The organism is Micromonospora humidisoli, assembly GCF_016900955.1.
Classification (GTDB): Bacteria; Actinomycetota; Actinomycetes; order Mycobacteriales; family Micromonosporaceae; genus Micromonospora; species Micromonospora wenchangensis.
This window is the reverse complement of the sequence record NZ_JAFEUO010000008.1, coordinates 170,525-225,816: the sequence shown is the minus strand read 5'-3', so window position 1 is coordinate 225,816 and position 55,292 is coordinate 170,525. Positions and strand designations below refer to the sequence as shown.

55 protein-coding genes and 1 pseudogene (2 of these 56 running past the window's edge) are annotated in these 55,292 nt (G+C 73.9%); 23 read left to right on the top strand and 33 right to left on the bottom strand.

What is annotated here, in order from left to right; all coding sequences use genetic code 11:
• Positions 1-1,026: the end of an elongation factor G-like protein EF-G2 gene (locus JQN84_RS26795; protein ID WP_204961331.1), read on the top strand. 1,125 nt of this gene lie to the left of the window's left edge; the window shows 1,026 of its 2,151 coding nt (coding positions 1,126-2,151); its start codon lies beyond the left edge, outside the window; its stop codon occupies positions 1,024-1,026.
• Positions 1,027-1,178: 152 nt separating this feature from the next.
• Here JQN84_RS26795 and JQN84_RS26790 read toward each other — a convergent pair whose 3' ends face one another.
• From JQN84_RS26790 to thrS, 4 genes are all read right to left on the bottom strand, one after another.
• On the bottom strand, positions 1,179-2,237 hold the full coding sequence (locus JQN84_RS26790) for an aldo/keto reductase (RefSeq protein WP_204961330.1): 1,059 nt from the start codon (positions 2,235-2,237) through the stop codon (positions 1,179-1,181).
• A gap of 106 nt (positions 2,238-2,343) precedes the next feature.
• Complete coding sequence (locus JQN84_RS26785) at positions 2,344-3,132, bottom strand: CG0192-related protein (RefSeq protein WP_204961329.1); 789 nt, start codon at positions 3,130-3,132, stop codon at positions 2,344-2,346.
• A gap of 27 nt (positions 3,133-3,159) precedes the next feature.
• The gene (locus tag JQN84_RS26780; protein ID WP_372446017.1) at positions 3,160-3,732 is read right to left on the bottom strand and encodes an HIT family protein; all 573 of its coding nucleotides are present in this window, start codon (positions 3,730-3,732) and stop codon (positions 3,160-3,162) included.
• A 69-nt stretch (positions 3,733-3,801) separates the two neighbouring features.
• Positions 3,802-5,805: a threonine--tRNA ligase gene (thrS, locus tag JQN84_RS26775; protein WP_204961328.1), complete on the bottom strand. Its 2,004-nt coding sequence runs from the start codon at positions 5,803-5,805 to the stop codon at positions 3,802-3,804.
• 211 nt (positions 5,806-6,016) lie between these two features.
• Here thrS and JQN84_RS26770 point away from each other — a divergent pair, with 211 nt between their 5' ends.
• A complete protein-coding gene (locus tag JQN84_RS26770) occupies positions 6,017-6,895 on the top strand; it encodes a DUF1775 domain-containing protein (protein WP_204961327.1) in 879 nt (292 codons plus the stop codon).
• Positions 6,896-7,004: 109 nt separating this feature from the next.
• Here the strand turns inward: JQN84_RS26770 and JQN84_RS26765 are convergent, their stop codons facing one another.
• Complete coding sequence (locus JQN84_RS26765; RefSeq protein ID WP_204961326.1) at positions 7,005-7,928, bottom strand: ADP-ribosylglycohydrolase family protein; 924 nt, start codon at positions 7,926-7,928, stop codon at positions 7,005-7,007.
• 73 nt (positions 7,929-8,001) lie between these two features.
• Between JQN84_RS26765 and JQN84_RS26760 the strand changes: the two genes are divergently transcribed.
• Together JQN84_RS26760 and JQN84_RS26755 are read left to right on the top strand one after the other, a co-directional pair.
• Positions 8,002-8,691 carry a response regulator transcription factor gene (locus JQN84_RS26760; RefSeq protein ID WP_204961325.1) on the top strand — a complete coding sequence of 230 codons (690 nt, stop codon included), beginning with the start codon at positions 8,002-8,004 and terminating at the stop codon, positions 8,689-8,691.
• A gap of 29 nt (positions 8,692-8,720) precedes the next feature.
• Entirely contained in the window at positions 8,721-10,124 is a 1,404-nt protein-coding gene (locus JQN84_RS26755) for a HAMP domain-containing sensor histidine kinase (RefSeq protein ID WP_204961324.1), read from the top strand.
• Positions 10,125-10,349: 225 nt separating this feature from the next.
• On the opposite strand, the gene JQN84_RS26750 is transcribed toward JQN84_RS26755, so the two are convergent.
• Both JQN84_RS26750 and JQN84_RS26745 read right to left on the bottom strand, forming a co-directional pair.
• A complete protein-coding gene (locus JQN84_RS26750) occupies positions 10,350-11,369 on the bottom strand; it encodes an adenosine deaminase (protein ID WP_204961323.1) in 1,020 nt (339 codons plus the stop codon).
• Entirely contained in the window at positions 11,366-12,160 is a 795-nt protein-coding gene (locus JQN84_RS26745) for a trans-aconitate 2-methyltransferase (protein ID WP_204961454.1), read from the bottom strand. The genes JQN84_RS26750 and JQN84_RS26745 overlap by 4 nt, the downstream gene beginning before the upstream one ends.
• Before the next feature lie 85 nt (positions 12,161-12,245).
• On the opposite strand from JQN84_RS26745, the gene JQN84_RS26740 reads away from it, so the two are divergent.
• Positions 12,246-13,229 carry an aldo/keto reductase gene (locus JQN84_RS26740; protein ID WP_204961453.1) on the top strand — a complete coding sequence of 328 codons (984 nt, stop codon included), beginning with the start codon at positions 12,246-12,248 and terminating at the stop codon, positions 13,227-13,229.
• Positions 13,230-13,317: 88 nt separating this feature from the next.
• Positions 13,318-13,512: a hypothetical protein gene (locus JQN84_RS26735; RefSeq protein ID WP_204961322.1), complete on the top strand. Its 195-nt coding sequence runs from the start codon at positions 13,318-13,320 to the stop codon at positions 13,510-13,512.
• Between the two features lie 135 nt (positions 13,513-13,647).
• Here the strand turns inward: JQN84_RS26735 and JQN84_RS26730 are convergent, their stop codons facing one another.
• The 7 genes from JQN84_RS26730 to JQN84_RS26700 all read right to left on the bottom strand — a co-directional run bounded on the left by JQN84_RS26730 (position 13,648) and on the right by JQN84_RS26700 (position 18,011).
• Complete coding sequence (locus tag JQN84_RS26730; protein WP_011905669.1) at positions 13,648-13,851, bottom strand: cold-shock protein; 204 nt, start codon at positions 13,849-13,851, stop codon at positions 13,648-13,650.
• A gap of 348 nt (positions 13,852-14,199) precedes the next feature.
• The gene (locus JQN84_RS26725; protein ID WP_204961321.1) at positions 14,200-14,472 is read right to left on the bottom strand and encodes a DUF4235 domain-containing protein; all 273 of its coding nucleotides are present in this window, start codon (positions 14,470-14,472) and stop codon (positions 14,200-14,202) included.
• A complete protein-coding gene (locus tag JQN84_RS26720; protein WP_204961320.1) occupies positions 14,469-14,828 on the bottom strand; it encodes a DUF3618 domain-containing protein in 360 nt (119 codons plus the stop codon). The genes JQN84_RS26725 and JQN84_RS26720 overlap by 4 nt, the downstream gene beginning before the upstream one ends.
• The gene (locus JQN84_RS26715; RefSeq protein ID WP_145918853.1) at positions 14,825-15,259 is read right to left on the bottom strand and encodes a phage holin family protein; all 435 of its coding nucleotides are present in this window, start codon (positions 15,257-15,259) and stop codon (positions 14,825-14,827) included. Before JQN84_RS26715 ends, JQN84_RS26720 begins: the two co-directional genes overlap by 4 nt.
• A gap of 188 nt (positions 15,260-15,447) precedes the next feature.
• Positions 15,448-16,686 (bottom strand): mechanosensitive ion channel family protein, encoded by a 1,239-nt coding sequence (locus JQN84_RS26710; RefSeq protein WP_204961319.1) that lies wholly within the window; start codon positions 16,684-16,686, stop codon positions 15,448-15,450.
• 80 nt (positions 16,687-16,766) lie between these two features.
• A complete protein-coding gene (locus JQN84_RS26705) occupies positions 16,767-17,588 on the bottom strand; it encodes a DUF1206 domain-containing protein (RefSeq protein ID WP_204961318.1) in 822 nt (273 codons plus the stop codon).
• A gap of 60 nt (positions 17,589-17,648) precedes the next feature.
• A complete protein-coding gene (locus JQN84_RS26700; protein ID WP_204961317.1) occupies positions 17,649-18,011 on the bottom strand; it encodes a hypothetical protein in 363 nt (120 codons plus the stop codon).
• 79 nt (positions 18,012-18,090) lie between these two features.
• Between JQN84_RS26700 and JQN84_RS26695 the strand changes: the two genes are divergently transcribed.
• Positions 18,091-19,317 (top strand): cysteine desulfurase-like protein, encoded by a 1,227-nt coding sequence (locus JQN84_RS26695; RefSeq protein WP_204961316.1) that lies wholly within the window; start codon positions 18,091-18,093, stop codon positions 19,315-19,317.
• Positions 19,318-19,335: 18 nt separating this feature from the next.
• On the opposite strand, the gene JQN84_RS26690 is transcribed toward JQN84_RS26695, so the two are convergent.
• Positions 19,336-20,823 carry a glycoside hydrolase family 3 protein gene (locus JQN84_RS26690; protein WP_204961315.1) on the bottom strand — a complete coding sequence of 496 codons (1,488 nt, stop codon included), beginning with the start codon at positions 20,821-20,823 and terminating at the stop codon, positions 19,336-19,338.
• 139 nt (positions 20,824-20,962) lie between these two features.
• Between JQN84_RS26690 and JQN84_RS31985 the strand changes: the two genes are divergently transcribed.
• From JQN84_RS31985 to JQN84_RS26675, 4 genes are all read left to right on the top strand, one after another.
• Positions 20,963-21,088: a hypothetical protein gene (locus tag JQN84_RS31985; RefSeq protein WP_255470159.1), complete on the top strand. Its 126-nt coding sequence runs from the start codon at positions 20,963-20,965 to the stop codon at positions 21,086-21,088.
• A 112-nt stretch (positions 21,089-21,200) separates the two neighbouring features.
• On the top strand, positions 21,201-22,151 hold the full coding sequence (locus tag JQN84_RS26685) for a TIGR03557 family F420-dependent LLM class oxidoreductase (protein ID WP_204961314.1): 951 nt from the start codon (positions 21,201-21,203) through the stop codon (positions 22,149-22,151).
• A 178-nt stretch (positions 22,152-22,329) separates the two neighbouring features.
• Positions 22,330-23,961: a RecQ family ATP-dependent DNA helicase gene (locus tag JQN84_RS26680; protein WP_204961313.1), complete on the top strand. Its 1,632-nt coding sequence runs from the start codon at positions 22,330-22,332 to the stop codon at positions 23,959-23,961.
• A 61-nt stretch (positions 23,962-24,022) separates the two neighbouring features.
• Entirely contained in the window at positions 24,023-24,526 is a 504-nt protein-coding gene (locus tag JQN84_RS26675; protein ID WP_204961312.1) for a hypothetical protein, read from the top strand.
• A gap of 82 nt (positions 24,527-24,608) precedes the next feature.
• Here JQN84_RS26675 and fxsT read toward each other — a convergent pair whose 3' ends face one another.
• The 5 genes and pseudogenes from fxsT to JQN84_RS26655 all read right to left on the bottom strand — a co-directional run bounded on the left by fxsT (position 24,609) and on the right by JQN84_RS26655 (position 30,287).
• Complete coding sequence (gene fxsT, locus JQN84_RS26670; protein ID WP_204961311.1) at positions 24,609-27,125, bottom strand: FxSxx-COOH system tetratricopeptide repeat protein; 2,517 nt, start codon at positions 27,123-27,125, stop codon at positions 24,609-24,611.
• 64 nt (positions 27,126-27,189) lie between these two features.
• Positions 27,190-27,633: a hypothetical protein gene (locus tag JQN84_RS26665; RefSeq protein WP_204961310.1), complete on the bottom strand. Its 444-nt coding sequence runs from the start codon at positions 27,631-27,633 to the stop codon at positions 27,190-27,192.
• A gap of 315 nt (positions 27,634-27,948) precedes the next feature.
• Positions 27,949-29,151: a helix-turn-helix domain-containing protein gene (locus tag JQN84_RS26660; RefSeq protein WP_307821445.1), complete on the bottom strand. Its 1,203-nt coding sequence runs from the start codon at positions 29,149-29,151 to the stop codon at positions 27,949-27,951.
• Complete coding sequence (locus JQN84_RS31700; RefSeq protein WP_232378610.1) at positions 29,138-29,308, bottom strand: hypothetical protein; 171 nt, start codon at positions 29,306-29,308, stop codon at positions 29,138-29,140. The genes JQN84_RS26660 and JQN84_RS31700 overlap by 14 nt, the downstream gene beginning before the upstream one ends.
• Before the next feature lie 153 nt (positions 29,309-29,461).
• Positions 29,462-30,287: pseudogene (locus tag JQN84_RS26655) on the bottom strand (helix-turn-helix domain-containing protein).
• Positions 30,288-30,633: 346 nt separating this feature from the next.
• Between JQN84_RS26655 and JQN84_RS26650 the strand changes: the two are divergent.
• A complete protein-coding gene (locus tag JQN84_RS26650) occupies positions 30,634-31,668 on the top strand; it encodes an AraC-like ligand-binding domain-containing protein (RefSeq protein ID WP_204961308.1) in 1,035 nt (344 codons plus the stop codon).
• A gap of 201 nt (positions 31,669-31,869) precedes the next feature.
• On the opposite strand, the gene JQN84_RS26645 is transcribed toward JQN84_RS26650, so the two are convergent.
• Genes JQN84_RS26645 through JQN84_RS26610 form a run of 8 tightly spaced genes read right to left on the bottom strand, consistent with a single transcriptional unit; the run spans position 31,870 to position 40,672 of the window.
• Positions 31,870-32,853 (bottom strand): DNA topoisomerase IB, encoded by a 984-nt coding sequence (locus JQN84_RS26645; protein ID WP_204961307.1) that lies wholly within the window; start codon positions 32,851-32,853, stop codon positions 31,870-31,872.
• 1 nt (position 32,854) lies between these two features.
• Positions 32,855-33,865 carry a glycosyltransferase family 9 protein gene (locus JQN84_RS26640; protein ID WP_204961306.1) on the bottom strand — a complete coding sequence of 337 codons (1,011 nt, stop codon included), beginning with the start codon at positions 33,863-33,865 and terminating at the stop codon, positions 32,855-32,857.
• The gene (locus tag JQN84_RS26635) at positions 33,862-34,563 is read right to left on the bottom strand and encodes an SDR family oxidoreductase (RefSeq protein WP_204961305.1); all 702 of its coding nucleotides are present in this window, start codon (positions 34,561-34,563) and stop codon (positions 33,862-33,864) included. The genes JQN84_RS26640 and JQN84_RS26635 overlap by 4 nt, the downstream gene beginning before the upstream one ends.
• Positions 34,560-36,044 carry a PfkB family carbohydrate kinase gene (locus JQN84_RS26630; protein ID WP_204961304.1) on the bottom strand — a complete coding sequence of 495 codons (1,485 nt, stop codon included), beginning with the start codon at positions 36,042-36,044 and terminating at the stop codon, positions 34,560-34,562. Before JQN84_RS26630 ends, JQN84_RS26635 begins: the two co-directional genes overlap by 4 nt.
• Complete coding sequence (locus JQN84_RS26625) at positions 36,041-36,814, bottom strand: D-sedoheptulose-7-phosphate isomerase (protein WP_204961303.1); 774 nt, start codon at positions 36,812-36,814, stop codon at positions 36,041-36,043. Before JQN84_RS26625 ends, JQN84_RS26630 begins: the two co-directional genes overlap by 4 nt.
• Positions 36,814-38,031, bottom strand: coding sequence for a glycosyltransferase (locus tag JQN84_RS26620; RefSeq protein WP_204961302.1), 1,218 nt, complete (start codon positions 38,029-38,031; stop codon positions 36,814-36,816). Before JQN84_RS26620 ends, JQN84_RS26625 begins: the two co-directional genes overlap by 1 nt.
• Positions 38,016-38,978 (bottom strand): glycosyltransferase, encoded by a 963-nt coding sequence (locus JQN84_RS26615; protein ID WP_204961301.1) that lies wholly within the window; start codon positions 38,976-38,978, stop codon positions 38,016-38,018. The genes JQN84_RS26620 and JQN84_RS26615 overlap by 16 nt, the downstream gene beginning before the upstream one ends.
• Positions 38,975-40,672 carry an HAD-IIIA family hydrolase gene (locus JQN84_RS26610; protein ID WP_204961300.1) on the bottom strand — a complete coding sequence of 566 codons (1,698 nt, stop codon included), beginning with the start codon at positions 40,670-40,672 and terminating at the stop codon, positions 38,975-38,977. The genes JQN84_RS26615 and JQN84_RS26610 overlap by 4 nt, the downstream gene beginning before the upstream one ends.
• A gap of 184 nt (positions 40,673-40,856) precedes the next feature.
• Here JQN84_RS26610 and JQN84_RS26605 point away from each other — a divergent pair, with 184 nt between their 5' ends.
• Complete coding sequence (locus JQN84_RS26605; RefSeq protein WP_307821444.1) at positions 40,857-41,306, top strand: SRPBCC family protein; 450 nt, start codon at positions 40,857-40,859, stop codon at positions 41,304-41,306.
• An 89-nt stretch (positions 41,307-41,395) separates the two neighbouring features.
• Entirely contained in the window at positions 41,396-42,163 is a 768-nt protein-coding gene (locus tag JQN84_RS26600; RefSeq protein ID WP_204961298.1) for a polyprenol monophosphomannose synthase, read from the top strand.
• Between the two features lie 28 nt (positions 42,164-42,191).
• Here JQN84_RS26600 and JQN84_RS26595 read toward each other — a convergent pair whose 3' ends face one another.
• The gene (locus JQN84_RS26595; RefSeq protein WP_204961297.1) at positions 42,192-43,796 is read right to left on the bottom strand and encodes a phytoene desaturase family protein; all 1,605 of its coding nucleotides are present in this window, start codon (positions 43,794-43,796) and stop codon (positions 42,192-42,194) included.
• A 70-nt stretch (positions 43,797-43,866) separates the two neighbouring features.
• Between JQN84_RS26595 and JQN84_RS26590 the strand changes: the two genes are divergently transcribed.
• Positions 43,867-45,300 carry an aldehyde dehydrogenase family protein gene (locus tag JQN84_RS26590; RefSeq protein ID WP_204961296.1) on the top strand — a complete coding sequence of 478 codons (1,434 nt, stop codon included), beginning with the start codon at positions 43,867-43,869 and terminating at the stop codon, positions 45,298-45,300.
• A gap of 43 nt (positions 45,301-45,343) precedes the next feature.
• Here JQN84_RS26590 and JQN84_RS26585 read toward each other — a convergent pair whose 3' ends face one another.
• Positions 45,344-45,745, bottom strand: coding sequence for a ChaB family protein (locus JQN84_RS26585; RefSeq protein WP_204961295.1), 402 nt, complete (start codon positions 45,743-45,745; stop codon positions 45,344-45,346).
• A gap of 167 nt (positions 45,746-45,912) precedes the next feature.
• On the opposite strand from JQN84_RS26585, the gene JQN84_RS26580 reads away from it, so the two are divergent.
• From JQN84_RS26580 to JQN84_RS26565, 4 genes are all read left to right on the top strand, one after another.
• A complete protein-coding gene (locus JQN84_RS26580; protein ID WP_204961294.1) occupies positions 45,913-46,896 on the top strand; it encodes a YihY/virulence factor BrkB family protein in 984 nt (327 codons plus the stop codon).
• Positions 46,897-46,958: 62 nt separating this feature from the next.
• Positions 46,959-47,375, top strand: a complete 417-nt coding sequence (locus JQN84_RS26575) for a DUF2795 domain-containing protein (protein ID WP_204961293.1) — start codon at positions 46,959-46,961, stop codon at positions 47,373-47,375.
• A 52-nt stretch (positions 47,376-47,427) separates the two neighbouring features.
• Positions 47,428-47,889 carry an SRPBCC family protein gene (locus tag JQN84_RS26570; RefSeq protein ID WP_204961292.1) on the top strand — a complete coding sequence of 154 codons (462 nt, stop codon included), beginning with the start codon at positions 47,428-47,430 and terminating at the stop codon, positions 47,887-47,889.
• A gap of 114 nt (positions 47,890-48,003) precedes the next feature.
• A complete protein-coding gene (locus tag JQN84_RS26565) occupies positions 48,004-48,267 on the top strand; it encodes a hypothetical protein (protein ID WP_088644067.1) in 264 nt (87 codons plus the stop codon).
• Positions 48,268-48,409: 142 nt separating this feature from the next.
• Here JQN84_RS26565 and JQN84_RS26560 read toward each other — a convergent pair whose 3' ends face one another.
• Positions 48,410-49,714 (bottom strand): MFS transporter, encoded by a 1,305-nt coding sequence (locus JQN84_RS26560; protein ID WP_204961291.1) that lies wholly within the window; start codon positions 49,712-49,714, stop codon positions 48,410-48,412.
• Positions 49,715-49,875: 161 nt separating this feature from the next.
• Here JQN84_RS26560 and JQN84_RS26555 point away from each other — a divergent pair, with 161 nt between their 5' ends.
• On the top strand, positions 49,876-50,088 hold the full coding sequence (locus tag JQN84_RS26555) for a hypothetical protein (RefSeq protein WP_088644069.1): 213 nt from the start codon (positions 49,876-49,878) through the stop codon (positions 50,086-50,088).
• A gap of 15 nt (positions 50,089-50,103) precedes the next feature.
• Here the strand turns inward: JQN84_RS26555 and JQN84_RS26550 are convergent, their stop codons facing one another.
• Positions 50,104-50,937: a hypothetical protein gene (locus JQN84_RS26550; protein ID WP_204961290.1), complete on the bottom strand. Its 834-nt coding sequence runs from the start codon at positions 50,935-50,937 to the stop codon at positions 50,104-50,106.
• Positions 50,938-51,143: 206 nt separating this feature from the next.
• Here JQN84_RS26550 and JQN84_RS26545 point away from each other — a divergent pair, with 206 nt between their 5' ends.
• Both JQN84_RS26545 and JQN84_RS26540 read left to right on the top strand, forming a co-directional pair.
• Positions 51,144-52,073, top strand: a complete 930-nt coding sequence (locus tag JQN84_RS26545; protein WP_204961289.1) for a hypothetical protein — start codon at positions 51,144-51,146, stop codon at positions 52,071-52,073.
• 188 nt (positions 52,074-52,261) lie between these two features.
• The gene (locus JQN84_RS26540; protein WP_204961288.1) at positions 52,262-52,627 is read left to right on the top strand and encodes a DUF6401 family natural product biosynthesis protein; all 366 of its coding nucleotides are present in this window, start codon (positions 52,262-52,264) and stop codon (positions 52,625-52,627) included.
• A gap of 62 nt (positions 52,628-52,689) precedes the next feature.
• Here JQN84_RS26540 and JQN84_RS26535 read toward each other — a convergent pair whose 3' ends face one another.
• The gene (locus JQN84_RS26535; protein ID WP_204961287.1) at positions 52,690-53,562 is read right to left on the bottom strand and encodes a mechanosensitive ion channel family protein; all 873 of its coding nucleotides are present in this window, start codon (positions 53,560-53,562) and stop codon (positions 52,690-52,692) included.
• A gap of 187 nt (positions 53,563-53,749) precedes the next feature.
• Between JQN84_RS26535 and JQN84_RS26530 the strand changes: the two genes are divergently transcribed.
• Positions 53,750-55,292: the 5' portion of an ATP-binding SpoIIE family protein phosphatase gene (locus tag JQN84_RS26530; RefSeq protein WP_204961286.1), read on the top strand. It continues 578 nt past the right edge of the window; the window shows 1,543 of its 2,121 coding nt (coding positions 1-1,543); its start codon is at positions 53,750-53,752; its stop codon lies beyond the right edge, outside the window.

Below are 55,292 nucleotides of genomic sequence, written 5' to 3'. Positions count from 1 at the left end.
GGGCACGTCTACCGCCCGCTCGGGGCGGCCCTACGGGAGGTGGACGCCTGCGTCGCGGGTGACATCTGCGCGATCACCAAGTCGGGCAGCGCGGAGACCGGCGACACCGTCTCGGCGCGCGACGAGCCGCTGCTGATCGCGCCCTGGGAGATGCCGGAGCCGCTGCTGCCGGTGGCGGTGGTGGCCCGCAGCCGGGCCGACGAGGACGCCCTGGCCCGCAACCTGGGCCGGCTGATCGTGGGTGACCCGACGCTGCGGCTGGAACGCAACCCGCAGACCCACCAGCTGGTGCTGTGGTGCATGGGCGAGGCGCACGCCGACGTGGTGCTCGACCGGCTCCGGGCCGGCGGGGTGGAGCTGGACACCGAGCCGGTGCAGGTGCCGCTGCGGGAGACGTTCACGGTGACCGCCACCGGGCACGGGCGACACGTCAAGCAGTCCGGCGGGCACGGCCAGTACGCGGTCTGCGACCTCACGGTGGAGCCGTTGCCCCGGGGCTCGGGCGTCGAGTTCGTCGACCGGGTGGTCGGCGGGGCGGTGCCGCACCACTACGTACCGTCGGTGGAGAAGGGCGTGCGGGCGCAGTTGGCGCGGGGGCTGGTCGCCGGCCATCCGGTGGTGGACGTGCGGGTGACCCTGGTCGACGGCAAGGCGCACAGCGTCGACTCGTCCGACGCCGCGTTCCAGACCGCCGCCGCGCTCGCCCTGCGCGACGCCGCCGGGCGGGGCGGGGTGACGCTGCTGGAGCCGGTCGACGAGGTGGTGGTCCGGGTCGCCGATTCAGCAGTCGGGGCGGTGCTGGGCGACCTGTCCGGCCGGCGGGGCAAGGTGCTCGGCACCGAGGCCGACCCGGACGCCGAGGGCCGCACCCTGGTCCGGGCCGAGGTGCCCGCCCTGGAACTGCTGCGCTACGCGGTGGAGCTGCGCGCCCTGACCGCCGGCACCGGCACCTTCCGCCGGGAGTTCGCCCACTACGACCCGACACCCACCCACCTCACCAACACCCTCCTCCCCACCCCCCACTAACAGCCCCCACCCCTGCCCCCTGCCCCCGCCCCCACCCTGCCCCACCCCGCCGCAGCGTCGATCATGGAGTTGTGGTGGGGGTTAAGCCCCATATGTCACTTGTGTGGAGGCCCACAACTCCATGATCGACAGGAGTGGGGGGCGGGGCGGGGTTAGGGGCGGGCGGCGGGGATGGGGGGTAGCGGCCAGTGCGGGCGGTCGGCGTCGCGCAGCGCGGCTGTCCGCAGGGCGGCGAGTTGACGTTCCACCTCGGCGAAGTGGTCGGGGGTGAGCGGGCCGAGGCGCAGCGTGGCGGCGTTCTCCTCCACCTGGGCGACGGTACGGCAGCCGGGGATCGGCACCGCCCGGCCGCTGCGCGCCCAGATCCAGCCCAGCGCCCCCTGGACCAGGGTGCGACCGTCGGCGGTGAGCGCGCCGCGTACGGCGGTGACCCGGCGCAGCCACTCCGGCGCGGGCCGGCCGCCCCGGAACCACTCCAGCCAGCCGGGGGCCACCCCCCGCACGTCGTCCCGGGGCAGCGTGGAGGTGGTCGTGTACTTGCCGGTGAGCAGCCCCATCCCGAGCGGCCCCCGGTTGACGCTGGCCAGGTCGTGTTTGTCGCAGGTGGCCAGCATCACCGGGGCGTCGCGCAGCACCGACAGGCTGTGCTGGATCGCGGTGGCGTGCGGGGCGACCTGGGCGAAGCCGGCGGCCCGGTCGGCCCGGTCGGTGCTCCAGCCGTACGCCCGGACGAGGCCCTCGGCGACCAGGTCCTCGCAGGTGCCGACCAGTGCCTCCACCCGGGGCAGCGACAGGTCGCCCAGGTGCAGTTGGTAGAGGTCGATCCGGTCGGTGTCCAGCCGGCGCAGCGAGGCGACGACCGCCCGCCGCAGGTACGCCGGGGAAGCGTCCTCCCCGGTGGCCTGCCGGGACCGTTCGTCGAAGGTGTACCCCCATTTGGTGGCGATCACCGCCTCGTTTCGGCGGCCGGCCAGCGCCCGCCCGAGGACCCGTTCGCTGTGCCCGGCGCCGTACGTGTCGGCGGTGTCGAAGAGGGTCACACCGAGGTCGAGCGCGCGGCGGACGGCCCGCACCGACTCCTCGTCGTCGACCGCACCCCAGCCCAGCGGCTGAGCCCCTTCGGCCCAGGGGCCACCGATCGCCCAGCACCCCATGCCGAGGGCGCTGACCTCGATGCCGCTGCGACCCAACACCCGTGTCGTCACTGCCATTGACGCATCGTGTCACCTTCCGGGCGGTACGGCGGGCGAACCTGACCCAGTGTGCCCGATCGACCACATGCGACACCTCGGCGGACGCACCGCCCCCGGGCCACGGTCAGCGGGGCAGGACCCGGGCCAGCGGCAACGGCGTCGACTGGCCCGGCCAGGACCCGGTCAGCGTGCCACCCTCCGACCCCCCACCGGACAGGCCGACGTCGGAAAGGCCACCCCCGGGCAGACCGACGCCGGAAAGGCCGGCCCCGGGCAGGCCGGCCCCGGGAATGCCGACGTCGGACGGGCCACCGCCGGACGGGCCGACGCCGGACGGGCCGACGCCGGACGGGCCGACGCCGGACGGGCCGACGCCGGAGAGCCGGCGGGCGACGGCCAGGTCGACGGTGTCGGCACCGATCACGGTCGGGTCGCCGTCGTATACCTGGCGCACCGCGCCGACGACGGGGAGCACGGCGCGGCCGGTGCCGGCGACCGTCATGGACGGTGGGCGGGGCTCGCGTCCCGCGTCGGTCTCGAAGTACTCCTCGGCCTGGCCGACGCCGGTCCGGATCGCGGTGGCCAGGGCGGCGGCGTAGACCGGGTCGCCGCAGGCGTCGTAGACCCAGCGGGGGCCGAGCACCGAGTGCCGCGTGGTGCCGACCAGCCACCGCTCGGCGTCGGCCAGCGGCGCGCCCCGGTAGGTCAGCGGAACCTGGTAGACGGGCGAGTCACCGATCCGGACGAGCATCGTCTCGATGCCCACCTCGCCGGCCGGGTCGTCGAAGCGGTAGGCGGCCACCCGGACCGGCTCGCCAGCGGCCGGGCCCGCGTACCACGGCCGGCCGGGCAGCCAGCCGGCCAGGAGTTCGAGCTTGCTCGGGCTGATCTCCGCCCGGTGCAGCAGCGCCATCGTCGTGTCCTCCAGGTGGCGGGCCGGTCAGGACGGCCAGGCGCGGGCGAGTAGCTCGCGGGTCTCGGAGAGCAGTTGCGGCAGCACCTTCGTGCGGCCGATCACCGGCATGAAGTTGATGTCCCCGCCCCACCGGGGCACCACGTGCTGGTGCAGGTGGGCGGCGATGCCGGCGCCGGCCACCCCGCCCTGGTTCATCCCCAGGTTGAACCCGTGTGCGCTGCTGACCTGCCGGACCACCCGCATCGCGGTCTGGGTGAACGCCGCCAGCTCCACCGTCTCGGCCTGGTCGAGTTCGGTGTAGTCGGCCACGTGCCGGTAGGGGCAGACCAGCAGGTGCCCCGGGTTGTACGGATAGAGGTTGAGCACCGCGAAGACGTGCGTGCCGCGGGCCACCACCAGGCTGCGTTCCGGCGGCAGGCCGGGGGCCAGGCAGAACGGACAGCCGGCGGGCTTCTCGTAGCCTCCCTCGGGGCGGTCCTCCCCGGAGATGTACGTCATCCGGTGCGGGGTCCAGAGCCGGTCGAGTCCGTCCGCCAGGCCGTCGTCCGCCGGGCCGTGGTCCGTGTCGCCGTCGAGGTGCCGCTCCGCCCCAGTCACACGCCGATCCTACGATCTCCCGCGCCGACCGCCACCGGCCGCGGGTACGCAGCCGGTGGCGGGCCGGGGTCAGCTACCTGCGGACGGGCCGGCGTTGGCCCGCGAGGAGACCACGTCGAGCACGTGGTCGACCGCCTCGGCGACCGGTACCCCGTTGCGCTGGGAACCGTCGCGGTAGCGGAACGAGACGGTGCCGGCGGCCACGTCGTCGTCCCCGGCGATCACCATGAACGGGATCTTCTGCTGCTGGGCGGTGCGGATCTTCTTCTGCATCCGGTCGTCACCGGCGTCGACCTGGGCCCGGATGCCCTTGGCGCGCAGCGCCGCGACGAAGCCGTGCAGGTAGTCGGTGTGGTCCTCGCGGATCGGGATGCCGACCACCTGCACCGGGGCCAGCCAGGCCGGGAACGCCCCGGCGTAGTGCTCGGTGAGCACCCCGAAGAACCGCTCGATCGACCCGAACAGCGCCCGGTGGATCATCACCGGCCGCTGCCGGCTGCCGTCGGCCGCCTGGTACTCCAGGCCGAACCGCTCGGGCAGGTTGAAGTCGACCTGGATGGTGGACATCTGCCAGGTCCGGCCGATGGCGTCCCTGGCCTGGACGGAGATCTTCGGCCCGTAGAACGCCGCGCCGCCCGGGTCGGGCACCAGGTGCAGGCCGGATTCCTCGGCGGCCGAGCTCAGCGCCTCGGTGGCCCGCTCCCAGTTCTCGTCGGTGCCGACCGACTTGTCCGGGTTACGGGTGGACAGTTCCAGGTAGAAGTCGTCCAGGCCGTAGTCGCGCAGCAGCTCCAGGACGAAGGCGAGCAGCGACTTCAGCTCGCCCGCCATCTGCTCCTCGGTGCAGAAGATGTGCGCGTCGTCCTGGGTCATGCCCCGGACCCGGGTCAGGCCGTGCACCACACCCGACTTCTCGTACCGGTAGACCGTGCCGAACTCGAACATCCGCAGCGGCAGCTCCCGGTAGGAGCGGCCCCGGGACCGGAAGATCAGGTCGTGCATCGGGCAGTTCATCGGCTTGAGGTAGTAGTTCGCCCCCTCCACCTCCATGGGGGGGAACATCCCGTCGGCGTACCAGTCGAGGTGACCGGAGACCTCGTACAGGTGGCCCTTGGTGATGTGCGGGGTGTTGACGAACGAGTAGCCGGCCTCCTCGTGCTTGACCCGCGAGTAGTTCTCCATCTCCCGGCGGATGATGCCGCCCTTGGGGTGGAACACCGCCAGGCCGGAGCCCAGTTCGTCGGGGAAGCTGAACAGGTCGAGGTCGACCCCGAGCTTGCGGTGGTCGCGCCGGGCGGCCTCCTCCAGCAGCTTCAGGTACGCCTTCAGCTCGTCGCGGGTCGGCCAGGCGGTGCCGTAGACCCGCTGGAGCTGCGGGTTCTTCTCGCTGCCCCGCCAGTAGGCGGCGGCCGAACGCATCAGCTTGAACGCGCCGATCAGCCGGGTGTTCGGCAGGTGCGGGCCCCGGCACAGGTCCGACCAGCAGACCTTGTCCTCGCTGGCGGCGAGGTTGTCGTAGATGGTCAGCTCGCCGCCGCCCACCTCCATCACCTCGCTGGTGTCCAGCCCCTCGCCCTTGACGTCGATCAGTTCGAGTTTGAACGGCTCGGCGGCCAGTTCGGCCTTCGCCTCGTCCAGGCTGCCGAAGCGGCGACGGCGGAACCGCTGGCCGGACTTGACGATCTCCTGCATCCGCTTTTCCAGCTTGGCCAGGTCGTCGGGCTGGAACGGCTTGTCGACGGCGAAGTCGTAGTAGAAGCCGTTCTCGATCGGCGGGCCGATGCCCAGCTTGGCCTCGGGGAAGACGTCCTGCACGGCCTGCGCGAGCACGTGCGCGGTGGAGTGCCGCAGCACGTTGAGCCCGTCCGGCGAGTCGAGGCTGACCGGTTCGACGGTGGTGTCCTCGGCGGGGGCCCAGTCCAGGTCGCGGAGCTGGCCCTGCGGGTCGCGGACCACCACGACCGCCTTCGGGCCGGCGGCGGGCAGCCCGGCCGCGGCCACCGCGTCGGCCGCCGTCGTCCCGGCGGCCACGACGACGGGGTCGGCCACGACGGGGGTACGGGGTGCGGACACGGTGAACTCCTCAACGGCAGGCGGCACGGATGGGCCGGACGCGCCGGCTGCTTCGATGCTATCGGTCCCGCCGTCATCCCCGGTCGCCGGGAAAGGAAGCCCGGTTCCGCTGTCGACCCGCACCGGCGTTGAACCTTTTCGGCCCGCCGTCCGAACTACCAGGTGTGGCCGGAGCCGGTGTCGGCCACGGCGAGACGGATGGGGGCGGAAGATGACGACGACCCGTGGCGGCGTCCGGCGACGTCGGGGCGTGCTGGTGCTGGCGGCGGTGGCGGCCGGGGTGTTCGGTGCCCCGGGCGTGGCGCTGGCGGACGGGCTGTCGGCCAGCCCGAGCCAGGCGGTGCAGGGCGACGCGGTGGAGCTGACGTTCGTGGTGCCCGAGCAGCGGCCCGGCGCGCGCACCGAGAAGATCGAGTTCAGGCTGCCGCCGGACGCCCCGATCGGCGAGGTGTACCCGCTGTCGGTGGACGGCTGGGCGCCCCTGATCACCTCCCGCGAGCTGGCCGCGCCGGTGGCCGGGATCCACGCCCCCTCGGTGAGCACGGTGACCTCGGCGGTGGTCTGGACCCGGGGCGCCGGGCCGGCGGTGGCGGGTCCGGCCCGGCTGTCGGTGGCCATGGGCCCGCTGCCGCAGACCGACCGGATGACCTTCGAGGTGGTGCAGACGTACTCCGACGGGGCGGTGGTGCGCTGGGCCGATCCGGCCGGGGGTGGGCATCCCGCCCCGACGCTGGCGCTGGTGCCGCCGGCTCCCGGTGCCGCCACCGGGCACCACGGCGGCCCGGCCGACGGGACGGACGCCCAGGCGGCCCCGGACGCCGAGACCGCACCGGCCGGCGACGACGACGACGGTCCCAGTGCGGACCTGCTGCTCGGCGGTGGCCTGGTGGTCGGGTTGGGCGGCGGCGCGGTGATCGGCTGGGTGGCGAGCCGCTCCCGCCGTCGGGCCGCCGCCGACGCGGAGCCCGACGGGGACGACGAGGCGACGTCGGACACCGGCTCCGTCCCGGCCGCCCGGGGCTGGCGTCTCGACGGGCAGGCCCCGGGTGAACCCGCCGACAGCGACCCCGAGCGGGTGGCGGCACGCTGAGCGCCGACCGTCGCCACCCCGGCCGGCCGCACCGTCGGGTCGGGAGCCACCTGCACTGCCGCCGGGCCGACAGCCCACCACGTACGGGCTGACCCGGCCGCACCGGCAGTCAGTTCAGCCAGTCCGGCAGCGCCTCCCGGGCGGCCACCCAGTCGGCGGGCACCCCGCCGGGCGTGCCGACCCCGGTGTGGCCGCCGACGATCCCGCCGACGATCGCGGCGGTGGTGTCGACGTCGCCGCCCGCCTCGACGCAGGCGCGGATGGCGGCCGGGTAGTCGGTCAGGTGGGTGGCGACCACCCAGAGGGTGAAGGGGACCGTGTCCTGGGCGGTCACCCTGGCCCCGTTGCCCAGCACCGCGACGGCCTCGTCGAGGCCGCGACCGAGCAGGCCGATCGCCCGGCGTATCCCCCGGTGCACCGTGCTGGCCGGGTCGACCGCCCCGGCGACGGTGGTGAGCAGCCGGTTCACGTCGGGGCGGGGCTCCCCGTCCAGCCGGGTGCGGACGGCGAGGGAGGCGGCGACGGCCACCGCGACCGCACCGGCGATCCCCTCCGGGTGGGCGTGGGTGACCTCGGCGCTGACCCGGGCCCGGGACGCCGCGCGGGTGGTCGAGTCGGCGTACCAGACGCCGAGCGGGGCGACCCGCATCGCCGCGCCGTTGCCGCAGGAGCCCTGACCGTCGAAGGCCGACGCGGCGGCCACCGGCCACGGGGTGCCGGTACGGATCAGCCGCAGGATGCCCACCGCACCCGGCCCGTAGCCCCGGTAGGGCTCGGCCCGGTTGGCGAAGGCCAGCGCCAACCGGTCGGCGTCGACGTCGCCGTGGGCGGCCAGTTCGGCCAGCACCGAGCAGGCCATCTCGGTGTCGTCGGTCCACTGCCAGGGCGGCGGGGGCAACCGGCCGGCCGAAAGGTCGTCGGGTCGCCGGTCCGGGACGAAGAACTGCGAACCGAGGGCGTCGCCGACGGACAGCCCGGCGAGGCTGTCGCGGGCCAACGCCAACCGGGCGTCGGGAAAGAGGGTGAACGGCATCGTCGTACCATTTTGCCCGGTTCGCGGATGTGCCGCAACGCGGCCGACTTGCCACGGGCAGTACGGTGCTGACGTGGCCACCGTGCTCCTGGTCGAAGACGACCACGTCGTCCGCGGCGCGATGCTGCGCTCGCTCAGCGAACGGGGGCATGCGGTGCACGCGGTCGGCACAGCCCTGGACGCGCTGCGCCGGGTCGCCGCCGAGACACCCGATCTGGTCGTGCTCGACCTGGGTCTGCCCGATCTCGACGGGTCGGACGCGCTGCGGATGCTGCGTGGCATCACCGACGTGCCGATCATCATCGCCACCGCCCGCGACGACGAGCAGTCGGTGGTCCGGCTGCTGCGGGCCGGCGCGGACGACTACATGGTCAAGCCGTTCACCGGCGCCCACCTGGACGCCCGGATCACCACCGTGTTGCGCCGGGTCGGCCGGGCCAGCCGTACCGTCGCGCCGGCCGTGCACACCGTCAGCGGCCTGCGGGTGGACGTGGGCGAGCGCAGCGCGGTGCTCGACGGGGAGCCGCTGGCGCTCACCCGTAAGGAATTCGACCTGCTGGCGTATCTGGCGGCGCGGCCCGGCCGGGTGGTGTCCCGGCGGGAACTCTTGGAGGAGGTATGGCGCCAACCGTCGGTCGGCGAGGACCAGACCATCGACGTGCACCTGTACTGGCTGCGTCGAAAGATGGGCGAGTCCGCGGCGAAGCCGCGCTACCTGCGCACCGTGCGGGGGGTGGGGTTCCGGCTGGTGGCCCCCGACTGAGGCCGGCGCTGGCCGCGTTGACGGCCGGCATGTGCACGCTCGTCGCGTCGGCGTTCCTCGTACCGCTCGGGTTGACCCTGCGCGAGGAGGTGCGCGAGGAGGCGTTGGCCGACGCGGCGCGGCGCGGGGCGCTGGTCACCGGCGCGCTCGCCGTGAGCACCGAGCCGGCGGCGGTCCGCCGCGCGGTCGAGGCGACCGGGGACGACCCGGCGACCCGGCCGGTGGTGCACGGCCTGGCCGGGAAGCAGCCGGCCGGCCGGGTGTCGGCCGACGACCTGGCGCGGGCGCGGGCCGGGGAACAGTCCCGGGTGGTCGAGGTCGACGGTGGGCTGCTGCGGCTCGATCCGGTGGTGCTCGACGGCCGGGTCGCCGTGGTCGAGGTCTTCGTGCCCGACGCCGTCCTCGACGAGGGGGCCGGCGGCACCTGGCTGCTGCTCACCGGGGTGGCCGTGGCGTTGGTCGGCGCGGCGGTGGTCGTGGTGGACCGGGTCGCCGCGCGGGCTGTCGACGCCACCCGGGCCCTGGTCCGCGCCGCGCTCGCCGTGGGTGACGGTGACCTGGGGGTACGGGTCGAGCCGAGCGGCCCGCGCGAGCTGGCCGAGGCGGGGTACGCGTTCAACCGGATGGCCGACCGGATGGCCGCCGCCCGTACCGACGAACGGGAGTTGGTGGCGGACCTGTCGCACCGGCTGCGTACCCCGTTGACGGTGCTGCGGCTCGACGCCGAGGGGTTGGACTCCGACGACACCAGCGTCGGCTCGTTCAGCCCGGCGGAGCTGGACCGGCGGCGGACGATCCGGCGCATCCGGCAGGCGATCGTCACCCTGGAGGGCGAGATCGACGTGCTGATCAAGACGACCCGTAAGGCGGTGGCGCACGAGGCCGGGCCGGCCGAGTGCGACGTCAGCGAGGTGGTCCGGGACCGGATGGTGTTCTGGGCGGCGCTGGCCGGCGACCAGAACCGCCCGCACCGGGTCAGCGGCGCGCAGTTGCGGATTCCGGTACCGGTGCCCCGGGCCGAGCTGGCCGCCGCCCTGGACGCGGTGATCGGCAACGTCTTCCGCTACACCCCGCAGGGCACCGCGTTCGAGGTGGCCGTCTCCCGCCGGGACGGGTACGTGGCGATCCGGATCGACGACGCCGGGCCGGGCATCGCGAACCCGGACCGGGCGTTGCGGCGCGGGGCCAGCGATCAGGGCTCGACCGGGTTGGGGCTGGACATCGCGCGGCGGGTGGCGTTGCAGGCCAACGGCTCGGTCAGCCTCGACCGGGCCCGGCTGGGCGGGGCGAGCGTGGTGATGCTGCTGGCCGATCCGCAGGCCACGCCCCGGCAGGTCAACCGGTTCGGTCTGGTGGGCCGGATGGCGCGGGAGGCCCGGGAGCAGAAGGGCGGGGGCCGCCGCTGGCCCCGGCAGCGTCCCACCGACGGCTGAGCAACCGGCGCTGCCTGTGCTGTGGCGCAAGGTTTCCTTAGATCCGGATTAACGACGGCCACCCGGGGCCGGCGGGCTGACAGGATCGCACCCGAACCCATCAGTTCCACCGGCCTGTCGCCCCTGACACCACCGGCCGGTGGATCGGTACGCGCGGCGGGGGCACGGTCCCCCACACCAGCTCCCGCCGCGTGTACACCAATCCTCCCGGTCACCCGTGACGGTTCAGCGGGTCGCCACGAAGGCGTCGATCTCGGCGATGATCCGGGCCTGCCCGGCCGCATCGAGGAACGACGCGGACACCGCTTCCCGGGCCAGCGCCGCGAGCCCCTCGGGTCCGGCGTCGAGCAGTCGGGCGGCGACGGCGTACTCGTCGTTGAGGGTGGTGCCGAACATCGGCGGGTCGTCGGAGTTGATGGTGACCCGGACGCCCGCGTCGACCAGTTGCCGCAGCGGGTGCTCCTCGATCCGGGCGACGGCCCGGGTCCGCACGTTGGACGTCGGGCAGACCTCCAGCGGGATGCGCCGCTCGGCCAGGTGGGCGAGCAGTTCCGGGTCGTGCGCGGCGGAGATGCCGTGGCCGATCCGCTCGGCACCCAGTTCGCGCAGGGCGTCCCAGATGGTCTGCGGGCCGGTGGTCTCCCCGGCGTGCGGGACGGAGTGCAGCCCGGCCGCCCGCGCCTGGTCGAAGTACGGCTTGAACTGTGGTCGGGGCACCCCGATCTCGGGGCCGCCGAGCCCGAAGGCGACCAGCCCGTCGGGGCGTTCGTCGAGGCTGATCCGCAGGGTCTGCTCGGCGGCCGGCAGGCCGGCCTCGCCGGGGATGTCGAAGCACCAGCGCAGCGCGATGCCGAAGTCGGCCTCGGCGCGGCGGCGGGCGTCCTCGATGGCCTCGCAGAACGCCGGTGCGGGGATGCCCCGGCGGACGTGCGAGTAGGGGGTGACGGTCAGCTCGGCGTAGCGGACCTGCTGACGGGCCAGTTCCCGGGCCACCTCGTGGGTGAGCAGCCAGACGTCGTCGGGGTCGCGGATCAGGTCGACGACGCTGAGGTAGACCTCGATGAAGTGGGCGAAGTCGCGGAACGCGAAGTAGTCGGCGAGCGCGTCCGGGTCCGCGGGTACGGGGCTGCGTCCCTCGTGCCGGGCGGCCAGTTCGGCGACGATCCGGGGGGATGCGGAGCCCACGTGGTGCACGTGTAGCTCCACCTTGGGCAGTTCGGCGATGAAGGCGGACAGGTCGGTCACTGCTGCTCCTTGTGCCGGTCGCCCGTACGGGCGACCACGAAGATCCGACGGAACGGGAAGTACACCTGACCCTGCCGTACCGGGTACGCGCGGGCCAACAGGTTCTCCAGCGCGGCGCGGAACCCGGCGAGGGCGGTGTCGTCCAGGACCGCCCGCACGGGACGCAGGGCGGTGCCGTCCAGCCAGGTCAGCACGGGGTGTTCGGCGTCGGTGGGGGCGGGCAGCCGGTGCAGGTAGGTGGTCTCCCAGGCGTCGACCGCGCAGCCGGCGGCGGTCAGCGCGGTGGCGTACCCGACCGGGTCGTCGACGGGGTCCTCGCGCAGCAGCGGCCGGACGGTGGCCGCCCAGCGGGGGTCTTCGGCGACCTCGCGCAGCGCCCGGTGCGAGGGGCCGGCGAAGTTGCCGGGCACCTGGAACGCCAGCCAGCCGCCGGGCGGCAGCGCGTGCGCCCAGCGGCGCAGCAGGGCCGGGTGGTCGGGCACCCACTGGAGCACCGCGTTGGCGACCAGCACGTCCACGTCGGGGGCGGGACGCCAGTCGGTGACGTCGCCGACGGTGAAGCCGACGGTGGTGTCGAGGGTCCGGGCCCGGTCGATCATCTCGGGGGACGAGTCGAGGCCGGTGATCCGGGCGTGCGGCCAGCGGCGGGCGAGGGTCGCGGTCAGGGTGCCCGGACCGCAGCCGAGGTCGACCACCGCGCGCGGCCGGTCGGCGTCGACCCGGGCCAGCAGGTCGTAAAACGGGCGGGACCGTTCGTCGTCGTAGCGCAGGTACGTGCCCGGATCCCACATGACCAACCCCCAAACCGTACGTACGTTTTGTTACAAGGTACGGCCGGCGCTGCGCCCCGGCAAGCAGGTCACTAGGCTCGACGGCATGGAACAGCGCAGCTTCGACCGGCTCGGCCGGCAGGTGGGTGTGGTCGGCCTCGGGGCCTGGCAGCTCGGCGCGGACTGGGGACAGGTCAGCGAGAGCGACGCCCTGGCCGTCCTCGCCGCCGCCGTGGAGTCCGGCGTCACCTTCCTCGACACCGCCGACGTCTACGGCGACGGCCGCAGCGAGCAGCTGATCGGGCGGTTCCTGCGGGACAACCCCGGACACGGGCTCACCGTCGCCACCAAGATGGGCCGCCGGGTGCCGCAGACGCCGCAGGCGTACACCCTGGACAACTTCCGGGCCTGGACCGACCGGTCCCGGGCCAACCTCGACGTGGACACCCTCGACCTGGTGCAGCTGCACTGCCCGCCCACCGAGGTCTTCGCCGACGACCGGGTCTTCGACGGCCTCGACACCCTCGTCGCCGAGAAGCGGATCGCCGGGTACGGCGTCAGCGTCGAGACCTGCGACCAGGCGCTCACCGCGATCGCCCGGCCGGGGGTGGCCAGCGTGCAGATCATCCTGAACGCGGTCCGGTTCAAGCCGCTCGACGAGGTGCTGCCGGCCGCCGCCGCGGCCGGCGTCGGGATCATCGCCCGGGTGCCGCTGGCCAGCGGCCTGCTCTCCGGCCGCTACGACGAGCACACCACCTTCGCCGCCGACGACCACCGCACCTACAACCGGCACGGGGAGAGCTTCGACGTCGGCGAGACCTTCTCCGGCGTCGACTTCGACCTCGGCCTGACCGTGGTGCGCCGGCTCGCCCCGCTGGTCGGCGACGGGCGCACGATGGCCCAGTTCGCCCTGCGCTGGGTCATCGACCAGCCCGGGGTGACGGTGGTCATCCCCGGCGCGCGCAACCCGGAGCAGGCCCGGGGCAACGCCGCCGCGGCCGGCTCACCCGCGCTCACCGGGGCCGAGCTGGACACCGTCCGGTCGGTCTACGACGAACTGGTCCGGCCCCGGGTGCACGACCGGTGGTGAGCCACGCCGGCCGGGTCGTCGCCTCGGCGCGGTCCGGCCGGCATCCTGGTGACCGGGTCGGATCGACCGGCCTGCGGAGGGGGGACCGGTGAGGGGATGGCTCACGCTCACCCTGGGCCTGTTGGCCGTGGTGGTGGGCGCCGTCTGGACGGTCCAGGGCCTCGGGTACGTCGACGGCAGCCTGATGAGCGACGAGCGGTTGTGGGCCGCCGTCGGGCCGCTGCTGATGCTGGGGGGCCTGGTGCTGCTCTGGCGCGGCCTGCGGGCCCGCCGGCTGCCCTGATGCCCTGCCGGGCTGCGGCCCGGCGGGGAGCGGGACCGACCGATGCGGAAAGCCCCGCGTCCTGAGGGGACACGGGGCTTCTCGTCGATCCGGCTGGCCGGACCACCCGGGCCGGCGGATGCCGACCGGCTTCGCTCAGAGGGGGCGGACCTGCTCGGCCTGCGGACCCTTCTGACCCTGGGCGATCTCGAACTCCACCCGCTGGTTCTCCTCCAGCGTGCGGTAGCCGCTGGTCTGGATGGCCGAGAAGTGGACGAACACGTCAGCACCCCCGCCGTCGACGGTGATGAAGCCGAAGCCCTTGTCAGCGTTGAACCACTTCACGGTTCCCTGCGCCATGTGTATCTCCTTCTAAAACCGGCGGCCGAGCACGCTGTGCGGCCGATTGGCCGTATGCGGGCGGCGACGACCCGGGCGGGCCCCCACAGCGGGAGAACGCTCCGTGCCGACACCGTCTCGCAACAGCGGGGATCAGCAAACCACGTACCCAAAAACCTTGCACAGCCTAATCGACGAAATTCTCCGACATGTGACCTGACGGATGCCCGACGCACGCTGGCCGGGTCGTCCGACCCGGGCGAAAGGCCCCCCGTCCGTCGATGCGCACGAGGGGCCACAGGTCGTCGTCACCATCCGGTAGGACAGCCGTCGCGGCTGGTCACCAGGGGTACGGCCGGTCGCGGCTGGTCAGTCGGGCCAGCGCCCGGTCAGCCGCCGGACGCCGACCGCGCCACCCCGGTCCACCGCCGCGCGGACGACCGAGAAGATCGCCCCCTGCAACGCCGCCGCCGCGAGGATCTCGCCCCAGCGGCGGTCCTCGTCGGTGGGGTTGGGTGCCTCGCCGTCCCCGGCGGTCGCCTTCCACACCTGCCGGAAGATCATCCCCGCCAGCGCGCCGGCCGCCAGTCCCAGCACCACCCCGACCGGCTTGTACGCGGTCCTGCCGATGCCCTTGCTCACCTGCGCCTCCCCCGAACGATCAACAACACCACCACGGCGGCCACCGCACCTGCCGCTATCGTCGCCCACGGCACCGGATCGCGCCGCACCGCCACCGACCTGTCGTACGCCTGGGTCCGGGCCCGGTCGACGCTCTGCGCCGCCTGCTCCCGTACCCGGGCCACGGTCGACGCGGCCTGCTCGCGTACCCGCTCGCGCGCCTGTTCCGCCGAGTCCTTCAGCCGGGCCTTGACGTCGGCCTTGGCGGCCAGCAGTTCCATGGTCTCGCCCAGTTCCACCCGGGTGCGCCGGATCTCCTCGCGCAGCGCCTCGGTGTCGCCCGTGCCGTTGCCGTTGCTGCCCGTCGTGCCGGTCATGCCCGTCCCCTGTCCTTCACCGCGGCGGCGACCGTGTCCACGTCCGCACGGACGCTGCGGACCGTCGCCTCCGGCATCGGGGGGACCGCGTGGCTGACCTGCTTCTTCCCCACCAGGGCGAGCACCCCGGCGACGAGGAAGAGCACCACCGCCACGATCAGCGCCGCCGCCCACGCGGGCAGCACCAGGGCCAGCAGCAGGATCACGGCGGTGACCAGTGCGCCGAGCCCGTACAGGGCCAGCGCTCCGCCGCCGCCGAACAGGCCGATCCCGATCCCGGCGTGTTTGCCCTTCTGGGTCAGTTCCGCCCGGGCCAGGGCCAGCTCGTCCCGGACCAGTCGGGAGACCTGCTCGGTGGCCCGCTGCACCAGTTCGGCGGTGGACGGCTCGCTCCCGGTCCGGGACGTGCGGTGGTTCGCGACGTCAGCCATGCTGTCCTCCTTTCGTCATCACCGCGCTGTATGCCCGGAGCCGCCGTCCGTCAATCCTGCAATCCTGCGCACGGTGACCAACCACATCTGACCGCAGGTCGGGCCGGGGCGTCCGGCAAAACGCCGAAGCGGGTACGACACGGCCCCCGCGACCGGCGGTCGCGGGGGCCGTACGGGCTGCGGACGGCTCAGCGGCGGGCGTCGGCCCCCGGGTCCGCCCCGACGGTGACGGCCTCGCCCCGGGCGTCCTGGTCCGGGCCGACGAACGCCTCGCTGCGGGCGTCGCCGTCGTCGCTGCCACCGAAGACCCGGGCGTCGTCGGGCAGCTCCCCCTCGGCGCGGCGGTTGACCTGGCGGCGCGGCGGCACCCACTGCCAGGGCAGGCTGCCGGCGGCGTCGCCCACCTCGGCGCGGGTCCGGGGCAGCGCGGTCGGCCGGTGGTCCCGGACCCAGCCGACCAGGTGCTCCCGCACCAGGCACCGCAGGTCCCACAGGCTGCCCGCGTCGGCGGCGCTGACCAGGGCACGCACCTTGATCGCGCCACCGGTGGCGTCGGTGACCTGGAGCACGCAGACCCGGCCGTCCCACAGGTCGGTGCCCTCCACCAACCGGCGCAGCTCCTCCCGCATCGACTGCACCGGCACCGACCAGTCGAGGTGGAACTCGGCGGTGCCGAGCACCGCCGCCTCGGTCCGGGTCCAGTTCTGGAACGGGGTGCTGGTGAAGTACGAGGTGGGCAGGATCAGCCGCCGGTCGTCCCAGATCTGGACCACCACGTAGCTGAGCGTCAACTCCTCGATCCGGCCCCACTCCCCCTCGACCACCACCACGTCGTCGAGGCGGACGGCGTCGCTGAAGGCGAGCTGGAGGCCGGCGATGACGTTGCCGAGCAGGCTCTGCGCGGCCAGCGCGGCGACCACACCGACCACACCGGCGCTGGTGAGCACGCCCGCGCCGACGCCGCGTACCGCCGGGAAGGTCATCAGCATCACGCCGACGGCGAGCACCACGATCACCACGATGGTCAGCCGACGCAGCAGCACCACCTGGGTGCGTACCCGCCGGACGTGCCGGTTGTCGGGCACGTCGACCCGGAGGAACCGGGCCAGCGCGGTGTCCTCGGCCACCACCAGCAGCGAGGCGACCAGCCAGGCCACCGCGGCGACCACGCCCAGCACCAGGACGTGCAGCACGGCCTGCCGCCACCCGGTGCCCACCGCGTAGCCGGTGGTCCAGCGGACCGCGAACTGGACGGCCACCACCGTGCCGGCCACCTGCAACGGCCGGTGCACGTGCGTGGTCAGCTCCGTCATCAGGTGCGACCGGCGGCCCAGCCGCCTGATCACCCGGTGTACCACCTCGACGAGCAACAGAGCGATCGCCGCCGCGGTGGCCGCGGCGGCGATCGTCTCGAGGTAGTCCTGCACGTGGTTGTCTCCCTCCGGCCGGGCTGATCGCAATCGGGCAAAGGCCCAATGGTGCCCGGCGTTTCCGGTATCGACCAGGCTCAGATCTTGCGGAACCGGGACTGGAAGAAGCAGTAGACCCCGAACGCGGCGATGCCGAGCGCCATCAGCGCCAGGATGAACGGCCCGTACGGCTGATCCCGCAGGGTACGCAGCGCGGCGTCCAGGCCACGCGCCTTCTCCGGGTCGTAGTTGATCGCGGCGACGACGATCAGCAGACCGGCGACGGCGAACACCGCACCCCGGGCGATGTAACCGGCCATGCCCAGCCGGCGGACCGTCTGCCGGGTCTTGCCGTTCATCTCGTTGGTCTTGAGGTTCCGCTCGAACTTCTTCTTGTAGCCGTAGATCACCATGCCGATGCCGACGGCGGCGAGCACCAGACCGGCGAGCCCGACCAGCCCACGGCCACCGCTGGAGGCCATCAGCTTCTCGCTGAACTGCTCCTGCTGGTCGGCGCTGTTGGAGCTGGCGTCCTGGACCACCTTGATCGAGGTCCAGGCGAGCCAGAGGAAGACGACGGTACGGACGCCCGAGGCGATCCGCTCGAAGAGGCGTTCCTTGCCGCGCTTGGCGTGGTGGCCGACGGCCGCCTCCAGGGCCTGCCAGATGGCCATCGCGATCAGGCCGACGGCGATCGCGATCAGCAGGAACTTGCCCATCGGCTGGGCGCCCAGGGCGCGCAGGGCACCGTTCTGGTTGCCCTCCTCGCCGGAGCCGGCGAAGGCGATCTGGAGGATGACCCAGGCGAAGAGCAGGTGGACGATCCCGTAGCCGATGAAACCGGCCCGGGCGAGGAGTTCCAGCCAACGGCTGTCCGCGGTGCGGGCGGCGGTGGCTTCGGCGTTCCGGGTGAGTGACATGGGGCCACAATCTCCGTTTGCGGAGATCCCCAAACGTGGTGTGCCGCGCTCCCGGGCAGGTCAGCTGCCGGCGTTGCGCGCCACCCGGATCTGCACCTGCTGGTCGGTGACGCTGTCCAGGGTGACCGCGAAACCGCCCACCTCGGTGGCCTGCTGGCCGATGGTGAGCGACAGCTGCTCGCCGGCCACCTCGACGGTCACCTGGTCGCCCTGCGCGCCGATCAGCTTCGCCTCGACGCCGAGGATGGAGGCACGGGCGTCCACGCCCCGGTCGAAGGTGACCGTGCAGGCGTCCAGGCCGCAGTCGGTGTCGGCGCCGTCGGAGCTGCATCCGGCCAGCACCGCCACGCCGAGCGCCAGGCCGGCCAGCAGGCCGGCGGTCCGCCGGAGGGGGGTGGGGGTGGTGGCGCTTCGCTTCGTCACCCGACCAAGGGTACGAGACGCCGCCCACCCCGGCACCCGGCTGGATCTTCGGGTCGGGTGCGCGGGCTAGGGTCCGGGCATGCCGTTCGACATCACCCGCACCCGGGACGCGTACCCCGCGCTCGCCGAGGGTTTCGCCCACTTCGACGGTGCCGGTGGCACCCAGACCCCCCGGTCGGTGATCGACGCGGTGGCCGACGCGATGCGGATCGCGGTGGGCAACCGCAGCACCGCCTTCCTGCCCGGCCGCCGGTCACTGGAACTGGTCACGGGGGCCCGGACGGCGGTGGCCGACCTGCTGGGCGTCACCCCGGACGGGGTGGTGCTCGGGCCGAGCGCGACAGCGCTGACGTACACCCTGGCCCGGACGCTGGGCGCGGACTGGGGCCCCGGGGACGAGGTGGTGGTCTCCCGGCTCGACCACGACGCCAACGTGCGGCCCTGGGTGCAGGCGGCCGGGGCGGCGGGGGCGACCGTACGCTGGGCCGAGTTCGACCCGGCCACCGGTGAGCTGCCCGCCGGGCAGTACGCCGACCTGGTCGGCGCGCGGACCCGGCTGGTGGCGGTGACCGCCGGCAGCAACGCCACCGGCACCATGCCGGACGTGGCGGCGATCGCCGCGACGGCCCACGCGGCCGGTGCGCTGGTCTGCGTGGACGGGGTGCACTCGGTGCCGCACGGCCCCACCGACCTGGCAGCCACGGGTGCCGACTTCCTGGTCACCAGCGCCTATAAGTGGTCCGGGCCGCACCTGGCCGCGATGGTGGCCGACCCGGCCCGGTGGGCGCGGTTGCGTCCGGCCAAGCTGGTCCCCTCCTCCGACGCGGTGCCCGACCGGTTCGAGGCCGGCACGCCGAGTTTCCCGCTGCTCGCCGGGGTGGCCGCCGCCGTCGACCACCTGGCCGGACTGGACCCGACGGCCACCGGGGACCGGCGGGCCCGGGTCCGCGCCGGGCTGGCCGCCGCGCAGGCGTACGAGGGGGCGCTGTTCGCCCGGCTGGTCGGTGGCCTGGCCGCCCGGCCGGCGGTCACCGTCCTGCCGGCCGGGGTGCGGCGCTGCCCGACCGTGTCGTTCCGGGTGGCCGGGTGGACGCCGGCCGGCCTGGCCGCCGCGTTGGGCGCCGCCGGGCTCTGCCTGTCCAGTGGGGACTACTACGCGTACGAGTACTTCCAGGCGCTCGGGTTGCGCGACAGCGGCGGTGCCGTGCGGGCGAGCGTCTACCACTACAACACCGTCGACGAGGTGGACCGGCTGCTGGCCGAACTGGACCGGCTGGCCGAACAGGGGGAACCGGCGGGCCGGTGAGCCGCGTGGGCGGGTGGTTCAGCGGCCTGCGGTGAGCAGTTCGGCGGCGGCGCGGGTGGCGGCCCGGGTCGCGCCGTGGGTGGCCAGGTGCAGCCCACCGGTGATCAGCTCGGGCAGGCCGAGTTCGACGACGACGGCGTCCGGCCGGGTGGCCAGCGCCCGGTCGACCGCGGCCCGCATCCACGGGTGCCGGTGCAGGTCCCGCACGACCAGCACCAGTGGCCGGCCGGCCGCCCCGGCGGTCGGGTCGGCGGGCAGGTCGGCCTCGGCGAGCCGGACGGTGGTGGTGCCGGGCAGCAGGTCGGCCAGGGGCGCCCCGAGGCCCCACGGGGTCTCCGCGCCGATCGCGATGTTGTGCGGTGCGGCGAACTCGACCACGTGCGCGGCAGCGGTCAGCGGCAGCCGGCCGACCGCGTCGCCGCTGACCCGTACCGCCCGGCGGGCGGCGGCCAGGCCGACCGGCGAGCCGTCGGCGGGGCGCGGGGCGGCATCGGGCCGGCCGGCGCGGGCGGCGGTGCTCCACTCGGCGAGCTGACCGACCCTCTTGGCGGCCTCGGCGAGGCGTTCCTCGGGCAGCTCACCGGCGAGCACCGCGGCCACGATCGCGTCGCGCAGGTAGCGGGCGGTGGCCTCGTCGGCGCGTTCGCCGCCGACGCAGATCGCGTCGGCCCCGGCGGCGAGGGCACGTACGGCGGTGCCGGCGAAGCCGTACCGGTCGGCGACGGCGCGCATCTCCACCGCGTCGGTGACCACCACGCCGGAGAAGCCCAGTTCCTCGCGGAGCAGGTCGCCGAGGATGCGCGGGCTGAGGGTGGCCGGCAGGTCGGGGTCGAGGGCGGGGACCAGCAGGTGCCCGGTCATCACCGCCTGCACGCCGGCGGCGACGGCGGCCCGGAACGGGACCAGCTCACCGGCGTCCAGGCGGGCCCGGCTGGCGGCGATCCGGGGCAGGTCGTGGTGGGAGTCGACCCGGGTGTCGCCGTGGCCGGGGAAGTGCTTGGCGCAGGCGGCGACGCCGGCGGACTGCAGGCCGCGCACCCAGGCGGCGGTGTGCCGGGCCACCAGGTGTGGGTCGGCGCCGAAGGACCGCACCCCGATCACCGGGTTGGCCGGGTTGATGTTGACGTCGGCGTCCGGGGCGTAGTTGAGGGTGACGCCGAGGTCGGCGAGTTCGACGCCGAGGTCGCGGGCCACGTCCTCGGTGAGCGTCGGGTCGTCGACCGCGCCGAGGGCGAGGTTGCCGGGGCGGGAGCTGCCCCGGCCGGACTCGATCCGGGTGACGTCGCCGGCCTCCTCGTCGATGGCCACCAGCACGTCGGGGCGTTCGGCGCGCAGCGTCGCGGTGAGCGCGGCCACCTGGTGCGGGTCGACGACGTTGCGGGCGAACAGCACCACCGCGCCGAGCCCGTCGGCCAGCCACCGGCGGACCCAGTCGGGCGGGGTGGTGCCGACGAAGCCGGGTTGCAGGACGGTGGCGGCCAGACCCGCCAGGTTGCGCTCGTTCATCCGGCCCCGGTACCCCCGTCGCGTGTCGACGGCCCGGTGCCGTCGCGGTGCTGTCATGGTCACACCGGGCGAGGTAATAGTCAATAAACCTTACTGTTACTGTCTGGCGTCGGTCGGGGCGACGTGCCACAGTGCGGGGATGGACCTGCCGCCGCTCGCCGACGCCACCTCGCCCGCCGACATCCCCGGCGTACGCCTGCTCGGTCTGGTGGTCGGCGGGTTGCTGCTGCTGGCCGCTATCCGGGCCATGTTCGGCCGCCGCTGAGATCGACCGCCGCTGAGATCGACCGTCGCCGACCGACTGATCCCGCACCGGCCGGGGTACCGGTAGCGGGACGTCACGCCGCACCCGGCGGCGCGCCCAGCGAGGGGGCACGATGAGGATCGGCTATTTCCTGTCCAGCGAGGAGTTCACCCCGGCGCAACTGCTGGAGCAGGCCCGGGCCGCCGAACGGGCCGGCTTCCAGGCACTGTGGATCTCCGACCACTACCACCCGTGGACGGACGCCCAGGGGCAGAGTCCCTTCGTCTGGTCCGTCATCGGGGCGCTGAGCCAGGTCACCACGCTGCCGGTGAGCACCGCGGTGACCTGCCCGACGGTCCGCATCCACCCGGCGGTGCTGGCGCAGGCGGCGGCGACCAGCGCGGTCATGCACGCCGGCCGGTTCGTCCTCGGCGTCGGCACCGGCGAGGCACTCAACGAGCACATCCTCGGCGACGCCTGGCCACAGACCGACGTCCGGCTGGAGATGCTGGAGGAGGCCGTGGCGGTGATGCGGGAACTGTGGCGGGGCGACTTCGTCAACCACCACGGCCGGCACTACACGGTGGAGCACGCCCGCGTCTACACGCTGCCCGACGCACCCCCGCCGGTGTACGTCTCCGGCTTCGGCCCCAAGGCCGTCGACCTGGCCGCCCGGATCGGCGACGGCTACGTCAGCATGATGCCCGACGGCGACCTGGTCAGCCGGTTCCGGGACAACGGCGGCGGCGACAAGCCGTGCCAGGCCGGCTTCAAGGCCGCGTACGCCGACACCGAGGACGAGGGCGCGCGGATCGCGTACGAGACGTGGCCCAACGCCGGGGTGCCCGGCGAGCTGTCCCAGGTGCTGCCCTCCCCCAGGCACTTCGAGCAGGCGGCCCAACTGGTCACACCGGACCAGGTGCGGCAGGGCTTCGTCTGCGGCAACAGCGCCGACGCCCACCTGGAGATGATCGACAGGTACGCCAAGGCCGGCTTCGACGAGGTCTACGTGGGCAACGCCGGTCCGCACTGGCAGGGACTGTTCGACCTGTACCAGCGCGAGGTGCTCCCCCACCTGCGCTGAACCCGTCCGCCCCGACCACGGGTCACCGGCGCACCCCGCCGACGGTGACCCGTGGTCGATCGCGTGTGTGCACCCGGTCACCGCGCCTGACCTGCGACGTACCGGCCGGCGTGCGTGATGTGTCCGATCCGGTGGGAGCGGTTTCGCCACCGGTCCACCCGGGTACCTCCGGCCCTCGATGAAGCTGTCCATGCACTCGACGACGTTGCGCCGCGCGGCGCGCAGCCTGTTCGGCTGGAAAGCGCTGCGGCCCAACCAGCTCGCCGCCATGCGTGCGGTGATGAAACGACGCGACGCCCTGGTGGTGCTCCCCACCGGAGCCGGCAAGTCGGCGATCTACCAGATCCCGGCGAGCCTGATCCCCGGGCCGACGGTGGTGATCTCGCCCCTGCTGGCCCTCCAGCAGGACCAGATCGCCGCGCTCAACGAACGCCAGCGCCCCGAGCTGCGCGCCGTGCGGATCAGCTCCGACGAGAGCGCCGCCCAGCAGGCCCAGGCGATCGACGACGTTCGGCAGGGGCGGGCGGAGTTCCTCTTCATCACCCCGGAGGCGCTGAGCAACCCCGACCGGATGGCCGAGGTGAAGTCGCTGGCACCGGCGCTGGTGGCGATCGACGAGGCGCACTGCATCTCGGCGTGGGGGCACGACTTCCGCCCCGACTACCTGGCGCTGGGCCACCTGATCGACGGTCTGGGCCGTCCGCCGGTGGTGGCACTGACCGCCACCGCCTCCCCACCGGTACGCGACGACATCATCGCCCGGCTGCGGCTGCGCGACCCCGAGGTGGTGGTCTCCGGGCTGGACCGGCCGAACCTGTTCGTCGAGGTCGCCTACTGCCCCACCGACGACTACCGGTGGCGGCGGCTGATCGCGCTGCTGCGCGACGACGAGCGGCCCGGCATCATCTACGTGCCGACCCGGCGGGCCGCCGAGGAACTGGCCGAGCGGCTGACCACCGCCGGGTTCCCGGCCGAGTACTACCACGGCGGGATGCCCACCGCCGCCCGGCACGGGCTGCACGAGGCGTTCCTCGCCGACCAGGTGCCGATCATGGTGGCGACCTCGGCGTTCGGCATGGGCATCGACAAGCCGAACATCGCCTGGGTGGTGCACATGGCGCTGCCCGACTCGCCGGACAGCTACTTCCAGGAGATCGGCCGGGCCGGGCGCGACGGTGCGCCGGCCCGGGTGCTGCTGCTGTGGCGGGCCGAGGACGTCGGCCTGCAACGCTACTTTTCCGGCGGCCTGCCCGACGAGACCGAACTGCGGGACCTGGCCGCGCTGCTGCGCCGCCGGGCGACGACGAAGAAGGCGCTGCGCGAGGCGACCGGCCTCGGGCCGCGCAAGCTCGGGCAGTACCTGGCCCTGCTGGAGCAGATCGGGGCGGCCGAACCCCGGGCCGGGCAGAAGATCGGCGCGCCGCGCTACTCCCCCACCCCGGCGGAGGCGGGCGCGGCGGCCCTGGCCGAGGCCGAACGGCAGCAGACGGTGACCCGCTCGCGTACCGACATGATGCGCGCCTTCGCCGAGACCACTGGGTGCCGGGGGCAGGTGCTGCTGGCCTACTTCGGCGAGCAGATGTCGCAGGTCTGCGGGCACTGCGACAACTGCCACGCCGGCACCAGCGTGGCAAGCGACGGCGCGGTCGGTCCGTTCCCGGTGCACAGCCAGGTGCGGCACCCGGAGTGGGGCCCCGGGCTGGTGCTCAACTACGAGGAGGACCGGATGACGGTGCTCTTCGACGAGGTGGGTTACAAGACGCTCTCCGTACGCGTGGTGTCCGAACAGGGTCTGCTGACGCTGGACTAGCCTGACCCGGGCGACCGCCGGGGGCGGTGCCCGCAGTGCAACGATCGAGAGGGGCTCAGTCGTGATCGAACAGCCGGCGTACACCGGGTTCGGGTTCTCCGACGAGGAGTGGGGGCTGCTGGTCGGCCTGCCGCAGTCGGTCCTGACCGCGGCCAGCGCCGCCGAGTCGGACGGCGCCCGGCGCACCCGCGCCGAGAACGCGGCCGGGCTGGAGACCATCGCCGCCGGCCGGGAGTCGGCCAGCCCGCTCGTCGCCGCCGTCGCCGGGGAGATCGTCTCCCGGGTGGGCGACCCGGAGGCCGGCGAGGAGCTGCCGGTGATCTCGCCGGCCGACCCGCAGGCGCTCATCGACGACGTGCTGGTCCGGGCCGGACAGGCGACCACCCTGCTGGCCGCGAAGGTCGACGAGGGCGAGGCCGGGGCGTACCGGCACTGGCTGGTGGAGATCGCCGACCAGGTGGTCGGGGCCGCCTCCAGCGGGGGGCTGCTCGGCATCGGCGGCGACCAGGTCAGCGACTCGGAGCGCAAGTTCCGCGACCGCCTCTCCCAGGTCCTCAACGACTGACGTCAACCCACGGCCGACGGGCCGGGCCAGCCTGACGGCGGCCCGGCCCGCGCTGTAGTCCGTGCCAATGTTCACGCATTGGTCAACGCCCGCGGCGGGTTTTGCGCGGTGTCCGGCGTCCACCCATGGCAACTGCGATCTGGTCGAGGGTGGTCCGCGCGTGCTCCGTATAAGGGTGTTGCTGACCAAGAGTGGTTCGCAGTTTCCGATGCGCTGCTTCAGCGAATCGACGAGCGGAAATCAACTGCCCGCGCCGCCCCAATAATTGGGCGAGATTCACCATGCCCGAAAGCGTATCAGGATGATCATCGCCGAGGATCCGTACACGTCGCCGATACATATCCTCCGCAACCTCCAACGCCCGCCCAAACTCCCCCACACCACCCAACGCGACAGCCAAATTACTCGCACACTTCAACGTGTCAGGATGATCCTCACCCAAAACCCGAACCAGCCGCCCATACACATCCTCCGCAACCTCCAACGCCCGCCCAAACTCCCCCACCCTACCTAAAGAAATGGCCAAATTACCCGCAGACATCAACGCGCCAGGATGATCCTCACCCAAAACCCGAACCCGCCGCCCATACACATCCTCCGCAACCTCCAACGCCCGCCCAAACTCTCCTATATCACCCAACGAGACAGCCAAATTACTCGCACACGTCAACGTGTCAGGATGATCCTCACCCAAAACCCGAACCAGCCGCCCATACACATCCTCCGCAACCTCCAACGCCCGCCCAAACTCCCCCACCCTACCTAAAGAACCGGCTAAAATACTCGCAGACGTCAACGCGTCAGGATGATCCTCACCCAAAACCCGAACCAGCCGCCCATACACATCCTCCGCAACCTCCAACGCCCGCCCAAACTCCCCCACCCTACCTAAAGAACCGGCCAAATTATTCGCCGAGGTCAGCGTGTCAGGATGATCCTCACCCAAAACCCGAATCCGCCGCCCATACACATCTTCATTGATTTCGAGCGCCCGCTGATGGTTCCCGAGAGCACTCTGAACTACCGCAAGGTCGGAGGCAGTGCGGAGGGTGTCGGGATGGTCATGGCCGAGAATACTGATCTGGCGGGTGAGGGTGTCGTCGATCAGAGGACGAAGCCGGTCGAACTGGCCCAGGTCGCGGTAGGCCCAGACCAGTTCAGTGGCAGCGCGCAGAGTGTCCACATGATCCGGGCCGTGTCGCTTCTTCCACTCCTGGTAGAGGTTGTCGGCTAGTTGCTGGGCGGGGCGGCTGTCGCCCCGGCAGATCAGGTAGACGATGGCGTTGCGTGCCCGCAGGCGGAGATCGGGGTTGTCGGTGTGCGCGGGGTCCGCCGCCAGCAGGTGGGGCAGGACCATGCTCCACTGGGGCCAGGTCGCGGCGTCGCGGGGATCACCCGGGTCGACGGTGCCGAGCGCCGCCTCGATGCGCATCCTTAGCTCGGCGGCGACGGCCGATTCGATCTGGTCCCGGACGATCGCTTGGACCAGCCGGTGGACGGTGATCGTCCCGAGTTCGACCCGGGCCAGACCGGAGGCACCGACCGCACTGATGGCCCGCTGCCGCTGGAGCGGCCTGTCGATGATCTGCGCCAGCGGCGCGAGATTCTCTAGGTGCAAGTCGGCGTGCCGGGCGATGATAACGACGAGATCGGTCGGCACCGGCTCGGGTGCCAGGAACGCACACAGGTGGAGGACGGCGAGCGCGGCGGGATCCTTGGCCCCCAACGCGGTGATGCTCAGGGTGGCCGCTGCCGCTAGGGAATGCGGATAGCCTGCGGGCTGCCCCTCGTCGAGCACCGCACGCGTCTCCTCCCGGAGCACCTGCCGGTACTCGGTGACCGACATGCCGAACTCGGCCAGGTAACTCGCTGACTGCGCCAGCGCCAAGGGTAGGTCGCCAAGATCCTCGGCGAGCTGAGCGGCCTCGGTCGCGCTGATCCTGGTCAGGCGCAACGTCAGCAGTTCCACGGCTTCGGTGCGAGGAAGGACGTCCAGCTCCAGGGTACGGGCGAGCTGCCCCCAGGCCGTGGTGCGGGAGGTGACGAGCACATGCCCCTCGCCGTCCGGCAGCCAGGGGCGGAGGTCGTCGGGTTTCTCCGCGTTGTCGAAGATCAGCAGCCAACGGTCCCGGCTTCGGAGGAACTCCTTGACCTTGCTCTGGGCGATCACGCTGTCCACCTGGGCGTCGAGCACGCCCAGCGCGATCCCGAGCGCGCTGAACTGCTCACCGATGGCCCCGGACTGTTCCGCCGAGATCCACCACACGACGTCGTAGTCGGCCCGGTGCCGGTACGCGTACTCCAGGGCCAACTGGGTCTTGCCGACCCCGCCGAGGCCGTGAATCGCCTGCACGCCCGCAGCACCACCGGATGACAGCCGGGTCCGCAACTCGGCGAGTTCGGTCCCCCGGCCAGCGAAGTTCGGATCTCGGGGCCGGAGGTTCCACACCGACGACGGCCGGCCCGCTGTGGCGGCAGGTTGGTCGGCGGCAGGCCGGGGAGCGGGTACGCCACTGGTGTTGATGAAGTTGTTGATCTGGAGACCGCTGCCCACCCCGGCACTCGTGCCGTGGCCCTCGGTCTGCATCCGCTGCGTCACCGGCGGGGAATCGCCACCCGACCCGCGACCGTGTGACGGTTCGGTCGCGGGACCACCGGACGGCTCAGTCATCGGCGCGCGCCTGCGCGGTGCCGAACGTGTTTACTTGGCTGCCGTGGCCCAGCACAGCCTGCCGCGCGTTGCCGGAGGCGGTGACATGCTGCACCACGTGACCGGCCGAGCGGACCCCGGCGCTCGCGGCGACCTGCCGTACCAGCGCCTCCAGTTCGGCGGCGGCAGCCGGTTGCTCGATCAGCAGGTCCTCTAGCCGGCCCGCCCACAGCGCCTCGTGCTGTGCACGCACCCGGTCGCCGTCCGCGCCCGCCGTCTCCACCGCACCACGGGTCCGCTCCAACTGTTGCGTCACCGCGTCCTCTCTCGCCCGGTCACCCCGGCCGAGCAACCGCACGAAGCCGGTCTTCGCCAGCCCCCACGCGTCCTGGGCCACCGCGCCCACCAGTGCCGCACCACCGGCTCCCGCCAACGCGAGCAGTTCCTCCGCCGCCATCACAGCCCCCTGATCGGTCGCCACATGCCCAACCCATAGGAATATCGCAACCTGTCGACGCCAGACACCCTGGACGGGCGGACGCCGCCCCGGAGTCGGGAGACCGACATCGAAAACCATCCAAAAGGCCAATAACGCATCCCGAGAGCAGGCCGGAAACCGTCGCCCTTCTTCAGCGACGTGGCGGACGTCCAGCGGTCGCCACGGCACCGCAGAGGGGACAGCGACCGTCGGGCGCGGATCGTTCGGCGCGGCGGGCGGCGAGGATCAGTCGGTTGCGGATCTGGGCCAGGGACAGGAACGGCGCGGTCATGCTCAGGTCACCCGGAGGGTGGCGGCGAGCTGGATGATCGCGGCTGAAGCCCGTGGGTCGTGGGCCAACTGGGCGAGCACCGATCGGGCAGCAGGCCGGTGGCGCACCTCGGCGGGGGCGGCGTGCTCGGCGGCTATGAGGGCGCGGCTGGCGTTGGCCGAGTCGCCGGTGCGCAGGTAGGCGCGGGCGGCGTCGAGCAGGTGCCCGGCGCGGTGTTCCGCCGGTAGCCACCGCCAGCCGTCGCGGGCGATGGCCTTCTCGTGCCAGGCCACCGCTGCACCGGCATCGCCCAGATCCAGGGCGGCGACGACCCGGGCCAGGTCCACCGCGACCGGCCCGAAGGCGGTCCGATAGTGGTCGTGGCCGTCGCCGACCCGGGCCGCCATCTCGGCGGCCTCGTCGAGCAGGTCGGCCGTGGCGTGATCGTCGCCGTCTCGGGCTGCGGCCAACGCGGCCTCAATGACCAGGGCACCGCACAGCGACAACACCGGGGCGTGCCCGTCGTCGAGGTCGGGTGGAGCGATCCGGTACGCGGCGGCCAGCGCCGTGGACCTCGCCGCCCGGGCCCGCCCCGAAGCGCGGAGCACCCGGCCAAGTTGCACGGCAGCGATGGCCACCAGCACCGCATCACCGGCCGCGATGGTCATCGCCCGATCGGCAGCCAACCACGCCAGTTCTCCTTCATCCAGCTTGACCAGCAGTGACGCGGTGACCCGATACGCCTCCACCAGCACCGACCACCCCGCCACCGGATCATCCGCGTACGCACGCTGCGCGGCGATCACCAGACCCGGGAGCAGCCCGGTCACCTGCTGGTAGCGGGCGTGCTGGAACATGCCCCAGGCGTGGGCGACGTCTCGTGCCAGCCGATCGGCCGACAGCACCTGACTCCGCACTGTCGATCGACCCACCACGATGTCGTACGTCGACAACGCCTCGCGGACCCGCTCCACCGCCTCCACCGGACCGGGCACGTCGGCCGGCCGGAGGTCCCCGCCGAGCAGCACACCCGGATCGATACACAGGACAGCGGCGATGTCCTGGAGCGTGGACACCTTGTCCAGGGTCCGGACACCCCGCTCGACCTTGTCCACCCAACTCTTCGACTTACCCAACCGGTCGGCGAACACCTGCTGCGACAACCCACGCCGCCCCCGCCAGTGCGCCACCCGCCGACCCACCGGCAACAACTCACCGCCCTCCACGACGCCACCGCCGATCCGGCACCGCCCGCGTCGTCTCCTCCACCGGAATCCGCTCCGCCTCGGCCTGCGCGAGCAGCCGCCGCCGCGCCGCCTCCCGCTCGACCGCCTGAATCCGCTCGCCCCGGCTCTCACCCGGATCACGTTCTTCGTCGCCCACCTGCGTCCCCTTCGCATGGGCGCGACGGTGTACCTGGAGGTCACCACCGCCGCGCACGATCAACGGCACAGCGACGGCCGGTCACCAGACCAACGAGGCGTCACCGCACCGTGATCACGACGCTACGGAGCGCACGCGCAAGGGTTGGAACGCTTACGCACCACCCGTGGTCAGGCTCATCCGTTCGCAGAGGCCCCGCAGCTCGGGCGAGGTCGCCCCCTTACGCAGCAACGACCGTGCGGTCTCCCGGGCGGCGACCGACGAGCGGGCATGTTGCGGCCCGATCCGCTCCGCAGCGAGCAGCATCCGCACGGCGTCACGATCCCGCAAGATCGGCCGCCGCCGCGTCACACCACGCGCGGGCCGGCCCGTAGGCCCCGGAGTAGGCCGACACCCGCGCCCGGTTGGCCGCCGCCACCCCGACCGCCACCCGGTCGTCGAGCAACCCGGCAGCCTCGGCGCAACGCTCGGCGGCCAGCCAGGCATGGGCCGGATAGCTGACGTTCAGCAACGACCCCATGGCCACGCCGTACACCGGCACCATCTCCGACAACGCGGCCCGCCGGTCCACCAGGGCGTGCATCGCCGGGACGAGATCCACCAGCCGCCGCAACGCGCCCGCGTAATCACACCGCCCATACAGGCCACGCACCAGCGCCGCCTCGCGACGCACCTGTTCGACCGTCACGGTCACGGCGGAGCGCCGGGCCATCGGCGTGTCCATCATGACCCGCCACACCCGCTCGGCGTCGATCCGGGCGGCATCGAGCTGCCGGTCAGCCGGCGTGTACGCCTGACCCGTCAGGTCGACCACCGAACACTCCAGGGCCGCCGCCAGATCCACCACCATGTACCGGTCGGTGCGCTGCAGCCCCCGCTCGATACGCGACCACGACGTATGGGAGATGCCCGCCCGACTGGCCGCATACCGCACGCTCCAACCACGCAACTCCCGGCGAGCACGAATACGATCACCGATCGACGGATCGTCAGGAATAGAGCGACGAGGCATCAGCACACTCCCCCGGTGACACGAGATCCCCACCGGCCGGAACCGACAGGCTGCCACCACGGAACGTACACCCGCACCACCGGATGCGTGACACCCCGCGCTGGTCGCCGGCCGGCGCTCAAGAACGATGCCGAGCGAGCGCGAGTCAGTTGATCGACTCAATGTCGCCGATGGACTGGTATCCCCGGCGCTCCGATGCCGCTATTTCCGCGAAACAGCGGCATCTGCGCACCCCGCGAGCGCACCCGACACCCCGAGCGTGGGGTCTTCGTCCAGAATGGAGGGGAAGTGCCCGCCGACGGGGAGGCCGGACATGGTGCACCGCACAGTGATCGACACCGAACAACTGCCGCCGACGGAACGGTTCGGGATGTGGCTCGACCTGGTCGCCCGGACCGCCGCGCCGCTGCGCATCCGCTCCGACCACCAGCACGACTTCCGGGCCCGCGCCGAGTTCGTCGAGCTGGGCCCGATCCGGCTGGTGCGCTACCGCTACCCGTCGCTTGCGGCGGTCCGCACCCCCAAGCTGGTCCGCCGCACCGAGGTGGACTTCCACATGCTCGCCCTCACCACCAACGGCACCGGCATCGCCGGGCAGGCCGGGCGGGAGAGCCGGCTCGGGGCCGGTGAGTTCACCTTCTACGACGGTTCCCGGCCGCACGAGGTGAGCCACCTCGGCGACGGCAACGGCGCGGAGCACGCCGCCTCGATCGTCGCCCTGGTCCCGTACGGGGCGCTGCCGCTCACCCCGGACCAGCTCGCCCCGCTGCTGGCCGGCCGGATGTCGGCCAGCGAGGGGGTCGGCGCGCTGGTCGCCCAGTACCTGACCCGGATCACCAGCCATCCGGAGCAGTACCAGCAGGCCGACGCCGAGCGGCTGGGCGGGGTGGCACTGGACCTGATCGCCACCATGCTCGGCCGGTACCTGGTCGCCGAGGACGAGATGCCCCGCGAGGTACGCCGCCGGGCACTGCTCGCCCAGGTGCGGGCGTACGTCCAGCGGTGCCTCGGTGACGCCGGGCTGACCCCGGCCACCATCGCCGAGGCACACCACATCTCGGTACGCAGCCTGCACCGGCTCTTCGAGGAGGAGCACGCCACGGTGGCGTCGTACATCAGGCAGCTGCGGTTGGAGCGGTGCCGGCGGGACCTGGCCGACGCGACGCTTGCCCACCGGCCGGTGCAGGCCGTCGCCGCCCGCTGGGGCTTCCGGGACAAGGCGCACTTCAGCCGGGCCTTCCGGGCCGCCCACCAGCTCACCCCTCAGGCGTACCGGGAACTGCACCTGCAACAGGCACGGATCGTCAACAGCACGGCGTCCGCAGTCAACCCGGGACCGACATACTGACCGTGGGCCGGCGGTCACCCGACCGCCCGGCCCGACGGTAACGGGGGACCGCGGCGTGGCGTCCGTGACCCAGGCGGGTCACGGACGGCCGCCCGGTGCCGCAGCCCGTCCGGCACACGACCGCCGTCGCCCGGAGGGCTCCCCGGCCGCACCGGCCCCGGCCCCGTCGCGCCTTCCCCCCAGGAACAGCGGCGGGGTCGGTCAGGTCTCCGCCAGCAGCTCCAGCACCGACCGTTCGACCTGCTCACGCGGGGCGTCGGCGGGCACCGGCAGCACCACGCCCTCGTGGTAGAGGTCGACCACCCGGGGGTCCACGTACGAGGTCCGGGCCACCGTGGGGGTGTTGCCGAGCAGGTCGGCCACCGCCCGCATCACCCCGGCCACCGCCCGGCGACGGGCCGTCACCGAACGCTGCGTCCCCACGGTCGCCAGTTCGGTGGCCGCCCGGACGGTGGCGTGCCAGGTGCGGAAGTCCTTCGCGGTCATCTCGCCGCCGCTGGCGTCGCGCAGGTAGCCGTTGACCTCGTCGCTGCGCACGTCCCGCCAGACCCGCCCGTCCCAGTAGCCGAAGAGCCGTTCCTCGGTACGCCGACGCCGCCGCAGGGTGGTCAGCACCTGGCACAGCTGCGGGTCCTCGATCCGGCGGACCTGTTCGACGCCGCCCTTGGCCGGGAACTCGAACACCACGCAGCCGCCCCGGGACCGGGCGTGCTCCGGGCGCAGGGTGGACACGCCGAAGGTGGCGTCCTCCCCGACGGCGTACTGCTCGTTGCCGACCCGGAAGGCGCCCATGTCGAGCAGCCGGACGACGGTGGCCAGCACCCGGTCCCGGTTCAGCCCCCGCCCGGCCAGGTCACCGGCGATCCGGTCGCGCAGGGTCGGCAGCCGGCGGGCCACCTCCAGCACGTGGTCGAACTTCGCCTCGTCGCGCTTGCGCCGCCACTGCGGGTGGTAGAGGTACTGTCGGCGTCCGGCGGCGTCGGTGCCGGTGGCCAGGATGTGCCCGTTGGGGTACGGCGCGATCCACACGTCGGACCAGGCCGGCGGGATCACCAGCTCGCCCAGCCAGGCAAGCGTGTCCGGGTCCCGCACCCGCTCACCGTGCCGGTCCAGGAAGGTCCAGCCCTTGCCGCGCCGGCGACGCCCGTACCCCGCCCGACCCGGATCACTGCGCCGTAGTCGCACCTCAGACCCGTACCGTTTCCTCGGCCTCGTCCACGGCGGCCAGCACCCGGTCGACCGGGAGCGCCGCCCATCTCGACGCCGTACCTACCCCGGGCACGGCGGCGCAATCCCCGCCCGGGGCCCAGAGCACCCGGTGCCACGGCCGGTCGGCCGGCGGGCCCCAGCGGGCCGGCGGCACCGGGCCGAACAGCAGCACCGACGGGACCCGGTAGGCGGTGGCCAGGTGACCGACCCCGGTGTCCCCGCTGACCACCAGCCGGGCGGCGGCCACCAGGGCGGCCAGCTCACCCAGGTCGGTCCGGCCGGCCAGCACCGCCGAGCGGGGCAGGCCCGCGTCGGCCGCCACCCGGGCGGCCAGGTCCCGTTCCCCGGCCGAGCCGGTCACCACCACCCGGTGCCCCCGGTCGGCCAGCCGCCGGGCCAGCGCGGCGAACCGGTCCGCCGGCCACCGCTTCGCCTCGACCTTGCTGCCCGGGTGCACCACGGTCACCCCGGCCGGCAGCCGGCCCGGCGGTGGGCGGCGCAACGCCAGGTCGGTGCGGTCAGCCGGGATGCCGTACCAGTGGAGCAGCCGGCACCAGCGGTCCACCTCGTGCTCGTCGTCGTCCCAGTCGGGGCCGTCGCGGTGCCCGGCGGGCGGGCACCGGAAGGCCACCAGCCGGCCCGCGCCGGCCAGCATCCGGTGTGACCCCGGCCCGCGTCCGTGCAGGTTGACCGCCACCCGCGGCGGCGGCCCGGACCACGACGGCACGTCATTCGGGAGCCGCCCGGACCACGACGGCACGCCCGGCGACGACCCGTCGGCCGACGGCGGGACGGGCCAGGGCGGCGGGCCGAGGTCGTCGGTGGGCAGCAGCCGGTCGACCCCGCCGACCAGCTCGACCAGCGGGCCCAGCCAGGCCGGCGCGGCCAGCACCAGTTCCTCGCCCGGATGCCCGGCCCGCAGGGCGCGCAGCGCGGGCACCGCCGTGGCCAGGTCACCGACGCCGAGCGCCCGCAACACCAGGATCACGGGTACGAGGTCTCCTGCTCGGCGCAGACCACCAGTTCCCGCACGGTGCTACCGGGTGGCTGGGACAGCGCGAACATGATCGCGGCGGCGGTGTCGGCCGGGTCGTTGAGCTTCGCGTCCGGGCCCGGACGGTACTGCGGGTCGCGGTCGTCGAAGAACGCGGTGCGCATCCCGCCGGGGATGAGCAGGGTCACCCCGACGCTGCCGGCCAGCTCGGCGGCGAGCGACCTGGTGAACCCGACCACCCCGAACTTCGCCGCGCAGTACGCGGTGGCGTCGCCGACCGCCTTGACGCCCAGGGTGGAGGCGACCGTGACGACGTTGCCCCGGGACGCCTCCAGGTAGGGCAGCGCGGCCCGGACCACCGCCACCGTGGCGAGCAGGTCCACCACGACGATCCGTTCCCAGGTGTCGCGGGGGACGTCGGCCAGTCTGCCGGGCACGTCCATGCCGGCGGCGGTCACCACCGCGTCCAGCCCGCCGACCCGCTCGGCCAGGTCCCGGGTGGCCTCCTCGGCGGCCCGGGTGTCGGCCAGGTCGCACTCGATCCACGGCACCCCGTCGGCGGGGGGTCGCCGGTCCAGCACCAGCGGTCGTCCGCCGGCCCGCGCGACGGCGGTGACCACCGCCGCGCCGAGGCCGCTCGACCCGCCGGTGACCAGGACGGCCGGACCGGCACCGGGTGGACTGCTGCTCATCGTGCTCCCTCCGTCGTCGGATGCGCCGGTCCGACCGGGGACCCGGCGGGCTCCGGCCGGCCGGTGCCCCGGCGTTCGCCCCGGGCCGCCGCGATCATGTCGGTGGTGGAGCGCCCGTCCAGGTACGGCACCACCACGCTGTCCCCGCCCCACCGGCGCAACAGCTCGCCCTCCGGCAGGCCCGGCCCGTCGCCGACGCCGGTGGCGTAGTCCCCGCCCTTGACCCAGACGTCGGGCCGCAGCCAGCCCAGCGTGGCGTGCGGGGTGGGTTCGTCGAAGACCACCACCGCGTCGACGCAGCTCAACGCGGCGAGCAGCCGGGCCCGGTCGCCCTGCGGGATCACCGGCCGGTCGGGGCCCTTGAGGCCGGTGACGCTGGTGTCGGAGTTCAGGCAGACCACCAGGCAGTCGCCGAGCTGCCGGGCGGCCTGCAACGTCGCCACGTGCCCGGCGTGCAGCAGGTCGAAGCAGCCCCCGGTGGCGACCACGGTGCCACCGGCAGCGCGGACCTCGGCCACCACCGCGCCCGCCGCGGCGGCCCCGATCCGTTCCCCGCCGCCGACCAGCACCGGCGGGCAGTCCCGCACCGGTACGGGCAGCGCGGCGGCCACCCCGCCGTCGGCCACGTACGCCGACGCCGCGCCGACGGCCGCCTGGACCGCCTCGGAGACCAGCGCGCCCCCGGCGAGCGCCACCGCGGCGGCCGAGGCGAACCGGTCCCCCGCCCCGCAGGTGTCCCCTTCGGCGCTGACCGGCGCGGAGACCATCAGCGGCGTCGCCCCGGCGGAGCAGAGCAGCGCGCCGTCACCCCCGAGGGTGACCACCACCGCCCCGGCCCGCCAGCGTTCCCGCAGTCCCTGGCCGGCGCGGGCGGCGACCGCCAGCCGGGACCCGCCCGGCGGCACCTTGGCCAACTCCCGGGCCTCCGGCTCGTTCGGGGTGACCAGCCGCACCCCGGGCACCGCGACCGGGCCCCGGGGGTGCGGGTCCCAGACCACCGGGGCGCGGGTCGCGGCCAGCGCCGCCCGCAGCGCCGGCTGTCGGGCCACCCCCCGGCCGTAGTCGCTGACCAGCACGGCGGACGCCCCGGCGAGCAGCCGCAGCACCGCCTCGGTGGGTGGCCCCGGTTCGCCCGCCATGCCACCCCGGTCGTGGCGCAGCAGCACCCGGCCCCGGGCCCGCAGTCGGACCTTCTCCGGGGTCGCCCCGGCCAGCGGCAGCCCGTACACCTGCACCCCGGCGGCGGTGAGCAGCGAGCTGAGCCGGGCCGCCCCGGCGTCGTCGGCGAGCGCGGTCACCAGCGCCACCTCGGCACCCGTGGCGGCGGCGAAGACGGCGGCCAGGCCCGCCCCGCCCGGCCGGTCGGCGGCGGCCGTCTCGTCCAGCACCGGCACCGGCGAGTCGGGGCACAGCCGGTTCACCACCCCTTCGACGTCCCGGTCGAGCAGGGTGTCCCCGAGCACCACCAGCGGGCCCCTCACGCCGGGTCCCCACGCCGTCGGTCGGCCGTCGGGTCGACGACCACCTCCACCCCGGCCCGGACCGGCCCGCCGTCGGCCACCGGCGATGCGTCGACCGGGTCGTCCGCCGCCGGGTCCACGGGCCGGACAGCCGACGCGGCGGCGGCGCTGGCCGCCGCCTGGCCGGCCAGCGCGGTCAGCGCCGTGGGCAACGCCCGGTCGACGTACTCGCAGAGCACGTGGGTGGAGACCAGGTGCAGTTCCTGCACCACCTGGCTGTCCGGCGAGGCGACGCCCAGCGCCTCGTGGCAGGCGTCGGCGAGCGGGTTCGGCGTCGGGCCGGTGAACGCCCAGCAGCGCAGCCCGACCTCCCGGGCGGCGGCCACCGCGGCGAGCAGGTTGCCGCTGGACCCGCTGGTGGACATCAGCAGCAGGACGTCACCGGGACGGCCGTGGGCCCGCACCTGACGGGCGAAGACCTCGTCGTAGCCGTAGTCGTTGCCGATCGCGGTCAACGCGGAGGTCTCGGCGTGCAGGGCGATCGCCGACAGCGGCCGGCGCTCGTCGCGCAGCCGGCCGACCAGTTCGGCGGTGAGGTGCTGGGCCTCGGCGGCGCTGCCCCCGTTGCCGGCGACCAGCAACCGCCCGCCGCCGACCAGGATGCCGGCCAGCTCGGTGCCCCAGCGGGCCAGCAACGGCTCCGCCGCACGGTACGGCAGCAGCGCCTCGGCCAGCAGGGTCAGGTGCGCGTCGAGCAGGCCGGCCCGTGCCGCCCGGGTCGAGGTCGTCATCAGGCGACCACCCGGCTCGGCCTGCGTACGGCGGCGACCTCGGCGTACACCTCGGTCAACCGGTCGGCGGCGGTGGCCCACGAGTAGCTGCGGCGGGCCCGCTGCAACGCGGCGGTGGCGTAGCCGTAGCGGCGGGCCGGGTCGCCGAGCAGGCCGGCCAGCGCGTCGCCCAGCGCCTGCGGGTCCCGGGCCGGCACCAGGTCCCCGGTCACCCCGTCGACCACGGTGTCCCGGATGCCGCCGACCGCCGTGCCGACGACGGGCACCCCGCAGGCCATCGCCTCCAACGGGGTCAGCCCGAACGGCTCGTACCAGGGGGCGGCGACCAGCACGTCGGCCGACCGGTACCAGCGGCCCATCTCCTCCCGGGGCACCGCCCCGACCAGCCGGACCCGGTCGGCGACCCCGCAGGTGCCGGCGAGCGCCCGCAGCCGCCGGGCGTACGGGTCGGTCTCCAGCAGCCCGGCGGGCGGCCCGCCGACGACCACGCACTCGGCGTCGGGCACCAGCGCCATCGCCCGGATCACCGTCTGGAAGCCCTTGCGTTCCACCAGCCGGCCGACGGTGAGCACCCGGGGCCGGTCGGCGTCACGGTCGACGGCCGGGCCGAGCGGGGCGAAGGTGTCCAGGTTCACCCCGGACGGCACGACGGTCATCCGGGACCGGGGTACGCCGAGCCGGACCAGCTCGCCGACCTCGTCGCTGCACTGGGCGACGACCCGGTCGACGGCGCACCCCAGTTCCCGTTCGTAGCCGATCCGCCGGGCCGGGCTGGTGTCCTGGACCCCCTGGTGACGCCGCTTGACCGTGCCCAACGCGTGGTACGTCTGCACCACCGGCACCCCGGTCTGCCGGCCGGCGGCCAGCGCGGCCAACCCGCTCATCCAGAAGTGCGCGTGCACCACCTCGGGCACCCAGTCCCCGCCCCGCCAGCGGCCGGTGAGCCAGTGGCTGAACTCCTTCATGTGCGGCAGTAGGGCGTCCTTGGCGACCGGTTCGGCCGGCCCGGCGGGCACGTGCACCACCTCGTACCCGTCCGGGGCGCGCACGGCGACCGGCAGGTCGACGGCGTCGCGTCGGGTGTAGACCCGGACGTCGTGGCCGGCCGCCACCAGCGCGGCGGAGAGTTCCGCGACGTGCGTGTTCTGCCCACCGGCGTCCTCACCGCCCAGCACGGCGAGCGGGCTGGCATGCTCGGAGATCATCGCGATGCGCATACTTCCTCCTCCAGCAGGCGGTCCCAGTCGGCGAGGAAACGGTCCAGGCCGTAACGGCCCAGCGCGGCGGTCCGCGCCTGCGCACCCGCGCGACGCGCCTCGGCGGGGTCGGCGACGAACCGGGCGGCGGCGGCCAGCAGGGTGTCGACCCGGGTGGACAACGCCCCCGCCCCGGGAGGCACCGCCTGCACGGCCTCGGTGGTGGCCAGCGCGACCACCGGCATCCCGATGGTCATCGCCTCGATCAGGCTCAACCCGAGCGAGGTCCACCGGCACAGGTGCAGGTAGGCCCGCCGCCGGGCCAGCTCGACGTGCATCAGGTGCTGCGGGACGTCGTCGTGGCTGGTCAACCGGTCGGCCGGCAGGCCCAGGTGGTCGGCGAGCCCGGCCACCTTCATGCCGAACACGTCCAGCGGGGCGATCTCGGCGAACCGGGCGAGCAGGTCGGTGCCGGTGATCCGATTCCGGCGTACCGGCTCGTTGATCACCACGGCGAGCCGGTCCAGCTCGCCGGTCCAGGTCACCGCGGGTGGCACCACGCCGTGTTCGACGACGGCGGTGCGGGTGGACCCGTTGTCCCAGAACAGCTCGTTGAAGTGGGTGACGTGGGTGAGCAGCAGGTCCTCCCGGTCGGCCATCGGGTGCCTGGTGTTCGGCACGTCGCCCTTGGGGGTGTTGTGCTCGACGTAGACCGCCGGCACCGCCCGGCCGAGCCACTGCCGGGCCAGGTCGTGTTCCTCGGGGCGTTGCAGCAGCACCACGTCGACGTCGGCGTGGCGCAACTGCTCCGGGGTCACCTCGACGGCGCTGTCCGGCCACGGGTAGGTGCGCGCCCGACCCAGCCCGTACGGGCCCCGGTCGGGGGTGACCGGCACCAGGTAGCGGTGCCTGCCGTGCACGAAGGACGTGGTCCAGGAGCCGTGCACGTGCCAGAGCAGGATGTTCATCGCCGACTCCCCCGCCCGGCGGTCACCGGCGTCACCCCGGCCGGCGTCACCCCGGCCGGGGCGTCGGCGGGGACGCCCAGCAGGCGTACCGCGTCGAGGACCCGGCCCGGTTCGACGGCCGACAGGCAGGGGTGGCCGGGCACCGGACAGACCGTGGCCCGGGTGTCCCGGCACGGTGCGGCGGCGTCGCCCAGCCGGACCGTCGGCACCCGGTAGGGCCCCCACTGTCCGTAGGGGACGGTGGGGGCGAACAGGCTGACCACCGGCACGCCCAGCGCGGCGGCCAGGTGCGCCGGCCCGGTGTTGCCGACCACCAGCGCGCCGGCGTGGGCGAGCACCCCGGCCAGGTCGGCCAGGCCGGTCCGGCCGCCCAGGTCGATGCCGGTGTCGCCGGCCACCCGGGCGGTCAGCGCCGTCTCGTCGGGTCCGCCGGTGACCGCCACCCGGTGCCCGGCGGCGGTGAGGGTCCGCACGATCCGGGCCGCCAGTTCCGGTGGCACGGCCCGGCTCGGCACCGCCGAACCGGGGTGCAGCACCAGGTACCCGGGGCCGCCGAGCCCGGCCGGCGCCGGCGGCACCCGGTCGGCGCGGACCCGCAGTCGCGGATCGTCGCCGGGCGGCAGCGTGAAACCGGCGGCGGCGGCCAGCGACAGCGCCCGCTCCGGCTCGGGCAGCCCGGCGGGGACCCGGTGCCGCACGTCGAGCAGCGAACCCGGGTAGTCGTCGCTGATCGCGCTGACCCTCGGCACGCCGGCCAGCCGCAGCAGCAACGCCAGCGGAAGGGGCGACTGGTGGAACGAGGTGAACACGACCGCCTCGTCGGCCCGGACCGCGCGCAGCCGGTCGGTGAGCCGGTCGATGTCCGCCGGGTCGACCGGGTCGGGCGTGCCGTCGATCCAGGGCAGCGGCCACTCGACGACCTCGTCGACGCCGGGCAGCAGGGCGGCGGCGGCGCGGCCCCGGGGGCCGCAGAGCAGCACGACCCGCTGCGCGTACCCGGCGACGGCCCGGACGGCCGGGCCGGTGACCAGGACGTCCCCGGCGGAGTCGCTGCGCACCACCAGCACGGTGCCGGCCCGGCGCGGCGGCGGGCCGGCGACCAGGGCGGACCGGGTGAGGATCAGCTCCACGGCGGCGGGCAGGTCGGCGGCGACCTGCCCGGCGGCGGCCACCTCGACGGCCCGGGTGGTGGGGGTGGGCACGAGCACCCCGGCCGCGCCGGCCGCGGCGGCGGCGCCCAGGTCGGCGGCGATATCCCCGACCAGCACGCAGCGGTCCGGGGTGGTGCCGAGCGCCCGCGCGGCGGCGTGCACCATGCCGGGCGCGGGTTTGCGGCAGGCGCAGCCGGCCCGCTCGTCGTGCGGGCAGCACTGCCAGGTGTCGAACGGGCCGAGCAGCTCCTCGACCCGCGCGTTGACCGCCCGCAGTTGGGCGGCGGTGAACAGCCCCCGGGCCAGCCCCGACTGGTTGGTGACCACGCCGAGCCGTAGCCCGGCGGCGCGCAGCCGGTCCAGCGCCGCCCGCGCGCCGGGCACCGGCCGTACCTTGTCGGGGTCGCCGTTGTAGGGCACGTCCTCGATCAGGGTGCCGTCCCGGTCGAGCAGCACCGCGTCGTACAGTGCGCGGCCGTCCCGGCCAGCGACCGGATCAACCCGGCCTGACCTGCGCTGATACGGCTCCGCGTCCCGTCGCACGGGCGGCGGGTTCCCGAGGCCCCGGGGAGTAAACCTGGCCCTACCGGGCGGTACGCCGCCCGGCGTCGGGCCGGGCCGCGCCGTCGACCCGAACCGGGTCGGTGCAGCGTTACCCGTCGGCCCGGAGAAGCTAACGCGGCGGGTTAGGCCGGGCCGGCCCGGGTACTGCTCAGCGGTGGCAGCCGTGGAGAAAGTGATCGATGCACCCCCGCAGCAGGTCTTCGACGTGCTGGCCGACGGTTGGACGTACAGCGACTGGGTGGTCGGCACGGTGCACGTACGTGACGTCGACGCGCAGTGGCCCCGGGTCGGCACCCGACTGCACCACCGGGCCGGCCCCTGGCCGTTCTCCCTGGAGGACGCCTCGACGGTGCTGGTCTGCGAGCCCCCGCACCGGCTGGTGCTGCGGGCCGGCCTGTGGCCGGCCGGGGAGGCGGTCGTGGTGTTCACGCTGACCCCGGAAGGGGACGGCGCGACCCGGGTCCGCATCGGCGAGGACTTCGCCGCCGGCCCGTTGCGCTGGGTCCGCAACAAGCTCAACGACCTGGTGCTGCACCAGCGCAACAAGGAGACGCTGCGCCGGCTCTCCGACATCGCCACCCGGCAGAAGGCCGACGCGCGCGCCGAACGGTGACCGGGCGGTCGCGGGGAGCCTCGGCGGGGTCCCGCCGGGCTTTTGGCTACCCTGTGGGGGAATGCCGACCCCGACTGAGGATGTCCGAGATGATCGAACCCGTGGAGCTGCCGTCACCGTGGCGGGACGCACGCCTGACCGTCGTGGTCCCCACCTACAACGAGGCGGGCAACCTCCCGGTGCTGGTCGAACGGCTGCTGGCCCTTCCGCTGCCGGGCCTGAAGGTGCTCGTCGCCGACGACAACTCGCCGGACGGCACCGGTGAGGTGGCCGACAAGCTGGCCATCGAGAACCCGGACCGGGTGCAGGTCGTGCACCGGGCCGGCAAGGAGGGCCTGGGCCGGGCGTACGTGGACGGCATCGGCCGGGCCCTGGACGGCGGCGCGGAGTACGTGGCGCAGATGGACGCCGACCTGTCGCACCCGCCGGAGGCGCTGCCCGGGATGCTGGGCGCGCTGCTGTCCACCCAGGCGGGAGTGGTGATCGGCTCCCGGTACGTGCCGGGCGGGCAGCTCGACGAGGCGTGGCCGCTCTACCGGCGCGCGCTCAGCGGCTGGGCCAACCTCTACGTGCACACCCTGTTGCGGGTGCGCATCCGCGACCTGACCGCCGGCTTCAAGATCTGGCGGGCCGACGCGTTGCGCGACATCGGCCTGCACCGGGTGCAGTCGAACGGTTACAGCTTCCAGGTGGAGATGCACTACCTGGCCACCAAGCTGGGGCACACCATCCTGGAGGTGCCGATCCGGTTCGAGGAGCGGCGCGACGGCATGTCCAAGATGACCACCGCGACCAAGGTGGAGAGCGCGCTGATGCCGTTCAAGCTGCGCACCCGGCACCGCAACCTGGACTCCTGACCCCGCAGCGGGGTCGTGGGTGGACGGTTCAGCGGTAGAGCGTCCGGTGCGCGGCGTCGATCATGCCGGCGTACACGCCGCCGGTGACGGCGCGGTCACGGGCCAGCGCCGCCCGGGCGGCGTTCGCGCCGGGCGCGCCGTGCACCCCGCCGCCGGGGTGCGCCGACGCGCTGGCCAGGTAGAGCCGGTCGACCGGGGTGTCGGCCCGGCCCAGGCCGGGGATCGGACGCAGGAACAGCTGCTGGTACGCCGCGGCGGTGCCGCCGCCCAACGCCCCGCCGACCAGGCTCGGGTCGCCCTGTTCCAGCTCGGCCGGCCCGGCGACGTGCCGCCCGACGACCAGGCCGCGGAACCCGGGGGCGGCATCCTCCAGCACGTCCTCCATCCGGTCGACCTGGCGGGCGACGTCCTCGGCCCGCCAGTCCCGCCGGAACGGCAGGTGGGTGTACGCCCACAGCGACTCGGTGCCGGCCGGCGAGTGCGTGGGGTCGGCGGTGGTCATCTGCCCGGCCAGCAGGAACGGCTTCGCCGGGATCTCGCCCCGGGCCAGTTCGGCGGAGTACGTGGTGAGGCCGTCGAGGTCGGCGCCCAGGTGCACGGTGCCGGCGCCGGCCACCGCCGGGTTGGTCCACGGCAGCGGGGCGGACAGCGCCCAGTCGACCTTGAGGGTGGAGCCGTCCCAGCGGAAGTGGGCCAGGTCCTCGACCAGCCGGGGCGGCAGTTGGGCGGCCCCGACCAGGTCCAGGTAGAGGGCGGGGGCGGGCACGTCGGCGAGCACCGCCCGGCGGGCCCGCCACAGCTGCCCGTCGACGGTGCGGACGCCCACCGCCCGACCCCGGGCGGTGAGCACCCGGTCGGCCCGCGCCCGGTAGCTGATCCGGCCGCCCCGCTCGGTGAGCCGGGCCACCAGCGCGTCGGTGATCCGCTGCGCGCCGCCGACCGGCACCGGCCAGCCGACCTGCTGGCCGAGCATGGCCAGCAGCCACCCGTAGACGCCGGAGCCGGCCTCCTCGGGGGACAGGTCGGTGTGCAGGGCGCAGCCGGCCAGCAGCGCCGGGCCGCCGTCGCCGGTGAACAGTTCGCTGCCGAGCTTGCGCACCGGCAGGACCAGGCGGCGGGCCAGCCGTAACGCGCCGCCCACCCGCAGTCGGCGCAGCAGGCCCAGCCCGCCGCGTACCGGGGGGAACGGGGTGGTGATGGCATCGAGCATCGGGCCGGACACCTGCGCCCAGTCGGCGTACGCGTGCCGCCAGCGGTCCCCGTCGCCGGGGGCGAACGTCTCCAGCGAGGCGGCGGTGGTGTCCAGGTCCCGGTTGATCACCGCGGCCCGCCCGTCGGGCAGCAGGTGGGCCAGCACGTCGGGGGCGTGCGTCCAGGTCAGGCCGTAGCGGGGCAGGTCGAGGCCGGCCAGCACCGGGGAGGCGTACCCGAGGGGGTAGAAGGAGCTGTACAGGTCGCTGAGGTAGCCGGGGGCGGTGACCTCGGCGGAGCGGACCGCCCCGCCGGGTGCGTCGGTCGCCTCCAGCACCAGCACGTCCCAGCCGGCGTCGGCGAGCAGGTTGGCGGCCACCAGGCCGTTGTGTCCGGCGCCGATGACGACGGCGTCCGCGGTGTCCGTGCCCGGCGAGGTCATCGGATCCGGCTACCCGGCCGGCAACCGGGCGAAACGCGTTTGCTTCGGCGGGAGCGGGGCATCCCGCCGCATGTACCGGGTGGAGCAACTCATCGGTGGGGTGTGGGGCGCGGGCGGCGAGGGTGGTGAGCTGACGGTCCACGACCCGGCCGACGGCTCCCCGGTCGGCACCGTGCCGGTGGCGACCGGGGACGAGGTGGCCAAGGCGGTCGAGGCGGCCCGGGAGGTGGCCGCCGAGTGGGCGGCGACCCCGATGGCGCAGCGTGCGGAGCTGCTGCACCAGGCGGCGGACGCGGTGGCGGCGGACGCGGAGGAGTTGGCCGCGACGACCACGGCGGAGATGGGCAAGCCGCTGGGCGATGCCCGGGGCGGGGTGGCGGCCGGCGTGGGCACGCTGCGCCAGTACGCCGAGCTGGGTCCGCTGCGCGGCGGCCGGACGTTGCACGGCGACGGCGACGCGATCGACTTCATGCTGCCGCAGGCGCGGGGGGTGGTGGCGGCGATCACCCCGTGGAACGACCCGGTGGCGGTCTCCTGCGGGTTGCTCGGCGCGGCCCTGGTCACCGGCAACGTGGTGCTGTTCAAGCCGAGCGAGCGGACCCCGGTCACCGGGTGGCTGCTGGCCCGGCTGTTCGACGGGGTGTTCCCGGCGGGCGTGCTGTCCCTGCTGACCGGGGGCGCGGAGGTGGGCGCGGCGTTGGCCGCGCAGCCGGTGGACGTGGTCGCGCACGTCGGTGCCACGGCCACCGGCCGGGCGATCGCGGCGGCCTGTGCCCGGACCGGGGCGAAGGCCCTGCTGGAGAACGGCGGCAGCGACCCGCTGGTGGTCGACGCCGGGGTGGACCCGGGGTGGGCGGCCGGGCAGGCGGCGTTGGGCGCGTTCGCCAACGCCGGGCAGCTCTGCGTGGCGGTGGAGCGGATCTACGCGCACCGCGACGTCGCCGAGGACTTCGTCGACGCGCTGGTGCAGCGGGCCGGGGCGCTGACGGTCGGGCCGGGCCGGGACCCGGCCACCGAGCTGGGCCCGCTGGTCGACCGGCGGCACCGCGACCAGGTGCACGGGCAGGTCACGGCGGCGGTGGCGCAGGGGGCGACGCTGCGCACCGGTGGGGTGCTGCCGGACGGGCCGGGGGCGTTCTATCCGGCGACGGTGGTCACCGACTGCCGGCAGGAGATGACGCTGGTGCGGGAGGAGACGTTCGGGCCGGTGGCGGCGGTGGTGACGGTGGACTCGTTCAGCGAGGCGCTGCGGTGTGCCGCCGATTCGCCGTACGGGCTGGCGGCGACGGTGCTGACCGGGTCGATGAGCCACGCCCAGCGGGCCTTTCGGGAGCTGCCGGTGGGCACGGTGAAGGTCAACGCGGTGTTCGGGGGCGCGCCGGGTGGTGCCGCGCAGCCGCGCCGGGGCAGCGGCCAGGGCTTCGGGTACGGCCCGGAGCTGCTGGACGAGTTCAGCACGGTCAAGGCGGTGCACCTGCAACCGCCGGCCGGCGGCCACTGGTGAGCCGGGCCGCCCCGGTCCGGGGCGGCCCCGCGCGTACTTCCGGTCAGTCGCCGCGGGCCTTGCGGGTGGCCCGGTTGTTGGCCTTCTCGATGGCCTTGACCAGTTCCGGCTTGGTCATCCGGCTGCGGCCGGGCACGTCCAGTTTCTTCGCCACCTGCATCAGGTGGTCCTTGGTGGCATTGGCGTCCACCCCACCGGCGGTGGGGGCCCGGCGGGCGGGGCCGCCGCCTTCGGCCTGGCGGTCGCTGGGGCCCTTGCGGCCCTTCGCTTCCCAGTGGTCGCCCACCTTCTCGAAGCTGTGCTTGACGGCGGCGAAGGCGGCGCGGTGCGCCCGCTCCCCCTCGCCGTAGGTCTGCACCGCCGAGTCGTGTGTCTTCTCCCAGGTGCGCTGCGCCTTCTCCGGGGAGCGTCGCAGCGTGCTGGGCAGTACCTCGCGCCCGGGCATCACGTCCTCCTCCGCGTCGATTTCCTGGCTTGACCCCAACGGTTCCCTGGGCCCGCACCGGCAAACACCGACGTCGGGTTTGTCGATTTCCACCGTCGGGTACCGCCGGGCCCAGACACGCGCCGGACGCCGGGTCCGCCGGGTCGTCGGGCGACGAGGAGCCGAGCATGGCAGCGACGACGGAGCCGACCACGGTCGCCGGTGACGACCCGGGGGTACACGTACCCCGCCGGGTACGCCAGTTGAGCTGGTCGACCTGGCGCGGGGTGCTGGTGCGCAGCGGCCGGGGCTTCGTGAAGGACAACTGCGCCGACTGGGCGGCGGCGCTGACCTACTACGGGGTGCTCGCCCTGTTCCCGTCCACGGTCGTGGTGGTGGCCCTGGTGGGGCTGGTCTCCGACGGCGAGCGGACGGTGGACACCGTGCTGGACCTGGCCCGCGACATCGGGGCCGGTTCGGTGGTCGGCAACGAGGGTTTCGTCTCCGTGGTGCGGACGGTGGTCGACCAGCAGAGCGGGACGAAGGTGCTGCTCAGCTTCGGTCTGGTGGGCGCGTTGTGGTCGGCGTCCGGGTTCATCGGCGCGTTCACCCGGGCCTCCAACGCGGTCTACGGCGTCGAGGAGGGCCGCCCGTTCTACCGGCTGCGCCCGTTGCAGATCGGGTTGGCCGGGGTGTCGCTGCTGCTGCTCGCGGTGGTGGCGCTGGGATTGATCGTCAGCGGCCCGGTGACCGACGCGGTCGGCGACCTGGTGGGTGCCGGTGGGCTGGCCCGGACGACGTGGAGCGTCGTGAAATGGCCGGTGCTGGCGCTGGTGATGATGACGCTGTTGTCGCTGATGTTCTGGATCGCCCCCAACGTCCGGCAGCCCCGGTTCCGGTGGCTCACCCCGGGCGGGGCGGTGGCGCTGCTGTCCTGGATCGTCGTCTCCTTCGGCTTCGGCCTGTACGTTGCCAACTTCGGCTCGTACGACGTCACCTACGGCAGCCTGGGCGCGGTGATCGCCTTCCTGGTGTGGCTGTACCTGTCGAACTCGGCGCTGATGTTCGGGGTGCAGATCAACGCGGAGTTGCAGCGGGGGCGCAGGTTGCAGGCGGGCGAGGACGACCCGGGTGAGCCGGTGCTGCCGCCGAAGGCCACCGCCGGTTCGTGACCCGTCGGGTCCGGCGTCCGGGTCGGTGTTTCCCCGGGGCGGGCGCGGGTAGCACAACAGACATGGAACGTGGCAGCAGCAAGCACGCACCGAGGGTCGACGACCAGATGAGCCAGGAGGTCAGCGGCCTGGTCCAGGGGTCCGGCGCCGGTGGCTCCCGGGTCGAGGAGTTCCGTGAGGCGGAGCCGGCCGGCGAGGACCAGCCGGGCGCGACCACAGCGCCGGCGGGCGACCTGCGCACCGGCACCCCGCAGGGGATGACCTCGGAGGACGTGGAGGCGCGCAGCCGGCTGGGCCGGTTCATCACGATGACGGCCCTGCCCGGGGACCGGCTGACGCTGGTCGCCAACGCCCGGGAGAACGACGCGCCCGACGACCTGGTGGCCGCCCTGGAGCGCCTGCCGGAGGGCACCAGCTACCAGACGATTTCCGAGGTGTGGGCCGCACTCGGGCACCGGAACGAGACGACGCGTTGGTGACCGGATCGGCCCACGATCCGGACGAGCACCAACGGCCAGAGGAGGATTTCGCATGAGCGGCGTCATCGAGCACGTGGACGTGTCGGTACCGGTACGGACCGCCTACGACCAGTGGACCCAGTTCGAGGAGTTCCCCCACTTCATGGAGGGGGTGCAGGAGGTCCGGCAGCTGTCGGAGACGATGACCCACTGGACGGTGGAGATCGCCGGGGTCAAGCGCGAGTTCGACGCCGAGATCACCGAGCAGCTCCCCGACGAGCGGGTGGCCTGGAAGTCGACGGGCGGCACCCAGCAGGCCGGTGTGGTGACGTTCCACCGGCTCGACGAGGGCAACACCCGGGTGACCCTGCAGATGGACTTCGAGCCGCACGGCGTGGTCGAGCAGGCCGGCGACAAGCTGGGTGTGGTCGACCGGCGGACCAAGGGTGACCTGGAGCGGTTCAAGCAGTTCATCGAGCGTCGCGGTCAGGAGACCGGGGCGTGGCGCGGGTCGGTCGACCGTCCGCAGCCCTGATCCACTCCTCCCCCGACACGGACGCACAGCCCCGACGGCCGCCGGCTCACCCGGCGGCCGTCGCCGCGTCCGGTCCAACCGTTTGCGATCATCGGGTCGGGGTACCGCGGAGGTATGACGGACAACGACGGCAGGGTGTGGCGGGACGAGCGGAAGACACCGCTGGAGGAGCTGGACCGGGCGATCGCCAGGTCCACCATCGACGGGCAGGCCGACGACCCGACCGGCAACGACGCAGGCGAGGAGGCCGCCTTCGGGCACGGCCCCGAGCCGGTGGACCGGGGGGCCGGCCCGCAGGCCGAGCGCCGGGAGATGACCGACACCGAGCGCGCCTACCGCCCCTCCACGACGGGACGTACCGGGCCCGACACGATGTGACGGTCGGCGTCGGGGCCCGCGTCGGGTCGGGGTCGGCGGCATGGGGGCCGATGATGCGGTGTCCCGGTCGAACGACACCGCATCATCGGCCCAGAAGCCCGATTGCCCTGGCTGGCCGAGCCCGAAAAGGGCGGAAGCGGGCTCAGTGGGTGGGGGGCGGCGCGGCGGTCTGGCGGGCGGCTGCGGCGTGCGCCACCAGCAGCGCCACCGCCAGCACGGTCAGCGCCGGGCCGAGCAGCCGCACCGAGATGTCGCCGAGCAGCACGCCGAGCCCAGCCGGGATGAGGGCCGCCCCGATGCCGGCGGCGCCGATCTGCACGCCGATCACCCGGTCGGCGTGCTGCCGGCCGACCCGTTCGGCGGTGCTCAGGGTGAGCAGCGGGAACACGGGCGCGGCGGCGAACCCGAGGACGACCAGGCCGGCCACCGTCACCCAGCCCGGCCCCGGCAGCGCGATCAGCACCGCGCCGACGGCCATGCCCAGCAGGCTGCCCCGCAGCACCCGGGCGGTGCCGAGCCGCTCGGCGACCAGCCCCTGCACCACCCGGCCGACGAAGAGGCTGCCCCAGTAGCCGGAGACCGCCACCCCGGCGGCCTCAGCGGACACCCCCCGCCCCTCGGTGAGCAGCAGGAACGCGTAGAGCCCGGCGGACACCTCGATGGCCACGTAGACGGCGAAGGCGAGCGCGCCGAACCAGACGGCGGGCAACCGGAGCGTGTCGGCGATCCGCACCCCCGCCGGGCCACCGGCCGACCCGCCACGCCCGGCCACCGCCGGACCGTCGACCGGTCCGGGGTGGCCGGCCGGCGCGACGACGCTGTCGTCGGGCCGCGCACCGACCGTCCGGTCGACCGGCGCGGCGGGCGACGGCGGGGAGCCGGCCGTGCGGTCCCGCCATGCGCCGACGGTGAGCGCGAACGCGGTGGCCAACGCGAGCTGGGCGGCGGCGGTGACCGCGTACCCCCAGCGCCAGCCGGCCCCGGTGCTCAGCATGGCGGTCATCACCAGCGGGCCGATCGCCACGCCGAGGCCGAAGAAGGCGTGCATCCAGTTCATGTGCCGGGGGCCGAACGCCCCGGCGGCGTACGCGTTGAGACCGGAGTCGATCGCCCCGGAGCCCAGGCCGAGCACCAGCGCACAGCCGATCAGCACGGTCAGCGCCGGGGCGCTGGCGTACCCGGTCAGCGCGAGGCTGGCCAGCAGGGTGCTGCCGGCCAGCAGCCGGCCCACGCCCAGCCGGGCGAGGGTGAAACCGGCCAGGACGCTGGAGGTCAGGTACCCGATCGTGCCGGCGGTGAGCACCAGCCCGACCGCGCCGGTCGGTACGCCGAACTCGGCGCTGATCGAGGGCCAGCCGACGCCGAGCAGGCCGTCGGGCAGGCCGAGACTGACGAAGGCGAGGTAGGCGAGCAGGAGCAGTGAGGTACGGGGCGGAGCGACGGACACGGAGGCTCATCCTGCCGCATCACCGAGAACGGGTCGACGTGATTGTCGCCTCCCCCGAACCGGTGGTTTGGAACGCCCGAGCGGGCAGTAAACCGGACAGGTCGTCCAGAATCCGCCGTTCGGCTGCCGGTAATCCGAAGGGGTCGCGCAAGACTTTCGGGATGCAACAGGGCTCCGGTTTCCTCACCCCTCGTCAGCGTCGTCTGGCTTGGCTCGGCTTCCTGCTCGCCGCCGTCCAGGCCCCGGTCTCCGCCAGGTTCTCCTCCGACGACTCGTGGCTGTTCAGCCTCTGCGTCGCGCTGATGGTGGCCACCGTGATCATCGCCGACGACGCCAGCCGTCGTCGCCCGGCCGACGCCACCAGCGCGGACTGACCGCCCGGCGGCCCGTCAGGGGGTCGGGCCGGGGAACTCCCGCTGCGGGCAGCTCAGCGGGTGCGCCGGGTCGACCCGGTGCAGGGCGTACCCGGTGCCCTGGGTCGGGACGTGTGTGCTCGGCGCGCGGTCGCCGATCTGGATCAGGGCGTGCCAACCGGTGCGCTGCGCGGTGTACCTGGTGCAGCCGTCGATGACCTCGGTGTGCTGCCGGGCCGCCACGGTGGCCCGGCCCTGGACGAAGCTCGTCGGGTCGGCCGGGTCGCTCCCGGCCAGCAGCAGCGAGGATGCGGCCGTGGTGGTGTGCGCCCAGAACGACTCCCCGGCCGTCAGCCAGAGGTCGGCGACGGTGACCACGTCGTGGTCGACCAGGCTGGAGAAGGTCAGGTCGGGGTCGGCCGGGCCGGTGGTGCCGGAGTGTGTCACCGGCGGCAGGGTGATCGTGGCGGTGTCCGTGCGCTGCTGTACCCAGTACACGCCGGGGGTGTACGCGCTGACCACGGCCGTGTAAGCGCCGAACGGCAGGTGCCCGGCCGTGGAGTCGACCACCACGAAGTCGGTACGACCGAGCCCGTAGACGCTGGTGGCGAGCGTGCTGCCGGCGGCGTCGCGCAGGGTCAGGTCCCAGTCGGCGGTGGCGGCGGGCTGGACGGCGACCACCGACCAGTGCCGCTGGTAGGTGCGGTAGGTGTAGTCCTGCGCGGTCCGGGCGATCTGCACGTCGCCGTCGCCGAGCGCGGTGCCGGCCAGGGCCGCTCCGGGCTGGGCGAGCGGCACGGTCAGGGCCAGGGCGAGGGTGCCGGCGAGGCGCGCGCCGAACCACCGGCGGGCGGAACGGGACAGGGCCATCGGTGGGATTCCTTCCGGGTGGGAACTGGACTGTAGCGACGCCGGACCGCCCGGGGCGTCGTCCCGCGCTGTCGGATATCGGCCCCGCCACGGCGACCGCCGGTGTGCGACCTTGTCGACACCCCGCCGCACACCGGCACCGGCCCGGCACCCGCCGCGCCCCGGTCGCCGTACTCCGGCACCCCCGACCCCGAGGAGCGCCGACCGTGACCAGACGACCGACGGTGTGGATGTGGCTGTTGAGCCTGCTGGCGGTGGTGGCGCTCGCCCCGACGCCGGCGTCGGCCGCGCCGCCGGTGGGCGAGCGGGACGCCCGCGACCTCGCCGCCGTACGCAGCGCCGCCGCGCAGGCGTCGTGGTCCACCGGCCCGGTCGCACCCGGCGTCACCCAGGGCTGGGTGTGGAACAACGCCAACCCGCTGAACGCGGCGTACCAGGTGGGGCTGTCCCCCACCGGGGCCGGTGACCTGACCCCCTGCCAGTTCGAGGTGACCCGGACCTGGTACTCCCGGGAGCCGGGCGGCGAGCGGCGGTTCCACTTCATGGTCGCCAACAGCGGCACGCTCACCTGCACGGCCACCGTCCTGCTGTCCTGGCTGACGCCGACCCACGACTGGTCGACAGGGGCGCTCGCGCCCGGGGCCAGCGGCAACTACGGCTGGGTGGAGCAGATCGCGCCCACCGTGTCGTACCTGCTGGGGGTGACGCCGACCGGGGCGACCGCGACGGCCGCCTGCCAGCTGGAGATCACCCGCAGCTGGTACCGGCAGGAACCGGACGGGGTACGCAAGTTCTACTTCGTGCTCCGCAACATCGGCACGATCACCTGCTCCGGCCAGTTCCAGCTCGCCCAGACCGGCCCGTCGGCGTCGTGGCCGACCGGGACGCTCGCCGTCGGGGCCTCGGCCACCTGGACCTGGAACAACGCCAACCCGCTGAACGCGGTCTACCTGCCCGGCCTGGCCCCGACGGGGGCCGCCGCAGGCAACGCCTGCCAGTTGGAGGTGACCCGCAGCCGGTACGTGCAACGGGCCAACCCGGACGGCTCCCGCCAGCGGCAGTACGTGCTGACCGTCGGCAACGTCGGGCAGCTGCCGTGCGGCGGCACCGTCCTGCTCGGGTCACTGACCCCCTGACGCACCGGGGGATTCCGGCACCGCGTCCCGTTGCTGTCCGCCCGGACGCCGACGGTGGCCGGTGCGCCGTCTGCCCGCCGGGGCGCGGATCGGTCCCGGTGGCCGAGGGCCGGTCGGCCGCCGGGGGAACCCGTACCGGCCGGGTGGCCGACTCCGCCGGGGTTACCGGGTGGTTAACCTCGATCCTCATGCGAGTGCCGTACCCCCAGGTCGCGACCCGGACCGCCGTACGGGCGGCGCGCTCCCACCTGGCCCTGCTCAGCGCCTCGGTCGGTGCCCCCGGCCTCGCTGCCGCCGCAGCCCGGCCCGGCCTGCTCGCGCTGGTCGACCAGCACGCCGCGGCGATCCGGGACAGCCTCGACGGTGACCGCCGGCCGCTGACCCCGGCCGCCCTGGCCGGCTACGCCGAGGGCGTCCGCGACACCGCCCGGGAGCACGGCCTGCTCCCCGAGGGCGCGGCGGACTTCACCGCCCCGGACTGGGTGCTGGTCCGCCTGCTCGCGGTCTGCGCCCTGGCCCGCACCCTCGACCCCCGGCACCTCGACCCGGCCTGACCCGGTCCACGCCGGAAGGGTGCCCGCCTCGCGCGGACACCCTTCCCGGTGGTACTGCCGACTCAGCTGCCCGGACGGCCGAACTGCTGGGTCTCGTCGCCGGTGCCGGACTGGTAGGTTCCCCGACCGCCGGCCATCGTGCGGGCCTCGTCGACGCGCGGCATGGCCTGCGTCCGCTCGCCGCCCCGGTCGGCCATCTGCCGACCCATGTCGCCCTGCCCGGCGGCGCGGGCCCGCCGGTGCTCCTGGACCGCCCGCGACTCCTCGGCCGCCCGGTCCAGCCAGCCGTCCCAGCGGGACTGCATCGGCTTCACCAGACCGCCGCCGACGCCGACGATCAGGATGCCGGCCACGGTGGCGAGCACCGCGATCAGGACCGGCGTGGTGACCGTGGTGGCGATGCCGACCTGGTTCAGCGCGGCGATCACGCCGAGCGCCAGGATGAAGATGGCCGTCAGGTCGGCCAGCACCTTGCCGTACGACAGGCCGCCGAGCGCACCGGAGACCAGGTCCCGCACGGCGTTGGCGATGGCAGCGGCCACGACCACGATGACGATCGCGATGAACGCCCGCGGCAGCCAGGCCACCACCCCCCGGATGAGGTCGCTGATCGCGTTGGGCCCCCACACCCCGAACGCGAACTGCAGGGTGAACAGCAGCACCGCGTAGTACGCCAGTCGGGCCAGGATGTCACTGGCGTCGTACTTGGTGCGTTCCAACGCGCGTCTGATCCCGCCCCGTTCGACCGCCCGGTCGAAGCCCACCCGTTCCAGCGCCGCGTCCACGATCTTGAGTACCGCGCGGGCGATGAGCCAGCCCACCACGAGGATGACGATGAACGCGATGGCTCTCGGCACGAACAGCAGCACCGACCGCCACATGTCGGTCAAGGCGCTACCGATGTCGACCTGCCTGACCGCAAGGGTTTCCGGCATGATGTCCCTCCTGTCCAATGGACTGCGCCGCCCGGTTACCCGTCCGCCGCAGCAGCACGCCGGAGAATCCGCACCGATTTTCCCGACATGTCTGTAGAAAACCCGCCGGAACTACACGAAGGTCGGCGTCAGTGGAGGCGACGGGCATGATCGGGTCACCCGGGCCGGCTCCGGATAGGCTGCGGGCATGCCAGGCACGGTCGGGCGGGTCCCGACGTCACCAACCCCCGCACCGGGGCCGGCCGGGGTCACACCGGAGGCGGCAGCCGTGCCCGCCCACCCGTGGGCCGACACCCCGCTGGGTCCGCAACAGGGTTGGGACGTGACCATCCGCGTCCTGGTCGACGTGATCCTGTCCTGCCCCGTACCGATGGCGCTGCACTACGGCGACGACTTCGTGCTGCTCTACAACCAGGCGTACGCGGAGGTGATCGGCGACCGGCACCCGGACGCGATGGGCCGGCCCGCCCCCGAGGTCTACGCCGACCTGTGGCACACCCCCGGCGTCGGCGAGGTCATCGAGCGGGCCTACCGGCACGGCGAGTCCTTCCTCCAGAAGGAGTCGGTGCTCCCCATCCACCAGCAGGGCACCGGCGAGCACACCGTCTTCACCCGGGGCCACTCCCCGGTCCGCGACAGCACCGGGCGGATCGTCGGCGTGCTCACCGTCGCCGCCCAGACCAGCCAGCTCACCCAGCAGTTGCAGAGCCTGTCCGACTTCGCCGCGGCGCTGTCGGGCACCCTCACCCTCGACGACGTGGCCCGGGTGACGCTGCGCTACGCGCTGCACTCCTTCGACGCCGACCAGGTCTCCTTCGCCGTCGACGACGGCCCCGCCTGGCGGCTGGTCCGCCGGATCCGGGGCGAACTGCTCGACGAGGCCGACGAGCGGCTGCCCCCGCTGTGGCGACCGGTCCCACCGGACACCACCGCGCCGGTGGTGGTCGGCGCGCGCAGCGGGGTGCCCTTCTTCGCCGGCGACGGCCAACCGCTGCGGGACACCGCCGTCGACCGGCACGACCAGAAGATCCGCTCGCTGGCCGCGCTGCCGCTACGCTCGTCGGTGATCCGCGGCGGCCTCGCCGTGGGCTACCAGACCCCGCACGGCTGGACGGCGGCGGAACGGGCGCTGCTGGCCGCCTCGGCCGAGCTGGTCGGCCAGGCGGCGGAGCGTGCCCGCCGGTTCGAGACCCAGCACGGTACCGCCCAGCTGCTGCAACGCAGCATGCTCCCGGAGCAGTTGCCGACGCTGCCCCGGCTGCGCATCGCCGCCCGCTACGACCCCGGTGTCGACGGCAACGCCGCCGGGGGCGACTTCTACGACGCGTTCCTGCTGCCCTCCGGTGACCTGGGCGTGGTGCTGGGCGACGTCGCCGGGCACGACGTGCAGGCGGCGGCCCGGATGGGGCAGGTACGCGCGGCGCTGCGGGCGCTGGCGTTGACCGATCCCCGGCCGGACGCCGTCCTGGCCGGGCTGGACCGGCTGGTGGCGAGCCTGGGCACCGAGACCGGCACCCACGAGCTGTTCGTGACGGTGGCCTTCGGGGTGGTCGACGCCGACCGGGGCGAGATCACTCTGGCCAGCGCCGGGCATCCCCCGCCGCTGATCCGGCGGTCCGGGCCGGACGGCGTCGCCACCGCCGCCTTCGTCGAGCTGCCGACCGGCGCGCCCCTGGGGTTGGGCTGTCGGCCGCACACCGCGACCGTGCCCTTCGCCCCCGGCGACACCC

What these genes read in the sequence shown, in the direction of transcription:
- JQN84_RS26790 (WP_204961330.1), bottom strand. Translation starts at nt 2,237, where the DNA reads ATGGCAGTGACGACACGGGTGTTGGGTCGCAGCGGCATCGAGGTCAGC.
- JQN84_RS26690 (WP_204961315.1), bottom strand. Translation starts at nt 20,823, where the DNA reads ATGAACGAGCGCAACCTGGCGGGTCTGGCCGCCACCGTCCTGCAACCC.
- JQN84_RS26600 (WP_204961298.1), top strand. Translation starts at nt 41,396, where the DNA reads ATGATCGAACCCGTGGAGCTGCCGTCACCGTGGCGGGACGCACGCCTG.
- JQN84_RS26550 (WP_204961290.1), bottom strand. Translation starts at nt 50,937, where the DNA reads ATGGCCCTGTCCCGTTCCGCCCGCCGGTGGTTCGGCGCGCGCCTCGCC.
- JQN84_RS26740 (WP_204961453.1), top strand. Translation starts at nt 12,246, where the DNA reads ATGGAACAGCGCAGCTTCGACCGGCTCGGCCGGCAGGTGGGTGTGGTC.
- JQN84_RS26650 (WP_204961308.1), top strand. Translation starts at nt 30,634, where the DNA reads ATGGTGCACCGCACAGTGATCGACACCGAACAACTGCCGCCGACGGAA.
- JQN84_RS26620 (WP_204961302.1), bottom strand. Translation starts at nt 38,031, where the DNA reads ATGCGCATCGCGATGATCTCCGAGCATGCCAGCCCGCTCGCCGTGCTG.
- JQN84_RS26535 (WP_204961287.1), bottom strand. Translation starts at nt 53,562, where the DNA reads ATGCCGGAAACCCTTGCGGTCAGGCAGGTCGACATCGGTAGCGCCTTG.
- JQN84_RS26565 (WP_088644067.1), top strand. Translation starts at nt 48,004, where the DNA reads ATGACGGACAACGACGGCAGGGTGTGGCGGGACGAGCGGAAGACACCG.
- JQN84_RS26590 (WP_204961296.1), top strand. Translation starts at nt 43,867, where the DNA reads ATGTACCGGGTGGAGCAACTCATCGGTGGGGTGTGGGGCGCGGGCGGC.
- JQN84_RS26665 (WP_204961310.1), bottom strand. Translation starts at nt 27,633, where the DNA reads ATGGCGGCGGAGGAACTGCTCGCGTTGGCGGGAGCCGGTGGTGCGGCA.
- JQN84_RS26730 (WP_011905669.1), bottom strand. Translation starts at nt 13,851, where the DNA reads ATGGCGCAGGGAACCGTGAAGTGGTTCAACGCTGACAAGGGCTTCGGC.
- JQN84_RS26580 (WP_204961294.1), top strand. Translation starts at nt 45,913, where the DNA reads ATGGCAGCGACGACGGAGCCGACCACGGTCGCCGGTGACGACCCGGGG.
- JQN84_RS26555 (WP_088644069.1), top strand. Translation starts at nt 49,876, where the DNA reads ATGCAACAGGGCTCCGGTTTCCTCACCCCTCGTCAGCGTCGTCTGGCT.
- JQN84_RS26695 (WP_204961316.1), top strand. Translation starts at nt 18,091, where the DNA reads ATGCCGTTCGACATCACCCGCACCCGGGACGCGTACCCCGCGCTCGCC.
- JQN84_RS26540 (WP_204961288.1), top strand. Translation starts at nt 52,262, where the DNA reads ATGCGAGTGCCGTACCCCCAGGTCGCGACCCGGACCGCCGTACGGGCG.
- JQN84_RS26685 (WP_204961314.1), top strand. Translation starts at nt 21,201, where the DNA reads ATGAGGATCGGCTATTTCCTGTCCAGCGAGGAGTTCACCCCGGCGCAA.
- JQN84_RS26575 (WP_204961293.1), top strand. Translation starts at nt 46,959, where the DNA reads ATGGAACGTGGCAGCAGCAAGCACGCACCGAGGGTCGACGACCAGATG.
- JQN84_RS26635 (WP_204961305.1), bottom strand. Translation starts at nt 34,563, where the DNA reads ATGAGCAGCAGTCCACCCGGTGCCGGTCCGGCCGTCCTGGTCACCGGC.
- JQN84_RS26625 (WP_204961303.1), bottom strand. Translation starts at nt 36,814, where the DNA reads ATGACGACCTCGACCCGGGCGGCACGGGCCGGCCTGCTCGACGCGCAC.
- JQN84_RS26755 (WP_204961324.1), top strand. Translation starts at nt 8,721, where the DNA reads ATGTGCACGCTCGTCGCGTCGGCGTTCCTCGTACCGCTCGGGTTGACC.
- JQN84_RS26720 (WP_204961320.1), bottom strand. Translation starts at nt 14,828, where the DNA reads ATGACCGGCACGACGGGCAGCAACGGCAACGGCACGGGCGACACCGAG.
- JQN84_RS26595 (WP_204961297.1), bottom strand. Translation starts at nt 43,796, where the DNA reads ATGACCTCGCCGGGCACGGACACCGCGGACGCCGTCGTCATCGGCGCC.
- JQN84_RS26765 (WP_204961326.1), bottom strand. Translation starts at nt 7,928, where the DNA reads ATGCCGTTCACCCTCTTTCCCGACGCCCGGTTGGCGTTGGCCCGCGAC.
- JQN84_RS26680 (WP_204961313.1), top strand. Translation starts at nt 22,330, where the DNA reads ATGAAGCTGTCCATGCACTCGACGACGTTGCGCCGCGCGGCGCGCAGC.
- JQN84_RS26585 (WP_204961295.1), bottom strand. Translation starts at nt 45,745, where the DNA reads ATGCCCGGGCGCGAGGTACTGCCCAGCACGCTGCGACGCTCCCCGGAG.
- JQN84_RS26715 (WP_145918853.1), bottom strand. Translation starts at nt 15,259, where the DNA reads ATGGCTGACGTCGCGAACCACCGCACGTCCCGGACCGGGAGCGAGCCG.
- JQN84_RS31985 (WP_255470159.1), top strand. Translation starts at nt 20,963, where the DNA reads ATGGACCTGCCGCCGCTCGCCGACGCCACCTCGCCCGCCGACATCCCC.
- JQN84_RS26705 (WP_204961318.1), bottom strand. Translation starts at nt 17,588, where the DNA reads ATGTCACTCACCCGGAACGCCGAAGCCACCGCCGCCCGCACCGCGGAC.
- JQN84_RS26785 (WP_204961329.1), bottom strand. Translation starts at nt 3,132, where the DNA reads ATGGCGCTGCTGCACCGGGCGGAGATCAGCCCGAGCAAGCTCGAACTC.
- JQN84_RS26770 (WP_204961327.1), top strand. Translation starts at nt 6,017, where the DNA reads ATGACGACGACCCGTGGCGGCGTCCGGCGACGTCGGGGCGTGCTGGTG.
- JQN84_RS26615 (WP_204961301.1), bottom strand. Translation starts at nt 38,978, where the DNA reads ATGAACATCCTGCTCTGGCACGTGCACGGCTCCTGGACCACGTCCTTC.
- JQN84_RS26570 (WP_204961292.1), top strand. Translation starts at nt 47,428, where the DNA reads ATGAGCGGCGTCATCGAGCACGTGGACGTGTCGGTACCGGTACGGACC.
- JQN84_RS26745 (WP_204961454.1), bottom strand. Translation starts at nt 12,160, where the DNA reads ATGTGGGATCCGGGCACGTACCTGCGCTACGACGACGAACGGTCCCGC.